We start from the raw sequence: 57,671 nt of genomic DNA, 5'->3' as shown, positions 1-57,671 counted from the left end.
TCGTTGAATGCCCAACTGTGCTAAATAACGGCAATCTCCACTTAACTGCACTAAGTCGGCAATTAATCCTACTGCTACTAAATCTAATAAATCTTCTAAAGGATGTTTTGCAATATTAGGCAGACTTTGATATAATGCTTCGACTAATTTATAAGCTACCGCTACCCCAGAAAGATTAAATAGCTGATGTTCCCTTGAAAAATAGCGAGGATTGATAATTGCTGCGACGGGTGGGCGTTCGGTGGGTAAAGTGTGATGGTCTGTAACTATTACATCTATACCTAGCTGTTTAGCGTAGATAATTTCCTCAATATTTGTGCTGCCAGTATCGCAAGTAACAATTAATTTGCAACCTTGTTTTACTAAGTTATCAATTCCTTGGTTATTGAGGCCGTGAGATTCTTTCAGGCGATTGGGAATATAGTAAATTAACTGAGTATTTTGTTTAAAAAATTGCCCTAATCCATCCCAAAGTACAGATGTGGCAGTAATTCCATCAGCATCAAAGTCTCCCCAGATGGCAATTTTTTCTTTGGCGTTATATGCTTGTTGCAACCGGGCGATCGCTAAGTGCATTTCTTGCCCAAACTCAAAGGGACTTGCTGGTTGATAAGCTTTATGGTTAATAAAAGCTGTTAATTGTTGATTATCTTTAATTCCCCGTTGCCACAACAATTGTGCTGCATATATTCCACTTGATAGGGGTGTATGCTGTTTCACCGCTTGGATGAACCACTCCGGGGGTTGTTCGGTTGCTGTTATAGTCCACTGCTGTTGTTCTGGCATTTTTGAATAATTCGTAATTCGTAATTCGTAATTCGTAATTAGGTTTTGCAAGATAGACGGCGCTACAAAACATGGCGCTTGATAGAAGCGGGGAACTTAAATCTACGGAACTAGTTAAATGGGGGATTGATCCTCGGTTATTTGAGATTCATTCACTAGGGGATTGAGGACTACTTCATTGGCGACGCTATCGGGTTTACGGGCGCGAATTGCTGGACGCGATCGCTTGTAACCTGCTCTTTCAGCTTTTTGGTGTTCGTAATCAATCAATCTGCCATAATATTCATGTTTGCTTAAATTCATCGACAAGAAAATATGCTGGCGAATATTACCAAAACCTTTGCGGTTAAAAAACTTTAAAGCTGAAGTATTGGTAGGATCGGTATCTACCAGCATGAACCGCGCCCCATCTTCAATCATCCGGGCGACTACTTTATCAACCAACTTGTCTGCTACTCCCCGACGCTGATACTTCGGGCTAACTCCTAACCATATAATGTATCCATAAGTCCAGGATGCTTTGGTGATAATGGTTCCCAAAATGAATCCTGCTAATTCTCCATCTGTTTCGGCTACGAGACAGTATTCTGGATCGGTGTTGTAAAGTCCAATCACCTCCCATTCATCCCAAGTGCGGTATAAATAAGGATATAAATCGCTGGTAAATAACCCTTCTCCCAAGTGGTAAACGGGGGCAATGTCATCAATTCCTAATTCGCGGACATAAATAGCTTCAGTTTCGTCAAAAGTTGACATAAATTTAGAAGTTGTGATTTTTTTATATAGATGATCCCGGAATTTTAGCGATATCAACAAAAAATTTATTTAAGAAGATTTATTTTTTCAGCTAACACAACTATGTTAAATTTTGACGACAAGGAATTTTAAAAAATGTCAATGGAGCATAAAGCATTTGTCTTTGATTACGATGCGTTTATTCAAGAATTAGCTGATATTTTAGAAAATGCACTTGTTATTAACCAAAGAAATGAATTGATTACTTTTATCGAAAATAACTTTTCATACCTTAAAAATCCCGATGAAGGCGAACCTTTAGATTATTTATGGAAAGAAATGATCGAGATAGAGGACATAAGCCAGTATGGTGATTTTGCAATTACCAAGTATTATAATCCTCAATGTGATATTGGACTTGGCTATGATTGGTTGCCTCTCTATAATATGCTACTCAATGAACTGGATAAAGATACATCTCCCTTGTTAGGTAAAAATTTCGGCATTCCAGGAAACTATTTTAACCCTGGCAAAATGGGATCGTATTTTCAATCTCTTGAGCAAGTGAAGAATAACTTTGAATTACTTAATTTATTATTGAATGAAAAGAAAGAACATTTACCGAATATAGCCCTTTTAATGAAAATGCTTTCAAATGCTTTAGATTTAAAAAAAGGACTTTATATTACTTTTTAGTTTTTCACAATAGTATACAGGTATAAAAAATCTGTTTTAGTAACAAAATCCTGCGGATAAAATCAAAGTGAGACTTCTTGAATACTGTCAAAATTGGGCAATGAGTCTTTTACTGCTTCTTCAGTTGCTTGTATGCGTAGTTTACCGCCGTAGGCATCGCACCGTTTGGCAAACTGACAATAATCACAGGTTTTGCTACCCTCCACCACTTGAGGAAACTGCTGGTTATTTTGATAATCTTCCAGCCAATTAGTTAACTGACTTAACAGTTGATTAAGTTTCTTTGCTATTTGTGTGTGTTGAGCAGTATTGTAATTAAATTTAATATTCTGCGGTTTGCCTTCAGATTGGACAAACCAGTAAGTCATGGAAATATTTTCTGGCGAATAGTCGCTAGTTTCTGCCAACACATACAGATAAAGCCGTGTTTGCCAGTTGGATTCTAACTTGCGTTTATTGGGTGGCTTAGGATAAGTTTTCCAGTCGAGAATTTGCGCTTGTTGGTTATCTGCAATCAACAAATCATAGACAACCGTCAGCAAATAATCCTCAACTTGCAGAGTTCGGTAGTGTTCACTCTCACGGAAAGTTTGATTATCGGATGCAGATGTTAAAATTTCTGGGGCTGCATCGGCAAAAGCTAGCATCCAGCTTTGTAGTTTAGCATCTGCTTGCAAAAAACTATCAATTGGCAAACCCATTTCTCGCTGCTGCATTAGCAAGTGAAAACGACTACCCAAAGTTTGCCGTTCTTCTTGTTCTGGATTTGAGGGCGAATTGAGTTTTTCTAGATAGGTATGTTGAAATTTACGCGGACAAGTTTCTAGTAAGTTAAGTTGTCCTTGAGACAGTCGCAGTAGTTGAGTAGGAGTTGACAGCATTCTTCTATTTTAGAAGTTAAAAGGGCGAATGACCTCCGCCCTGGCTCTAAGTTGACACCCAAATAAGAACTGCTATAGTTCTGATGGCTGCTATGTTTCTCCCCCAGAGCCGTTGCTGTTTGGCATGATATAATCTCCAAATGGAAAGTTAAGCAGCCTTTGGCTGAGTGGAAGTTAGCCAAAAACAATTTATTAAGTTTGAACATGAGCCTTGAATAGCAACGCCTGTTCTATTAACTCCAAGACTCAATAATCATGGCGATCGCAAATAGACAGACTAGGAAAATTGCTATCCTTGCAATCCATATCCAGAGAATTTCCGATAAAAGCACCCTAACTATCATGTCAGCCCTAAAAGTTTGAGACACAACAAAGACCACTGCAACGCCCAACAGCGCTAGCAGAAAATACTTGAGTCCCTTGCAAAACAATCTGAACAGCAAGTTATCGTTGTCTTTAAAACTGGGTTTCATAGTTTTTTCCTGTTTTGAAAGTTGAATCTAGGTAGCAGGTAGCGCTTCCCCGACCACACTAAGGAAACAGCTAATACCCACATTGCTCCCACCAAGCAAAGCTAAACAACAGTCATCCTCTTGAATAAAGTTGGAATGCTGCCAAAGGTGGTCTTGATATTTGCAGATAATGAAAAATTAAGCTCCTCGGTCAATTGCCAGGGCAATCTTGATATTAAAAACTTACGCAAAATTATGAAACAAACAGAGGATATATTCCTTGAAGGCGTTACCGTTCACATTGGTGAAGCCTCTCGTAGAGAAGCGTAGGAATGAGAGTTTTAAAAAGTTATTGCGTAAGTCTTGACTCACTAAGTTTCTTTTTATTTTCCAAAAATTCACTAAGTTACTAGATTTTAAGCTTTAAACTCACTATAAAATAACTTGGCTACTTAGGTCAAGGTAAACTATAGAGAAAATTATTTAAACGGCATAAAGATGCTACAAATGTACGTAAAATCAACAAATGAGAAATCAAATCCAGTTGGAAAACCTTGTTCATGAGGGGACGAAGTTCATTGGTGTCAACTTAACGTGAAACCCTCGCAATGGCGTTATATCAAGCCTACTCAATTACCAATTAAGTCGTCGGAACCCCACCCCGCTTTTGTCTAGCGACAAAATCTCCCCTCCCCGTGAACGGGGAGGGGATTAAGGGGAGCCAGTGCGGGAACAGGGGTCTCCCCCGCCGCAGGATGCGCGTAAAGCCAACTCTTAGAGACGCTGCGCGAACGGCATAGCTTCGCTTAACGCAAAGCGTCTCCAAGAGTTGCGCTGTAGTGGAGCATCTGGCGTGTGGGGTAAAACGACCGTGGAATAAGCTTTCTGACTTAAGTTGACACCAATAGACGAAGTTTCGCACTGCTTTCGATGAATGCTCACTTTTAACAGGATGTTGTCTCACCTAGTGAGATAACATTGGGGTGTAGTCTGTCTTAGTGTGAGTATGAGTGTGATTTCTGAAAACGTGATTTTAGCTTTAGCCCAAAAACGTTGCCTGTCTAGCAGCGAGGTAGAGGTGTTTTTATATGCTGTTCGGGGACAATCGCCAAATGTGATCGCTAAAGAATTGGCTATCAGTGCCGAAGCAGTACGTAAAAGATTGAGCGAAGTTTACAAGAAATTTAATGTTACTGGTAGCGGGCCGGGTAAGCTCACTAAGTTACAACAAGTTATCGAATCTGAATATCAAGCATTTTCACTGAATGATAAACCCATTGTCCAAAACCGCCAAGATTGGGGTGAAGCGCCTGGAATCTGCATTTTTTATGGACGTGTAACAGAATTATCTCAGTTAACCCAGTGGCTAACCCAGGATAACTGCCAACTGGTGGCAATATTGGGCATGGGTGGAATTGGTAAAACTGCCTTATCTGTAAAGTTAGCGAAGGAAGTTCAGGAGAATTTTGAATACCTAATTTGGCGAAGTCTCCGTAATGCGCCACCCGTCTTAGAGATGTTGGCAAACCTAATCCGCTTTTTATCTGATGAGAGAGAAACGGAATTACCAGAAACTGTAGATGGTAGAGTAACACTGCTAATTAATTATTTACGAGAGCGTCGTTGTCTTTTGGTATTAGATAATGCAGAGACAATTTTACAAGAAGGCGATCGCGCCGGAGAATATAAAGAAGAATATCAAGATTATGGTCAACTACTCCGACGCATAGGGGAAGAACCGCATCAAAGCTGCTTAGTGCTGACTTCGAGAGAAAAACCAAAAGAATTTGCCCCTTTAGAGGGAGAGGCATCACCAGTCAGAACATTATCCTTAGTTGGCTTGGCAGAAACAGAAGGACAAGAAATTCTCCAAGATAAAGGATTATCTGGTTCACAGCAGAAATGGGCCAAGCTGATTGAGAAATATTCCGGCAATCCCTTGGCATTGAAACTTGTCTCTGAGCCAATTCGGGAGTTATTTGGCGGTGATATCGCTGCCTTTCTTGCTGAAGGGGAGATAATTTTTGGCGACACCCGAAATTTATTAGACCAGCAATTTGAGCGATTGTCAGAGATCGAAAAAGAAATAATTTATTGGCTAGCAATCAAACGCGAGTTAGTTTCGCTAGAAGAATTGCTAGATGATATTGTGCGTCCCTTGCCCAAAAGGGAAGTACTGGAGGCACTAGAGTCACTACGGAGGCGATCGCTAATTGAACAAAGAACTGCACTTTTCACCCTTCAGTCAGTGGTGATGGAATACATAACTGACCGATTAATTGAACAGGTTTGTCAGGAAATTACTACTGGTGACATTAAGCTATTTATGAGCCACGCTTTAATGGAAGCGACAGCCAAAGATTATATTCGCAACACTCAAATTACCCTTATTCTTAAGCAGGTTATAGATAGGTTATCCACGATTTTTAGATTTCCTAAAAATCTAGAAACTCATTTATCTCAAATTTTATTTGACCTACAAAATAAAACTCCCCAAGCGGCAGGATACGCTGGTGGAAATCTGCTAAATATGCTTTGTCAACTACAAACTGATTTAAGCGGCTATGACTTTTCTAGTCTGACTATTTGGCAAGCATATTTACAAAGTGTGAATTTGCATCAGGTGAATTTTGCCAAAGCTGATTTAGCTAAATCCGTTTTTGCAGAAACATTAGTTAGTATTTCGTCAGTGGCATTTAGCCCGAATGGAAAACTTTTAGCTACTGGTGATGCTGATGGTAAGACTTACTTGTGGCAAGTTGAAGATGGAAAGCTACTTTTTACTTGTACTGGACATAGCGGTTCGGTAAAATCAGTTGCCTTCAGTCCCGATGGTGAAATTTTAGCTAGTGGCAGTGACGATCAAACAGTCAAGTTATGGGATGTCCAAGACGGTAAGTGCCTCACAACCTTGCAAGAACATAGTAATTGGGTCAGGTCAGTTGCATTCAGTCCCGATGGTCAAATTTTAGCTAGTGGCAGCGAAGACCAAACAGTAAAGTTATGGGATCTCCACACGGGAAAATGCTTTAAAACTTTGCAGGGAAATACTAATAGAGTCAGGTCAGTTGCTTTCAGTCCCGATGGTCAAACTTTAGCTAGTGGCAGTGAAAAGCAAACAGTAAAGTTATGGGATGTCCACAACGGAGAATGCCTCATAACCTTTCAGGGACATAGCAATTGGGTAAGGTCAGTTGCATTCAGTCCCGATGGTGAAATTTTAGCTAGTGGCAGTGACGACCAAACAGTAAAGTTATGGAATATCCACACAGGAAAATGTCTGACAACCTTGGAGGGACATACCAATCGCGTCTGGTCGGTTGCTTTCAGCCCTAATGGTCAAATTTTGGCTAGCGGTGGTGACGACCAAACAGTGAAGTTATGGGATGTCCACACGGGAAAATGCCTCAAAAAGTTGCAGGGGCATAGCAATCGGGTAATGTCAGTTGCATTCAGTCCCGATGGTCAAACTTTGGCTAGTGGTAGTGAAAACCAAACAGTGAAGTTATGGGATGTCAACACGAGAAAATGCCTGAAAACTTTGCAGGGGCATACCAATCGAATTAGGTCAGTTGCATTCAGTCCCGATGGTCAAACTTTAGCTAGTGGCAGTGAAAAACAAACAGTGAAATTATGGGATGTCCGTAACGATAAGTGCCTTAAAATTTTACAAGGGCATAATAGCTGGGTGCGATCGCTTGCTTTCAGTCCCGATGGTCAGACTTTGGCTAGTGGTAGTGAAAAGCAAACAGTGAAATTATGGAATGTCCAAACGGGAAAATGCCTCAAAAGGTTGCAGGAACATACCAATCGAATTAGGTCAGTTGCATTCAGTCCTGATGGTCAGATTTTAGCTAGTGGCAGTGACGACCAAACAGTGAAATTATGGGATGTCCATACGGGAGAATGCCTCAAAACTTTGCAAGGGCATACCAGTTGGGTAAGATCAGTTACTTTTAGCCCTGATGGTGAAACTTTAGCTAGTGGCAGTGAAAACCAAAAAGTCAGGTTATGGGATGTTCAAACCGGACAATGCCTGAAAATTTTGGAGGGACATGGTAATCGGATCAGGTCAGTTACTTTCAGTCCCGATGGTCATATTTTAGCTAGTGGCAGTGACGACCAAATGGTGAAATTATGGGATGTCCAAATGGGTAAGTGTCTCACAACTTTACAAGAACATACTAATCGGGTATGGTCAGTTGCCTTCAGCCCTGATGGTCGGACTTTAGCTAGCGCCAGTGAAGACCAAACAGTAAAATTATGGGATGTCTATATGGGCAAGTGTCTCAAAACCTTGTATGGGGCTAATTGGGTCAGGTCAGTTGCCTTTAGTTCCGATGGTCAAACCCTAATTAGTGGTAGCCAAGATGAGACAATTAAAGTTTGGGATGTATTGACAGGTGAGTGCCTAAAAACACTGCGATCGCCAAAACCCTACGAAGGAATGAATATCACTGCCGTGACAGGGTTAACCGCAGCGCAGTTAGTAACGCTGAAAGCTTTAGGGGCAGTGGAAGATCCAGAGTAAAAATAAAAGGTAAAAGAATGAATTTTGCCGAGTTACTTCATCCTTTTACCTTTTTTATGTACCTGATGCTTATTTCATGTTAGCCCTTGCGTCCTTCACTGCGGCAAAGAAAAATAATCCGGTGAGTGGAATGCTCAATGCGAGGATAATCGCCGTGACTTGGAAACCCAAATCTGGTTGTCCGTAACTGAGTTCAAAAATCGAACCGACAGCTGCGATCGCACTTACACAAGAACCACCCAGAAATAAACCGCTTTTTGGAGTTAAATACACTACTAGCCCCCTATGCTATTGGTTTCACCGCTTGATACGAGAAGCCATTCTTAGATAGCTCCTGGGCTAAAGTCAAGGAGTTTTCTACACGATCTACAAATACCACGCCGTTAAGGTGATCCATCTCGTGCTGAATACAGCGTCCTAAAAGGTCATTAGCCTTTAATGTCCGGGGATGGCCATACTCGTCTTTATAGGCGATTTCCACGACTTCGGGACGCTTTACGTCTAGATATACGTTAGGAATGCTTAAGCATCCTTCTTCGGCAACAGAGATGTCGCGGCTGACTTGTTTAATGGTGGGGTTAATCAAAATCAAAGGCGGATTAGCTGCATTCTCTGGTTCCAGGTCGATGACAATTAGTTGTTTGTGAATTCCCACTTGGGGGGCAGCCAAACCGATGCCATCTTTGCTGTACATAGTTTGCAGCATTTCGCGCACCATCTGGCGAAGTTCCTCATCTACTTTAGAAACCCGCTTTGTAGCTTGACGCAGCACGCGATCGCCTAAATAATGAAGCTCCAAAGGTGGATTTTTTAACTTTTTTTTCTCTACAGCAATTTCAGAGGGCATGAGTCTCAATGGCTAGATGGTGAAAATTCGTATTATTTTTATTCTATCAAGTTGGGGAGTGGGGAATTGGGAATTGGGCACTTGTACTGAGCGACTTGTGCCGAGCGAAGCCGAGGTAAGTCGAAGTATTGGGCATTGGGAATTGGGAATTATTAATTACGAATTACGAATTACGAATTACGAATTATGTTTAAGTCTTTTACGAAACTAGACTATCTGCTTAAAGAAACTTTCCTCGGTTTAATGCGGGGGGGGTGGATGAATTGGGCGGCTGTAAGTACGGTGACGGTATTACTGTTTTTATTTGGTTTGAGTTTGCAAACCTCTTGGCAAGTCGAAAAACTCCTTTATCAGTTCGGTAGTCAGCTAGAAGTATCAGTTTATCTTGAACCGGATACGCGGGCCGAAAATATTGAGCCACTGATCGCAAAAATGCCAGAGGTCGCGGCGATGCAAACCATCACTAAAGAACAGGCTTGGACTAAGTTAGTTAAGGAAATGAGAATTTCTGATATTGAGGGCGCTACTCAGCAGCTAGGTGAGAATCCTTTGGTTGATGAGATGAAGGTGAAAGCGCGTAATTCTCAAGTTGTACCAACTTTAGCAACGCAACTGGCTAAGTTACCCGGAGTTGATACAGTGGAGTATATCGATGAAGCAGTTAAACGTATTGCACAGTTGCACCGGGGTCTGAACTGGATTACTTTAACAATTACGATTATTCTGACCTTAACAGCGATCGCAGTGACTACAACCACAATTCGGCTGATTGTCATGGCACGACGGCAAGAAATTGAAATTATGCAACTGGTGGGAGCAACCTCTGCATGGATTTACCTCCCATTTATTTTACAAGGAATTGCTTTTGGTTTAGTTGGTGGTGCGATCGCTTGGAGTTTCATCTCTGTGATTCAACAGTTTCTTGGTAAATTGCTAGCCAATCAACCTGAATTTATCCAAGCTATCACCAACGGTGTGCAACTCACTCCAGCCCAAATTTTACTATTACCCTTGATTCTCTTGAGTTTCGGTGCAGCTGTAGGATTAATGGGGAGCTTATTTGCAGTCCGACGTTTTGCTAAAGGATAGTCATTTGTCATTGGTCATTGGTCTTTTGTCCTTTGTCCTTTGAACTTGAAATTTTCAAGATTTTAAAAGAACAACCGGAGTTTTGAATTGAACGAAGATGAAATTAAACCTACATATCAATTTAACAGGGCTAATCCCAATACTGTTTGGTTAAGGCAAGAGACGCGATAAATCGCGGTCAAGACGAAGGAATAATTCTTGTAAAGACGACGATTTATCGCGTCTTGGCGATAAATCCAATGACAAATGACAAATGACCAATAACAAATGACGAAATAGTTATGAAATCGCAATGGGAATGTTTTCTGCAAAATCTGGGTGTATGGGAAGGTTCATTTACTAATTTCTCTCCCCAAGGTACGCTTCTGAACGATACTTCTAGCCGTCTTTGCCTAGAAGGTTTAAACAATAACCAGACAGTGCGCTTAACTCTGAGCCGTTCGGGAAAGGATGATGTAATCAGAGAATTTATGTCTGTGGGAGGGGGTCTGCTATTTTTTGAAAATGGTTCATTTTCTGAAGGTTTAATGCAGCTAGGGCCATTTTCCGAATTTGGTGCAGAACTCGCTTTTGTTCATGAAAATCGCCGCTTACGTCTGGTGCAACTGTTTGATAAAAATGGTCATCTAAATGGACTAACTCTGATTCGAGAACATCTAACTGGAACCCCAGTAGCAGAACATCGCCCTTTGCAGATACATGACTTATTGGGAGAATGGCGAGGACAAGCAGTGACAATCTATCGAGATTTGCGATCGCCTGATATTTACTCTACAACTTTGAAAATACAACTTGATGATGCTGGGCGATTAATTCAAACTACCTCTTTTGAGGAACGTACAATTACCTCAACTGCCACCATCAAAGGTTCCATCGTTCTCTTTGACCAAGATCCCCAAAAACAGGTACAAGTATTATTGTTACCTGATGGCGCTTCTGCAACTTCTCCCCTCAAAGTGCAGTTACGTCAACCCTTATTCTTGGAAGCGGGTTGGTTAATCCAGCCAAACCTGCGCCAGAGGATGATTCGCAGCTATAACGAGAAAGGCGAATGGGTTAGTCTAACATTAGTTACTCAAGAAAGGGTATAAGTGGTTTGTGAAATTGCGATCGCTTCATTACTCCTCTGCTAACCACTTTTCATAGTTGCAACTTATCAGCTTTATACGGCTTTTGGAATGGTGACTTGAGTGTAGAGTTGAGGCAGAAGTTGCAAGTGTTGAATTGCTGCCAAATTTGTGATTGCCGACGTATCGCTGATAACAATCACAGCCTTGTTACGGTGCAATAGGTTTGTTAAACTGCGATCGCACTTTTCAAAGTGGAATATTTAACATTGTGACTGCAAGAAGATGTTGGGTAACGCCGTCCCTCTACCCAACCTTATATTTTAAAAGTAAGTGGTAGACTGTTCGCTGTAAAGTTATTGTTAGCCTGCGCCCTGATCGCCACTGTTTTCAATGTAACGGCGCAAAACTGAGTTAATCAATGTTTTGTACTCTGCACCTTGTTTACGAAACCACGTTATCACTTCTGAATCTAACTCAATCAGGTCACTGGCTCGTGTTGCCGGAATCCTCAACGTGGCATTTTCAAAAAACTCATCGCTCAACGATGGAATGTCTGAGTAATCAATGTCCTCATCCGTCATCGCCTCTAATGCAGCCCAATCAGTACGTGAGGTATTGTTCAAGTCGTTGACGCTCATATCGGTTTGCCCTTCGTGCTGAGATAATGCGGACTATGTTGTTCTGTCGTTCTGTCCAAACTACAACCGCTACACCGTTGCCTAAAAAGCCGATTCCGATCCAGCGATCTTCGCCATAATCAAAACGCTCATCAAGCTCAATCAGCATGGAATTGTCAAACATTCCGGGGACATCTGCAAAATCAATTTGGTGTTTACGAATATTTTCAAGATTCTTTGTTTCCTCCCACTCAAACTGTATGAAGGCTTAATGAACAATACACAAACAGTTAAGCCCATTATCGCTTATTTTCAGATGAATGATAAATCTTGAGTAGGCGTAGTTCGTCAATAACGATGTATAACTGTTATTTTTTATACGAAATAACAGTTACATTGCAACGCTTTCTTAAGTAGCATTTGATATTCTCCATCCTCAACCCGATAAGCCCCAAACCTCTCCAAATGAGGATTCATCATTTGGGCATCAAAAAACACAAATTTCCTCTGACGCAATCTTTCCACCAACTTTACCATCGCCACCTTTGAACCTTCGGGAATGCGGTAAAACATCGACTCGCCAATGAAAGCACCGCCAATGACAATCCCCAAAATTCCCCCAGCTAATTCGTCACCCTGCCAAGTTTCAAAACTAAAAGCATAACCACCCTGGTAAAGTAGCCAGTAAATCTTTTCCAATTCCGGTGAAATCCAAGTTGTCTCTCTGTCAGCACACCCAGCCACCACAGCTTGGAAATCCCGATTAATCGCCACAGTAAACCGTTCTTGATTCAGAACACGCTGCAAAGACTTAGGGTAGCGAAACCTCTCATCCAAAGGAATAAAAGTCCGATCGCGACTTCCGTACCAACTTAAGCGATCGCGCTCATCAGCCATGAGAAAATAGCCTTGTGCATAGCCCTCAACAATAGCGGCGATATCATATTGCATAAATAAATATAAAAAAACACTCTTAGAAACGCAATTTGATGCTAACAATCATTCTCTGCGTTCCTCTGCGTTTCCCTTAGCGTTTAAAAAAAAAATGACTCAACCAATTCCACCCATCACCCTACCACCCCCCGAAAACCCTCTACTCGAAGGAGAATGGTTACGAGAACGCTTACAACGGTGGCTAGATACAGAATTTATCCCCGAAGCAGTCAACCAAAATATTGCCCAACGAGCCGCACAGATTTTTGTGCGTCAACGGATGGAAGGAGAAAATGACCTTGGTTCTCTGGTAATTGCCATTGTCACAGAGATGCAGTCCTATGATTTTTCCAATAGCTTTTATGGAGAGTTTGCGATCGCTAACGCCGTCAGCGATCTACTCTTAGAAAGTCTGGGAATTGATAAGTGTTGTGGTCAATAATATTTTGTCATTTGTCATTTGTCATTAGTCCTTTGTTATTTACCAATGACCCTTCGGGTTCACCAGTTGCTCATGGGGGAAACCCCCAAGACCGCACTGGCTCACCAATGACTAATGACTAATGACTCTTAACTACCAACTAGACTTAACAACTCCAGGCAAAAGACCTTCATGCGCCCATTCTCGCAGCACGTTCCGAGAGAGTCCAAAATCGCGGTAAACTCCTCTAGAACGACCAGTCAACCAGCAACGATTGCGGTGGCGGGTGGGCGCACTATTCCGGGGTAGCTGTTGAATCTTTCTGTGGATTTCCAACTTATCCAAAGGAGATGCTGCACTTCTGAACTCTTCCAAAAGGGCTTCCCGCTTGTCAGCATACTTTTCTATCAACCTGGTGCGCTTTTTCTCGCGCTCAATCATGCTCTTTTTTGCCATATATTCTCTAACTTATTTAAAGACACCGTTTTCCATTCTACAGTCTCTCCATCAATTCTGGGGTTACTTGTGTCAACATAATTCGTAATTGATAATAGAGCCTCCGGCACGCTCCGTGAACGTAATTCGTAGTTGCAATCAGTGCTTGCTCTGAACCCTCCACCGATTGTTGACCACTGAAATCAAAGATTTCAGTGCTTGCTCTTTACTTTCTTCAATTACGAATTACGAATTACGAATTACGAATTAGTAATTATTTGGTCGCTGAACCTACAACCACTGGCTTATTAGCAGCAGGGCATAAATCGGCAAGCTCACAAGCAACACAAACTGGAGAGCGGGCTTTACAAATAGCACGACCGTGATAAATCAACCGAATTGACCAATTTTCCCAATCAGGTTGCGGCAATAAACCCATTAAATCTTGCTCAATCCGAACGGGGTCTTTTGCTTCAGTTAAACCCAAACGTTGACTGAGGCGCTTGACGTGAGTATCTACTGTCACACCAGCATTAATGCCATAAGCATGAGCCAGAACTACATTTGCTGTCTTCCGCGCCACACCAGGAAGCTTTAACAACTGTTCCATTTGGTTAGGCACAACAGAGTCAAATTCAGTAACAATCATCCGACAGGCGGCTTGAATGTTTTTAGCTTTATTGTGATAAAACCCTGTAGAACGCACCAAACTTTCTAATTCTACCAAGTCAGCGATCGCTAAACTCTCAGCATCAGGAAACTTACCAAATAAAGCTGGTGTCACCTTATTCACCCGCTTATCAGTACACTGAGCAGAGAGAATCGTTGCCACCAGCAATTGTACTGGCGTTGAGTAGTTCAAAGAGCAAGTAGCATCTGGATAAAGACGCTTCAGACGAGCTAAAATTTCTATCGCCCGCTTCCTTAAAGGTGAAATTTTCTTTTCCCTACTCCCCACTCCCCACTCCCTATTTTCACTGAAATAATTTTTGTACCCACTCCAATTGGCTAGTTAATTGAGTAGTTTCTTTGACGATCAGAAAAATTCCTAACCCTAAGAGTAACACCAAGCCAGTTTGCATTACACCTTCTTGAATCCGAGCCGGAACGGGCTTACCGCGCAAACCTTCAATCAGCAAAAAAGCCAGTTGTCCGCCATCTAAGGCTGGCAAAGGCAAAATGTTGATAATAGCCAAATTAATGCTGATAATTGCCGCAAAAGACAACAGATTTACGCTATTGTCCTCAGCTAACTTTGCACCTATTTTGACAATATTAACTGGCCCAGAAACTTGTCCAGCAGTTTGTTGAAAGTTGGTAATCAACTGCCCAAAACCACTTAGTGTTCCAACAAATAATTGTTGAAATCTGTTAGCAGCAATGCCGAAAATTTCAAAAGGACTATTAGGACGGCGATAAGTTGCTGTAGCATTTGGACTCAGTGCCACCCCTACTACACCTTTGCCATCGGCTCCGAGTTTTGGTGTTAATTTCAGCGATTGTTGTTGGTTTTCACGCTGAATTTTCAGTTCGATTTGCTGATTGGGATGAGTTTGAATTTCTTTTGTCAGCAAAGGAGTTGACTTATCAGAAGCCGGGAGTTCTTGACCGTTCACAGCCAGAATAATATCTCCTTCCCGAATTCCTGCTTGATAAGCAACAGATTCTTGATTAACAGGCTGTACAAGGACACCAGCTTGATAGTTTAATTCTTTGGGAATACCGACGATACCCAATTGCAGAACCAGCACCAAATAGGCAAATATTAAATTTGCAATCACTCCGGCACTGATAACAATCGCCCGGTCTAAAACTGGACGGTTACGCAGCAGATTTGGGTCATTGGGTGGAATATCGCTATCAGGGTCATCATCGGGAAAGCCCACAAAACCGCCCAAGGGAAAGGCGCGGACAGCATATTCGGTTTGTGAACCTTGGTACTTCAAAAGAACTGGGCCAAAACCCAAAGAAAAACGGTTAACGAGAATGCCTTGAGAACGGGCTGCAACAAAATGTCCCAACTCGTGTACCAAGATTAAAACAGCCAAGACTGCGATCGCTGCTAAAACTGACATAGAGTAAATTGTGAAGATATTAAGCTATAGTTATCTCCATTCTAATTGGGCATTGGATATTGGGCATGGGGCATTGGGCATTGGTCATAGTTCGATTTTTCGTATCTGGTTCTAACATCTAAAGCTAGTAGTGGCGTGATGAGGCTAAATTGTTGCAAAAAAATTGTAGGTTGGGTTGAGGAACGAAACCCAACACTCCGAAATGTTGGGTTTCGCGTTGCTTAACCCAACCTACATCTAACGGACTATTTTAGCTGTGCCACGCCAGTAGGGTGCGTTAGCGACAGCGTAACGCACCATTTTGTCCACATACTCCAAATGTAAGTTTTGGTCAGATTGGTTTTTCTGCTAAAACAACAATGATAGTATTACCCACACAACATAAGAGGCGATTGGGAGCCAAAACAGCAAATCAACAATATAACGGTATTGGAATTGTATTGTTGGCTTTGAAATACGTTCTGGTAAGACTGGTTGTAAAAGTTGGGGTACAACTGGTGACTTTTGAACTCTTTGTAAATTCCGCAGCGATGGAAAACCTAACTTTTCTCCCTGTTCAAAATAAGGTTGCAACACTTCTGGTATCCTCACTGTCCCATCAGGTTGTTGATAATTCTCCAAAATGGCAGCCATCGTCCTTCCCACCGCCAAACCCGAACCGTTGAGGGTATGCACGAACTGAGTTCCTTTCTTCCCCGCCTCCTTGAAGCGAATATCAGCCCGTCTTGCTTGGAAATCTATAGTATTGGAACAGCTAGAAATTTCGCGGTATTTGCCAGAAGATGGCAACCAAACCTCTAAATCATAAGTTTTGGTAGAGGCAAATCCCAAATCCCCAGTACTTAAATTTACTACTCGGTAAGGCAACCGCAACGCCTGTAAAATTGCTTCTGCATTCCCCACCAATTTCTCCAGTTCATCAAAAGACGTACTTGGTTCGACAAATTTCACCATTTCCACCTTGTTGAACTGATGCAGGCGAATTAATCCCCGCATATCGCGCCCATAGCTACCAGCTTCGCGGCGAAAACAGGGAGTAAAAGCACAGTGGTAAATAGGCAAATCTTCAGCAGCAAGAATTTCACCCCGGTAGAGATTTGTAACTGGAACTTCCGCCGTCGGAATCAGCCACAAATCATCATCAGCGCATTTAAAGCTTTCTTCAGCAAACTTGGGTAACTGACCAGTCGCCGTCAAAGACTCGGTATTAACTAACAACGGCGGACTGACTTCCACATACCCAGCTTGAGTATGGAGAGTCAGCATAAATTGAATTAATGCCCTTTCCAATGCCGCACCAGCGCCCATCAATGTCACAAAGCGACTTTGAGCAACTTTTACTGCTCTCTCAACATTGAGAATACCTAGCTTTTCGCCAATTTCCCAGTGAGGGAGAATATTCGGATTTTGGGGAATATACTCATCACCCCAACGGCGCACTTCTACGTTGTCTTCTTCATTCTTACCAAGGGGTGTAGAGTCGCTTGGTAAGTTGGGAAGTGCCAACACAAGTTGAGCAATTTGAGCTTTGAGGTCTTTTTCCTGGGGTTCCAGTTCGCTCAACGTAGCTTTAACTGAGTTACCTTCATCACGCAAAGCTTGAATTTCTGGGTCTTGAGGATTAATCCCAGATTTAATCTTTTGCCCAACAATTTTACCAATTTCGTTGCTACGGGCTTGGAGTTGACTACGCGCCCCCTCAAGTTCCCGTTGTTGCCGATCTAACTGTAAAATCGGTTCAATGTCGTATTTACCACTACGACTATTCAATCGTTCTTGAACTAATTGCGGATTTTCCCGTATTTGCTTAATATCCAGCACAGATTTTTCTCAGTTTCTAGCCTAAAATCTTTCTGTCAATACAGTTAACACATTAAGCATTTAGCATATAGTAATTTTGGTTTGCTGTGACTGGAAAAACAAAGTTTATTGCAAAAATTCAGTCTCAACCTCTGAATCAAGATTTTACCCTAGCATCAATGCCAGGGCTAAGAAACCATATATTGCATTTAACCAATCATGAATTCGTATTTGGAGTCACTTTCGTTTCAGTAACCTGGGCAAGACTCTGACCATTACCATTATTGCTATCAGCGGCTGCAAACGTCCTTTGAGTGATACTCGGTTGTTCCTTATCGTCTCGAGTTTGTCCAGGTGAAGGCAACCAGTATGCAAGCACACTTGATAAACCACCCCAGTAAAGGGCAACATTCTTATCTTCTCCTGGCGAGCCAAGCTTGAAAATGCATAACCCCAATACGATGCTACTAAAGAAAACCTGTACACCAAATCTCCATGCGTCTTGATTAAATTTCCGTACTGGTTGATTTCTCGTGGTGTCAAATTGATTTTTCATGGTGTTCAGACTTACAAAAAAGGTACATACCATCCCTGTGCTAGTTTTGGCATCATCTATTAGTACAGCTTGCTGGAATTATTAATGACACCCGTACCTCTACGGAGATATTTATATGCGTAGTGTACTGCTCTCCCGACTTGCTAAGGTAATTGGTAATTTCTATACCGCAAGCGTTTCATTGATTTGAAATGGATAGTTCATTTACGCAGTGCTGTACTAGCAGGATGTTCTTTCAAGGATTATGTAGTTGTCTTCACACCCAGTTTTGCCTGTTTCGGAAAAGTATGATAATTTCTTTGAATCCTGCAAACTTAGTCCGGGCTAAACCCTAGCTATCCACTAACAGAACTCATAACTAGGGTCGATTAATCCGATTGAGTAGCCATAGTGAGGCTATAAGCCCTGCAAAATGGGCTGATACAGTGTTGGTATTTGCCTGTACCACGAGCATATCTAGACCGCTAATAATGCGGGTAGGGTCAAAAAATTGTGTAGTTATAGCTTGAGGAGATATGGATCTTGCTACCAGTGTACCAACGATCGCCTGCGCTCCTAAAAGAGTCACCAGCGTTCCCCCTAAATTCACCCACAGCCCTAAGCGTAATACTTGCACAGTCTCGCTTTTCCGAGGTCGGTTGCTAGGATTAGAGGATTCCAATTGCTTGCCAATTCTAGTGTAACGATAAGCTAAATAAATTCCCCCACCCAAAACAACCAGTCCACAAATTGCTAAAAATACGCCAAAGCCAGTCCCAGGATTATTACTAGGACTACCAGTTCTTTGATTAAAGATGGCGAATAGCAACACAATTATGCTAGAAACAACGCCTAATACTAGCTGAATCCAGAAGCTAATCCAACCTGTAAGGCGAAAGGTTTGGGCGATTGCCCGCAGAGAAGATGATGGAGCATCGGGAGTCTGTGACATAATAAAAGATTGCCAATGTGCCGGGCACTTTCAAAGGACACAAAGACACAAAGACAAAAGTTTAATCTAAGAAAGCCTTAGCTCAAAACTTCGGAAAACACGGAGAACTGTGTTAAGAGGTATCTCACTCCACGTCTCTGTATCTCCGAGAACACCAATTCAGTCAAGACTTACGTAAATAATGGCCGAAAAGAAGGATTTTCTTCTTAGGGCAATTCATAAATTGCCCCTACAGCAACTAGTCTTGCGTAAATCCTATCAGTAACGAATAACGTCTCCCCAACCCCTTATCTTTTAGTCAAGGGGGCTGGGGGTTAGGTTTTTGATTACCAAATCGATGCTCTAGTCTTTGCGTCTTCTTTGATAAATTTACTATCACATTTACCAAATGCGACAAGAGATTCTCTTGTCCAGCAAATCAGTAATGCTTACTACTTAAGTGTGTCCACCGCCGTAGCAGCTTGAAACCACACACATCCCTTAGCTTAATTTCTTATAATTTGCATTGGGAAAATTACTGTAAAACAAAGTGTTTATTAAGTTTTACAGACAAAATTGCATTTTACCTGTAAAATTTCTTCGATGGCATTTTATTGCTTAAGCAACTTCTAACTAGCTTGGCATTACTTAACACCAAGACAGTCAGAAACCCCATGCCTAAAAGCTGGGGCTTGGCATTTGCCCTAATCTGACCAGAATAAGTACCTTGTGTACTAAGTGAATTTGCTACTCTCTGTTAGCTCCTCACCACACCGTATCAAGCTTGGGTTAGGGTAAATTTTTTGGTATCCCTAAAACTCGCAATTTCCACAACTTCACAGGCGTAGATAATCGTTTGGTATTTACGCTTTGGAAATCTAGTCTAAGTAGCATTATATATATTACTCACTTGGCAGTAGCACTGTATACTGACTACAAGGATTGTAGACCTTACCATAAGGCATTTTTTTAGCCATTCACTAACCATGAAACTTGAGGATATATATCAATTCTTTGAGAATCCTCCGCCAACTTACCTTTGTCAGGAAGTAGCAGTTTGTTACATACTGTCTGTTTTATTACAAGGTGAATCCTACGGAACCGAGTTGATTGAGCAATTAGAAACTGAATATCCAACCTATAGGCTTTCGGACACTGTACTTTATAGTGCAATCAAATTTCTGGAAGACCAAAAGGCAATCACTGGATATTGGAAGAAACTGGAAGGACGAGGACGGCCCAGGCGGATGTACCAAGTTTCTCCAGAATGGCAAGTTCAAGCGCAAGATTTAGCTTTTCAATGGTTTAACTACATCAACAGGAGGATAAAGTAATACCATTTTGGATTTTGGATACTTCGACTTACCTCGACTTCGCTCGGCACAAGTCGCTCAGTACAAGTTTTGGATTTTGGATTGTGGAAGAGTCCCTGGTAATCGCTTTTTGGCGCTCCATTTGTCGCAATCATTGTTCAAATCGGTATAACGAATAATTGATAATGAATAAGTCTCCTCCAGTCAAACAATAACAATCAGTTATGGATACTGCTATTCTGCCATCTACGTTCCTGCTAACCTTGTTGTTATCGGTTGGGCTGTTTTTCTTTATTCGTGCCTCGACTAAAGACCGCATACAAACAGTGCAACTGGTATCTGAGCAAGACGAATCTGTTTTAATGTCTCAATTAAAAGAGTATTTTCACTCCCGGTCTTACCAAGTGGCAGAGGTAGACCGAGAACAAAACAAAGTGACTTTTGAAGGCAATGTTCGCCCCAGTTGGTTTTTAGCTATATTTTTAACTCTGCTGGCAGCGACTGGGATTGTTTGTCTCTCACTAGTCGTATACCTGCTTTTTCCTAACCTCAGTCCCCTTGTTTTGGCTATGGTACTGCTGTCGCCTTTAAGTGGTCTATTTTATTGGAAAAAATCTGGAAGACTTGAGAAGGTGTCACTCAAAGTAGAAACAACTCAGAGTGAACAAACCTCCTCAAGTAAGATCACTGTAGTTGCCCATCGAGATGAACTCAGTGAGTTACAAAGCACTCTACAGCTTAAGGCTGGTGAATAATTGTTGGTTTTTTAACTATGATATGCAGACTTCTGACCTGATCTAATCTTTAGGTAATGAAAAGTAGGAAGGAGGAAATCAAGACCTCTGCTTTGTCAATTTTCCCCACGATATGAGTCGCGGGGAAAAATTTAAATTTATTAACTTAAATTCGTTGACAGAGCTTGGTTAACAATTTACGGCATGAGAGCGCAACTTAACTAGCGCTTTTGAAGGCGCTTGGCTCTATACCCACTCCCTTCTATATCATGACACTAGTATCAACCCATGCAATCTAGCGTGCTTTGAGACTAGTTTATGTTCCAACTACCTGGACTAGGTTGACTGGCAAATCAGCTCCAAACTAAAAAAAAATTAAATTTTGCATAAACTTAGCTATTTTGCCAGTTAATGAATAGTCAGGAGCCACATTCAATGCGTAAGATGACCATCTATGGTTCACCGGCTAGCTAAAGCAAGAGGTTCTTGACCAGGCGAAGGTTCTAATACCCTCAAGCTAGGAAACAAGAAATGGTTTTCCTCTACGTATTGAGCACCAAACAGTCCCTTTTCTGCCCAGAAATAACGATCTGTGGTGTGTTCATTTCGCTTTACGAGTAGCAACGCCGGTGGCAAAATCCCTTCAGCTTGAATGAATCTTCTCGCTGCTGTCACAGGTTTTTCTTCGCCACTTTCGATGCTATATTGAGGCACGTGTTCCAAAATCCGCCGTCCTTCCTGACGACGGCGACTTTTCCTTTTGCGTCTCCTTGCCAACCTATTGTCCTCCTCTTTCAAGCTATAGATTGTAGTGTTAGCTACAAAATCCGTCGTCATTATATAAGTTCTAGTTCAAAATATCAATAGTTTTTAACCTTTTCATGCAAGAAAATTAACATCTTTGAAAATAGATAAAACAAGATTACCTAAGAAAATAATTCCTTGGTGCAAACCATCACTAAGAAGATTTTAGTTAAGCTTTATTGAATGAGTGAGGTAAAAATTAAGTATCCTCTCTTATCATCATGCCTCAAAATCTGTAATCTTGAGCAAGAGCTAAAAAATGTTAATGTCTGCCAGTTCCGATTTTATTGCTCTGTGTCGAGAGCAAATAGCGCTGCTAACCCAAGGGCTGGGAGCAACTTTAAGTATTGTGTACCTGACACAAGAATTGGTAGAGACTCCTTCTGGTGAGGCCAAACTGATTCCTGTGGTAATTTACCCAGAAACAGCATTATTACCTCCAGGAGAAGAGACTGCTGAGACGACAGTACACAAGCAACTTCAAGTTGGAAATGTGTTTATATTACCCAACGATCGCAGAAGGTTATTGACAGCAGGATCGGAATCTCCAACCTCTTCACAGGAGTCTGAGGCATCTCAACCCCATTTAAAAGAGGAATACCTCTTTAGTGGCAACCAAATTGTTTTACCTCTGGTTTATGAGGGTGTGATGATGGGGTTACTGGTGACGGGTAGGCAAGACCGGGCATGGAATGAACACGAGGAAAGTCAAATTCAACGGATAGCCCAAACATTAGCGATCGCTTGTATTTTAGATCAACGCCGGGCATGGTTTGAACAACAGTTACGCGAGCAACAAATTCTCCAAGAAAAACAGCGAGATTTGCTGGATAACCTGTTGCATCAGTTTCGTAACCCATTAACGGCGTTGCGGACTTTTGGTAAACTGCTATTGAAGCGGCTGCGACCGGGAGATACCAACCGAGATGTGGCTAATAGTATTGTGCGAGAAAGCGATCGCCTCCAAGAATTGCTGCAACAATTCGATCAAGTAATTGACTTGACAGAGACAGATTTAGCACCACTACATCTCCCTGAAGAAGTATTTGTGGAAGCAACTATCCAAAAATCCGCTAAACCGCCGTTATTATTGCCGGGAACGGGAGATAAAGCAGTTGACTGCTCGTTAGCAGAGATATTAGAACCATTATTAATATCAGCCAAAGCGATCGCCCAAGAGCGAAAGCTAAAACTAATAACTGAAATTCAACAGAATTCACCCCTAGTACGTGCCAACATCAAAGCATTACGAGAAGTTTTAACTAACATCATCGATAATGCTTTGAAATATACTCCTACTGGGGGCAAAATTTTGATTCAGGCGGGGCAAGAAAAAGCTAATTTTCAGGGAATTGCGATCGGTGACAACGGGCCTGGCATTCCACCCGAAGATTTAGAACATCTTGGAGAACGGCATTATCGGGGTGTACAAGCGCAAACAGAAATCCCTGGCACTGGTTTAGGGTTAGCGATCGCAAAACAATTAATAGAGCAAATGCAGGGCGAAATCGAGGTTTTCAGTCCTGCAATTAACTCTAAGCTAACTTCACCCAATGCGCGGGGGACTACTTTTATTATTTGGTTGCCAGAAGTTCAAAATTAGTCATTTGTCATTTGTGCTTTGTCATAATGGCTAATAAATGAAGTTAGTCATCAGTCATTTTTCCTTTATAAATACTAATGACCAATGACCAATACTTCGACTACGCTCAGTACAAGTGACTAATGACCAATGACTATTTTAGTGAAACCAACAAGTTTTGATTGATTGTCATTTGTAAGTCTGTATTTGGGTCAATTGCCACTAAGTCAACACTATTCTTACCGAAGAACAGACCAACTAACGCACCGATACCAGCGCCACCCAAGACTTCTTCTGTGGCGATCGCGCGATCGCCAGTTACAGCAGATACCGCAGTTGCTGCACCTGCGCCCAATACAGTATCCTTGATAATTGAACCAATACTAGTGCCCTTCTTGACGGTTTCAGTTTTGGTAATCACTTCAGAAGTAGCGTTAAGTTGATACTCCTGACCATTGTTTAAAACCAGTTTCTCAGCAACGAATTGAGAACCGCCTGTAGCAGGCTTGAGTTGACCAATTACTTGACTACCAGCCGGAATCACTACAGATCCGTCTTGTGTTACTACGTTTTGCGATACTGTCAATGTCAAAGGCGCTGTTTCATCCTTTGTAACCAGAATTTTTTCTGCCTTGTCATACTTCACAGGGATAGCAGTCCCTTGAGGAATTGTGACTGATACAGGCGTTGGGGTAGTAGACCCGACAGCCACAACATAAGGCGAGTTAATTGCTGAGGCTTGGTTAGAACTAACCAATGCTTGGTAGATAAAAGCTGCTACTTGGGCGCGAGTAGCGGTTGCAGTTGGATTCAGGAACTTCACATTCGGATAGTTCACGACGATTTGCTTTTCAGTTGCGGCTGCGATCGGGCTACGGGCATAGCTAGCGATGTTAGAGGCATCGTTGAAGTATTGCAGAGTGCTTTCGGTATTGCGACTGGGAGTATATTCTAGACCGTTAGCGAGGGAAACTAAAACCTGTTGGCGGGGAATAGCTTGGTTAGGTTCAAAGCGATTACCAGGATATCCAGATAAGAAACCAATGGTATAAGCTTGCTGGATAGCACTTGATGCCCAATAATTGCTGGGCACATCAGCAAAATTGATTGGCGATCGCTGCTGTGATTTTTGGAAAGCTTTGTTGACCATAGCGGCAAATTGAGCGCGTGTCACCGCTTCTTCAGGGCGGAAACTACCATCAGGAAATCCGGCAATTACCCCTCGCTGTGACAATTGTTGAATAAATTGTGCCGCCCAATAATTAGATGAAACATCAGAAAAAGTAGTTTGAGCTAAAGATGGCGAAGCTGTAATAAAAGGCGCTACAGTGCCGACTGTGACGCTCAAAGCCATGAGTGCAGCTGTGCCAGATTGCAACCGATTAAAAGTAAACATTAATTTTTAACCCCAGTACAATTATTTTTATTACTGTTAATTAATTAGACATTTACTAAAGTATTAGGTTCCCATTAATTTCTATTTTTTGTAGGAACCATTACTTTTGTCATATAGTCAAATTAGATAGTTAAATTAGGGAGCATCCCAATTTTGCTAAAAGGCACAGAACTGGCACAAAAACTCTGTACAAACATCTTTCCTTTGCGTTCTTTGCGTCCTTGGCGGTTCGTTATTTCATTCCTAGTCTAATTCCAAATACCCTATAAAAATAAACTTGCACATTTGGGATGCTCCCTTAAATTATGAAAAAGCCTGTCAAGATAGCTAGCAATATATAATAGTGTAATCAGCCTCTTACCAATTAGAAGACTTTTCAAACATCCTCTAATTGGCATCAAAAGCTTTAGAGAATTTTTGAAAAGTATTGGGCGAATAGAATAGAGCATCGCTACTACACAAACCAAGTCCACCGAGGTGGACTAATACAAAATCAAGGTTTTTAACCCACGCAGGTGGGTTTTGTTTGTGTAGCCGCGACTTCTAGTCGCCCGGCTTCCAAGAAATAAATTATCCATCTTGTGGGGTGGGCAACATGAGCGCCCTAAATCTGGAACGAGCAAGATGCCCATCCCACAAGAAAATTTGGGATGTTTTTTATTTGGAAGTCCCTTAGATCCCAATACGGTTCGGTTAAGGTTTTTTGATGAAAATTCTAGATCGCAAAGACGCGATAAATCGCCGTCAAGACGAAAGACTGATTGTTGTAAAGACGGCGATTCATCGCGTCTCTTGTCTAAACCGAACAGTATTGCCTTAGATCCCTCTAAATCTCCCTTAAAAAGCAATACAGTTCAGTTAAGCTCATAAATCCTTAACTGAACTGTAGTTTTTATGAAAACACCCTGCTTCCTGCGTCGGAAAGCAGGGTAGAGGGGTTAGGTCTAAGTTAATTCGCCAATTTGAAAATATTTGCTGTCACTCCCAGACTTTCTTCAAAAAGGGACTCACGACCCCAGCGTTGCACCTGCTGACTCAGTAATGCTTCGGCTTTTTGTTCCGAAAGTGAAGTTACCTGTTGAAACAGACCGGCAGATTGGGCACCACCATGTGTTTCCATCCGCATACAACCACCAGTTTCCGAGCAGATAACTGTACCACAGTCTGCCTGGGGATTTGTCGAACTGAGGCGCAAGGCAATCAAGTCACCAATAATATCGCCCACATCAGCAACCGGAACTCCTGCTAACTCGGCTTCTACTTGTCGCTGATCTTGAGAAATAAAATGGATGCGAGTGATATCATAATCACCGCTTTCCTTTTGATAAGAAACTGGCTGCCAGTCTAACCGACTTGCCAGCCAACCCAAAAACAGCAAAGCTTGGGCAGGGTTGCCTTTTTCGTAATCAATCGTAACGCGGTCAATTTCTTTGAGGGCGGCGCGACGCTTAGGAGAATCGTAGGCTTCAGCTGTCAATTCTTGCCATGATGCGAGGCGACGCCAGTTCAAATCAGCTAAAGGTACACCAGTTTCTACCAACTCTTCTAGGCGGAGTAAATCACTTTCTGGCTCGTTAAAGTTGCAAGAATCTACAATGACATTATTACAGATTGCTGCTAGACGCTTGAATAGACCGTTGTTAGGGTCTGGTGTCGCCTTCCACCAGAGAAACTTCGGCAAACCGCCAATCAACAATGCTGGAATCATGCCACCGATGCGTTCTAAGGCAGCAGCAGTACCACTGAGAGTAATATATTCGCAGCAGATAAGTGTGCTTGATGATTGCTTTTGAATGGGGCAATAGGCAGAAACTTGAGCCTTAACTCCTTCATCTTCGCCAGCAATGGGAAATAGCGCAATGATGCGGCAGGGGTTGCGGAGAGCGATTTCATCGGCAATTCTGGGGCTGCCGCTATTTAATCCAGCAGCAGGATGTTCCCCCCCAGACCCACCTCGCTGACCTTTAGCGAATTCTTCTCGTAATACAGTCAGAGTTTCTGGTGTTGCTGTTCCGGTTTGTGGTAAACCATGTTTATTTTGCGCTTCCCGCAATGCTGCTGCCATCTGTGGCCCTAAGATGCCATCAATTGGGCCGTTGTAAAATCCTAAAGCAGCCAACAAATACTGAGTTTCTTCTGGTTCGTAGACTACTAAAGTAAATGTTGTTGCCCTAGTAGCACTGGGGAGTCCACCGTCCTCGCCAGTTATGCCATAGCTTTGCCAAATTTGATTCAGTTCCGCATCTATTTCGTTAAGCGAAATATCTTTCGGTGCTTGGAGTGAAAAAATTGTAGAAGTTTGGAGAGCCATAGGAGATTTTGGATTTTGTCATTTTTCATTTGTCATTGGTCATTGGTCATTGGTCATTTGTTTTTACTAGTGACTAATGACTAATGACTAATATTTAGAGTCTGCGCCAGCGACGGCCATCCTGGTTAATTAAGAGTTCTGCTTGTTCTGGCTCCCAAGTACCGGCTTCGTATTGGGGAATAGTAGTAGGATCGGCGGGTGCATCCCAAACGGAAAGGGCTGGTGTTACTACCTGCCAAGCTGCTTCTACTTCGTCCGCCCGTGTGAATAATGTTTGATCGCCCATCATACAATCAAGGAATAAGCGATCGTAGGCATCGGATGTTGCTTGGATGCCAAAGGAACCATAACTAAAGTCCATATCAACGGAACGGGTGCGGAATTCTGCCCCCGGCATTTTCACATCAAAACGCAGGGAAATACCTTCATTTGGTTGAATCCGCATTGTCAAAATATTGGCGTTTGTCTGTTGGGCGGCAGATTGGAACATCCGAGATGGAACTTCGCGGAAGTGAATCGCAATCTCACTCACTTTTTTCGGCATCCGCTTGCCAGTCCGCAAGTAGAAAGGAACACCTTTCCAACGCCAGTTATCCACCAAAAACTTCATTGCTACATAAGTGGGTGTGGTGGAGTTGGGGTCAACGCCTGGTTCTGTCCGATACCCTGGCACTGCTTGACCTTTCATCCAGCCAGCACTGTATTGCCCACGGACTGCTGACCGCGACAGATTGTGAACATCAGCTAAACGAGTAGCTTGAAGTACTTTCACTTTTTCTGTGCGGATGCTATCGGCATCCATTGCGTTGGGTGCTTCCATCGCCGTTAGGCAGTAAAGTTGCATGAGGTGATTTTGCAACATATCCCGCAGTGCGCCGGCGCTTTCATAGTAACCAGCCCGGTCTTCTACGCCCACGGTTTCTGCTACGGTAATTTGCACGTGGTCAACAAATTGACGATTCCACAAGGGTTCAAAAATCGCATTGGCAAAGCGAAACACCAGCAAATTCTGGACTGTTTCTTTACCCAAGTAGTGGTCAATACGATATACTTGATGCTCTTTGCAATATTTCTGTACCACTTGGTTAAGACTTTGGGCAGAAGCCAAGTCCCGACCAAAGGGTTTTTCAATTACTAGACGATGTTTGTAGGGATCTTCTAGCATCCCGCCGCTTCCTAGCTGCTTAATAGCTTCGGGAAAGAATGAGGGGGCAACGGAGAGGTAGAACATACGATTGCCTCGCGTGCCCCGTTTTTCGTCTAATTCACTCAATAAAGTTTTTAGTTTCTGGTAGCCTTCGGGGTTGTCTATATCCCCAGGACTGTAGAACAGACCTTGTGAGAAGTCTTGCCAGAGTTCCCCTAAATCAACATCAGGATGTGCCTCTTCCATGCCCTTCAGCATTTGTTCGCGGAAGTATTCATGGCTCCATTCTCGACGGGCTACGCCAACAATGGTAGTCTCTGGCGGAATGCGCCGTTCTCGCCGCAATTTGTAAAGTGCTGGCACTAGTTTGCGCCAGGTGAGATCACCAGAAGCGCCAAAGATAACTATAATCTGGGGTTCAGGCATCCCTTGTTGTTGCAGACCAACGCGCAAGGGATTTTCTAGCAGACTAACCATAGGAATTTTGGATTTTGGATTTTGGATTTTGGATTTTGGATTGGGATTGGGAAACGATTTGAGATTTGCAATTTTGAATTGGACTTCAATCTAAAATCGCAAATCCAAAATCCAAAATTCCCAATACCCACCCCCTACACTGGTGACAATACCTTGATCTTGTCTTCTAAAGAGTTCATCAAGGACTGGAAGGGCTGAATGAATTTGTCGATACCTTCATCTAACAGTTCATCCATGACGGCATCGAGATCGATGTTGATGTCGGGATCTTTGAGGTTTTCGATCAGCGTGTAAGCTTTATCTACGTCTGTTTCTAAGCGATCGCTCACGTTACAATGATCGGCACAAGCTTTAATGGTCGCTGGTGGTACGGTGTTAACGGTATCTTGGCCAACCAACTCTTCGATATACATCACGTCGTTGTAGTTGGGGTCTTTTGTGCTGGTACTAGCCCAAAGTAGCCGTTGTACTGTGGCCCCTTTTGCTAGCAACTCTTGCCAACGCTCACTTCTAATGATTTTCTTGTATTCTTGGTACGCTACCTTGGCGTTTGCGATCGCTACTTTTCCTTTCACAGCTTTTAGCTTTGCTTCCACGGCAATATCATCAACGCCTTTTTTCAACTTAGCATCTATTTTGCCATCAATGTTACTATCGATTCGGCTGAGGAAGAAGCTAGCGACTGAAGCAATTCTACTGATGTCTTTACCTTCAGCCAGTCGTTTTTCTAAGCCACGAATATAAGCCCAAACTGTGTTTACGTAGCTTTCTACAGAAAACAACAGCGTAATATTGACATTCATCCCCTCGGCTATTACTTGCTCCACTGCTGGCAAACCAGGTTCTGTACCAGGAATTTTAATCATCAGATTTTCCCGACCAATTTCTTGGAAATATCGCCGAGCTTCCTTTATTGTGGCTTCAGTATCATGGGCGATAGTTGGTGGGACTTCGATACTCACATAACCATCTAGTCTATTCGAGGCTTCATAAACAGGGCGTAAAATATCACAAGCATTACGGATATCTGCAAAAACTAGGGATTCGTAAATTTTGTATGTCGGTAAGTGAGCGCGAACTCCGGCTTCTATATCGGCATCATAAATGACGTTACCTGCGATCGCTTTTTCAAAGATAGCTGGGTTAGAGGTAATCCCAGAAATACCTTGATTTTCAACCAGGTTTTTGAGTTCACCTGATTGAATAATGTCACGGCTCAAATTATCCATCCAGATACTTTGACCGTATTGCTTAATTTCTAGTAGATGATTGGTAGACATAGCTAATTTATTTCACTCCTGTATAGTGATGTTTCTAAGTAAAGTTGGCAAAACGCATCAAATATTGATGGTTACTTTTGAATTGTGGCGTTGCCAATTACTTATCGCATCGGCCAGCTGAGATAATCTTTTCTTGATCTTCAAAAAACGCTATTGTGCATTCCCAATCCTAAATCACCATGATTAACGTTTAATTAATGGCAGATGAGAGTACAGCACAGAGAAAATAAGTCACCCTTATAAAACGTCTAAAACCCTTACGTAACAATAATTACGAATTACGAATTACGAATTACGAATTACGAATCGTCTTCTAGTGTCCGTTTTGAATAAAAGACTCTACCTTTGCGACATCTTCTTTGCTGCCAATAATTAAAGGTGTGCGCTGATGGAGTTTTTTCGGCACTACATCCAAGATATTTACCAATCCTGTAGTAGCACGGCCGCCTGCTTGCTCAATCAAAAAGGCGAGAGGAGCGGTTTCATAAAGCAAGCGCAATTTCCCTTCTGGGTTTTGAATTGTGCCTGGGTAGAGGAACACGCCGCCTTGAACCAAAATTCTGTGGATGTCGCTCACCATTGCGCCGCTATAACGAGCGCTGTAGCCTTCTGTGCGATGAACGTAGCGGATGTATTCTCGAATCGATTCTTCCCACTGCCAGAAGTTACCTTCATTCACGCTGTAAACGGAACCGTGGTTAGGAATCCGAATATTTTCTTCTGTGAGAATAAATTCTCCTAAGCTGGGATCGAGAACAAAGGAATGAACGCCTTTACCTATAGTATAAACCAGCATTGTGCATGGCCCATACAGGATGTATCCGGCAGCAATTTGCTTCCGTCCATTGGTGAGCAGATCGCTTGCTTTGCGATCGCTATCATTTCCTTCTTGTTGGCGAATGGCAAAAATGGAACCCAAGCTGAGATTATTATCAGTATTGGATGAGCCATCAATTGGGTCATACAACAGGGTATAACGACCAATGGGGCAATTTTCGGGGATATAGTAGGGATTTTCCATTTCCTCAGAAGCGAGGCGACAGACTAAGCCGCTTTGCTTAAACACTGAGATAAACACATCATTGGCGTAGACATCCATCTTCTTGACGGATTCTCCTTGGACATTAACTTCCCCAGTAAAACCGAGAACGCCTTCCATTAAACCAGCGCGACTCATGCGGCGAGCAACCAGTTTACCTGCTAAGGCGATGCGACTCATCAGCGCACTTAAATCTTGGGCATCGGGCGAAAAACTCTGAAGTTGCTGGAGGACGTGACGAGATAAGGTTGTACAATCACGATCTAAAGCTCTATCTGTAATTTCATTGATAGAAGATTCTAAGGATTCTGGCGTTTTAGCCATTTTTATGTTCTCCGCAGCCACTAGCTGTTAATTGGGTTTTAATCGTGTATGGCAACTTATGGTTGCTGCTTCTATCTTAGAAAGGTAATTTGATAACTTAGATGCGACTTTAGATAAACTAAAGAAATGAATTTTCAGCGAATCTTGCACTCAGAGCATAGATACTTAGTAGGTCGTCTAAGATATAACCAAGGTTTACTCAGTAGCTTTGATGAGGATTTGGGCTAGCGATGCCTAGTTTGGGCTGCGCCTACGCTTACTGTATTCTGACCGGAGGCGGAGCGTCTCCGGCTTTGCTCCTGACTCCTGAATTCTGTTAGATAAAGTAGAGGTAGAGGTTTAGTCTTCGCTATTGGCAGCGCATGGGTGTAAGAGGATGTTTGAAAAGTCCTCTTGTCGGTATCAAAAGTTTTAGATCCCTCTAAATCTCCCGATAAATTGGGAGACTTTGATTCTGGTTCCCCCCTTTTTAGTTCCGGTGTACACACAAGTCTTTGTATAAAACCAAAATCGTTGAAGATCCCCCTAAATCCATGCCACCTGCTCATGGGGGAAACCCCCAAGTGGAGCGACTGGCGTGGGTTAGGGGGGATCAAAACGATATGGAATCAGGTGAGCAGACTTGTGTGTACACCGGAGCTTAAAAGGGGGATTTACGGGGGATCTAAAAGTACTTAAAGTCACAGTGAAACACTTTTAAAACATCCTCTAACGCAACTAGAATTTTGTGGAGCGGAATTAATTATGACTGCTTTAACTTTACAATTACCTCCTAATCTCAAATTTACGGATGAAGAATTTGAACAGATTGTTGCTGTGAATAAAGAGTTGCGTTTGGAATTAACTGCTGAAGGAGAATTGGTAATCATGTCACCCACTGGAGGAGAAACAGGAAACCGTAATTTTGATTTGTTAGGTCAACTATGGTTTTGGAACTGTCAAAACAATTTAGGAAAAGCTTTTGATTCTTCTACTGGTTTTAAACTTTCTAATGGTGCAACTCGTTCTCCTGATGCTTCTTGGGTAAAGATGGAACGTTGGGATGCTCTCACATCAGAACAAAGAAAAAAATATCTCCCCTTGTGCCCAGACTTTGCAGTAGAATTGGTTTCTGAAAGTGATGATGTCGAGGACACTCAGGCCAAGATGCGAGAATACTTAGCAAATGGTTTACAACTTGGTTGGTTAATTAATCCCAAAGATAAACAAGTAATTATTTATCGTCCAAATCTTGCACCAGAAGTTTTACAATCTCCTACAAGTTTATCTGGTGAAGATGTTTTACCTGGTTTTATTTTAAATTTACAGCCAATTTTTGCATAAATAATCGTTATTTTGATTGTTACAGCAAGTCCTAATGCTTTTATATAAGACTTACGCAAAACTACAGGCTGTAGGGGCAATTTAAATCTAGAATTTGCTCCAACGCCTCATCAGCTATAAAAATCTGATATTTATCTTCAATATGATGCTTGGTAAATAGTCCAGTACTTAGGCGTTTAACTTTTCCTGCTAGGTATATTTGCTGATTACTCTATCAAAATGCCTAATTGCTTTATCAAAATGGCATTTGACCTACTCAAAATACTGAAATGCTTTATCAAAATGGCATTTGACTTACTCAAAAGGTCATTTGACTTATTCATTTTGGTGTTTTCCGCAAGTAAAATGACTTTTTACTTATTCAAACTCCAGTTTGCTTTCTCATTTTGGTGTTTTCCGCAAGTAAAAGCTAGGGCAATGATTTATATTATGCAAGACTTTGAGCAAGCAAATTAACTCTCTCCCAAGAACTGTCGCATTGCGTAACCTTAACCAAAATATAACGCTTGTCGGTTGTGTAAAATACACTTTGGTCAAGGAAAGGGACTAGAGGATTAAGGATTAGAGTAGTGTATTCCATCCATCCGAAAACCGCTATATATAATAAAATCCCCTCTCCCTATTACCCCGTAAAGAGAAGAATAAGGTGAGAGGGGATAATTTAGGATAATTGCTAGCTTTCTGAAGTTTCCTGAGAGAACTTTTTATGGATGGTTCTAGTGGATTCCCCGTCAGCAGCTACTGTTATGAGATAGTCCATTAAACCATCTGAAAAGGGAAGACGCAGGTGGAAAGTACCATCGGGTTTGATTTTGATGGGATGTCCGGCAATGTTTACGCTTGTATTTGGTTGGGTTGCTCCGTGAATAATCAACTCAGCATCTGCCACAAACCAAAAATCTTCGTGGGAACGATTGAAAATGCGAACATTAGGTGAACGGGCGATGAGTAACCAACGTTGTTTACCGCCGTAGGCATCGCTATCAGCTATATAACCAATTTCAACCATATAGTCACGATCGCTCACGGGAATCGCCACAAAGCGATCGCGGGCTACTTCTTCACATTCATACTGCTGTACAAGCTGGGGACTTTGATAACTCAAGTCAATCCCTGTTACATCGTAAAGCCGCACTACCAATTGTGAGCCGCCCTGTTGTTGCAGCGCTTTGTTCTGAGTCTGGGAAATGTGCCAGGAGACATAAGCCCACTTGGGAGTGCGGGGTGTGAGCAGGATTTTGCTTTCTTCTTCACTGCTATTAACTTCTACGTCTACCAAGTTAAAAGCTTTTTCGCTTGGTAATGCTCCATTTTCAACGGTGGAATCTGGATGAACCGGACTGAAGACATGAGCGATCGCAGAACGGGCAATAAATAACCAGCGTAGTTTACCGCCGTAGGCATCGCCATCAGCGACATAGCCAATTTCGGCTATGTAATCGCGATCGCTGATGGGAATTTCCACAAAGCGATCGTTTGCAGTCTCTTCACATTCATATTGCTGGACAAACTGAGGATGTTGATAACTCAAGTCAATTCCAGTTGCATCATACAACCGCACTACCAATTTAGAGCCGCCCTGTTGTTGCAGTTCTGCTTTCTTGGTTTCGGATATCTCCCAAGAGACATCAGCCCATTGGTAAGTGCGAGGTGTGAGGATAAGACTGCTTTCTTCTTGGGCTTCTCCCAAGTGAATATTTGTTTTATCCGCAATCGCCACGTTATCAACTATGGGATCTGGATGCACAGGACTGAAGAAACGAACAATTGCTGAACGAGCGATGAATAACCAGCGTAGTTCACCGCCGTAGGCATCGCCATCAGCAAGATAACCAATTTCGGCTATATAATCGCGATCGCTCACGGGAACATCCACCATTCCGTCGTTTACTGACTCTTCAGATTCGTACTGCTTTACAAGTTCGGGAATTTGATAGCTTAAGTCAATCCCAGTTACATCATAGAGCCGCACTATCAATTGAGAGCCGCCCTGTTGTCGCAGTGCTGCTTTCTTGGTTTCGGAAATTTCCCAAGAGACATGAGCCGATGTCGAAGTATGTGGTGTGAGGACAATACTGCTTTCTTCATCTGCATCTACCAAACCAATAGTTGTTTCGGCTGTGTTCGCCACACGATCAACTATGGGATCTGGATTCACAGGACTGAAGACACGAACAACTGCGGAACGGGCGATAAATAACCAGTACTCGCCATAAGCGATATAACCAATTTCAGCTATGTAGTCGCGATCGTTGACGGGAATCTCTACCAAGCGATCGTGTGCTGTCTCTGTACATTCATACTGCTGGATAAGCTGGGGAGTTTGATAACTCAAGTCAATGCCAGTCACATCATACAGCCGCACTACCAAATGAGAGCCGCCTTGTTGCCACAGTTCTGCTTTCTTGGTTTCAGAAATTTTCCAAGAGACATTAGCTGATGTAGAAGTATGTGGTGTTAGCACAATACTGCTTTCTTCATCTGCATCTACCAAGTGGATATCTGTTTCGGCTGCAATTGGCACATTGTCAACCGTAGTATTAGTTTCTTCTTTAGTATCCAATCCAAGATTAATCGCCCAGGCTCCAATCCCTGCGCCTGCTGCTAAAGCCGCAACGCCTGCAAAATCTATGGAGTCATTTTCAGCAGCACCTTCACCAACAGTTGGCTCTGTCTGAGATTCTTCGCCTACCACCTCGATAGGAGGTTCGGCTGCATCCGCTACCACATTGAATACATCTACATCTGGCAATTCTGGCAAATTGAGCAGTGAAGATGTTGGTGACGGTGAAGGTTCCACTTCGCCAGAGTCTGGTAAGGGCAATTCATCAACTGAAGCTGTATCTTCAGTTGAGGTGATACTCTGTAGCCAGTTCAATTCTGCTTGAAGTTCCTCATCTATTTCATCTTCAGCAATTTCTGTGTCCCAATATTCCAAATCAGATGTTACTTCTGGCACATCTGGTAATTCTGGCAGTGGGGCTGTTACCTCAGATAAAGGCAGTTCTCCATCAGAAGATATTTCTTCGGGAAGATTACCCAAGTGAGGATATGGAGTATTTACTACAGCTGCTGGGGCTTCTATGTCCCATGCAACCTCATCAGAGTCGGATGTGTTTGTCTCAGTATAATTATTTAGCTCGACCGTCTCATCGATTGCGTTTGCTCCTGTTCCTTTATTGTTAAAGGTAGACCAGGTAGCCGCTCCGATGCCTGTTGCTAAAGCCGCACCACCAGTTAAAGCTGCGGCTCCCGATCCATTGGTGACAGTAGAGGTTGTGCCTTCATAGAGGTTAGAAGTGCCATTAGTTGCCTCTTGGACTAAATTGGATGTGCCATGAGTACCATTTTCAGCCAGTTCAGATTGGGTTTGAGCATAGATATTGAAAGAAGTGCGATCGGGGGTTTCTTGCTCTTGGAAGTGTGGAACTGGCTGCTCTTCAAGTATCGTTCCGTTAATGGAGGCAGCTGTACTGGCATTAAGTACTGCTGTCTCTCCATCTTCTGTACCGGGTGGATAAGGATTGGATTCTGGTAAGTTGTCTGTTTTATCAGTGGATGATGGTTTTTTACCGAGAGTCCACCAGGTCAACGCTGCAATTATACTAACAAAGAACAAAGGTAGCAGTACCCAAAATGGTACTTCTTTGTTGACAATTGGACTTTTTTGTGCGGTGGCAGGAGCGACAAAAGGCTGTTCGCCAAATGCAGAAGTACTAGGGGAAGCTGTAACAGCAGGTGTTGTTTCGGCAATGGGGGAAGGGGAGACAATAGGTTGTGATACGTTGGTTGCGATCGCAGTTGCTTCAGCTGTTCTCGCTTGTTCTATAGCCTGCTGTCCTGCGGGTGCAAGGGTAAAGCCAAGAAAATCTACTATGCTTAAGCTGGGATTTTTTTTGTAGACGTAAACTAAAGGTTGCGAGAAGGGATATTTTGCATCATCTGGCGAGGCTTGATGTAATTGCAGAACTCGCACATTTTGCAGCTTCGACACCTGATTAGCTAACACATAGCTAATGCCATCTTTACCCAGTTGTTTGATGATTTCTGCGGTATTATCCTCAGTTAGTTGGGTGGCATTAGACCCTGTAGCAAATTCAGCAGTCTTGAAGGCTGGATAAGTGCGAAAAGTATTGCGAGTCTCACTTGTGTTCGGGTGATCGATTAACCGAATCTTTCTTGGAGGCCCTCCCAGTTGTGACCAATTTGTAATTTGTCCTCGGAAAATTCGGGCAAATTGCTTACTAGTCAAGCTTCCTTTGAAAGGATTATCTGCGCTGACCACGATCGCAATCTTCTCACGGTGCAAGCGGACTTGCTCTAGTCCTTGGGCTTTTTCTGCTGGTGTCAACCCACGCCCCATTGCTACGATGTCGATTTTGCCATCGAGCAAATCTTTCAGTGCTGTATCAGTGCCATTAGCCGCAACTTCAACTTTACTACCCGAAAACTGTTTTTCAAAATTCTCTTTCAGGCTTTGGTTGATTGCACTCAAGCCACTTGAACCATCAATCCGAATTGTCGTTCCATTCTGCACTGTTTGCGGCAGTGTAAAAGAAGGAGACTCAGTTTTAGATTGCGCCAGTATGGGTTCTGACACCAGCAAACCTGCTGCCATAGGAGTTGTAGCTAAAGCAACCCATAGTATCAGCCTGATTATCGAAGTATCTTTTTTTTCTTGTTGCCACATAAGCCCCTTAATTAAAGTAAAAAATAGAAAGCCTACCAGTCTTAAATCACAATCTTGTTAAAGATTATGGAGGAGACGCGCCAATTATACATCTGAGTTATCTTTACTTCTAAGTTCCTTCAGCGCATTTGTATTGATTTATACTTGAATTGAGATTGGATAGCATGATAATTTATACTCTAATTGCCAGAGTCTGTTTACTATAAAATGTTCTAATTTATATTGCAACTTTATCAAGTTGGTGGCTTATGGCCACAATTATGAATTATTGAATTACTAAAACTGGTAAAGTGTAGCAAATTCAATATTATTTAACAATATTATTTTCAATAAAAGTAGAGACGTAGCACTGCTACGTCTCTACAAGGATTCTGGATAACGCATATTTAATTTCGATCTGAGTATAATATTTATTTATGCCTTTTTACTTAGTTTTACTCAGCACTCAGCATTCATGACTTATCGCTTATATTTTTGAGATAACAATGACAATCTGGCTTATCAATCAGCGACTCCACCAAAGCATTTAGGGCAGTAGCAGCTAAAGCACCACCTCCCAAAGTTCCTGCAACTGTAATAAAAGGTATCCCTTGTTGCATCAGTTGTCGCTTGGCTGCGGGAGCATGACTAAAGCCAATGGGCATTCCGATTACTAATGCTGGCTGAATTTTTTGCTTGGCGATCGCTTCACAAATTTCTACAAGTACTGAGGGAGCATAACCAACTACCAACACGCAACCCTGACTGACTTGCTGCAATTTATCTCGCCATTCTCGATGTTGCCAAAAAGCGAGTTCTGCTTCTGTGGCGGTAGTAATGTGGGGATTATCAATCAAGGTTTCAATGTGGCATCCCAAGTGAAGTAATCGGGTTTGATCCAAAGCAGCAGCAACAGTTTGGGTATCAACAACGATTTGACAGCTTGAAGATAAGGCTTCTCGACTAGCTGCGATCGCATCTTGGCTCAATTTCACAAAGGACACTAAACTGACATCGCCACAAGCCAAAACCAACTGAGAAATTAAGTGCTGTTCAATTTCCGAACGGTGAGACAAATCAGGTAGTAAACGTTGTAACGATTCAGAAAAAGCTTCCGAGTGGGTATGAATTTCGGCATCCAAACCACTCCAGAGATTTTCCAATCCCCCCAATCCGGCTTGGGTTTCGACATCAAGTAACTTGAGTTGTGCCAAAACTTCCGCCTGGATAATTTGACAATGGCGATCGCGCCCCAATAATCCTTCTAATGCTGATGCAGTTTGCCGCAGTTGCGAAATTTGTTGCATCACCGCCCGATATTGCTGCTGGAGTTGTCCCATCAGGTTAATAGTTGTATCGGCTTCTGGTTCCACCTCCAAAATATTGCGGATATGGTTTAGCTGAAACCCTTGCTGCTTCAGTGCAACAATCCTTTGCAACCGCAGGACATCTTTTTTAGTGTAGAGACGGTAATTGCTGTGCGATCGCACTGGTTGCGGTAGCAGCCCCAATTGATGGTAATGTCGCACCATTCGCGGAGTTAAACCGCCGCCGACTGCATCGGTAAGTTCTTTAATAGTTAAGCAACCAGCGTTCATGATTTACTCCAACAACGGCAAAATTCTTTGTAACTCTTCACAAGCCGCCTGAAGAGATGGCGGTGCATTTTCATCTAAACTCCCTTGAGAACACTGGTTTGCTAATTGTTCAACACCGGGTTTACAAATTGCCTCATTTTTAGGGAATTTTGGATATTTGGATTTTTCTGCTTCTTCTTCTACAACTTCTCCTGTTCGTAAATAATGTATCCAAGTTTCGATATTTCTTTTTGGCACAAAGATTGCTATTTTCTCATCAGGCTTACGAAGTTCCTGTGAATTTTCTATCAGTGCATTATCTAATTCTTTCAGTGTTGCCTTTACTGTTGAAGTATCTGCATCAATCAACACTATTAGCATTCCTGAGCGATAGTTTTTTCGTCGGTATTCTTTAACCTCTGCTGCATAATGCTTTCTAACGAACTGCTCTCCTGCACCTTTACCTGTTGGGGAAGTCCTAATTGTGACGTTTTTTGGATTTATATTAAAGCCTCGCTTTTTTAAAAAATGATATGCAAAAACTTGCTGTTGTAGATCCTCACACAAAATTACTATCTGTACTCTATTCTGGGTCATACAGCCAGCCCCGTGCAATCAGTTCTGAAATTGGTAATCCTGAATTTTCAGCTTCTTGATTACTAATTGGTTTTACTCGTACAGGTGCATTACTTTGACGCTCAAACCAATAACCTATAGGTGAAGCTAAAAGATAATTTATTAGTACAGGATGATGGGAGATTAGTAAAGCTTGTATTTTCCCATCAATACAGAAATCATAAAGTTGAATTAGCCAAGGTTGAATTTCCGGCAGAGCTAAAAAACTTTCTGGTTCATCAATACAAAGTGTATAATCTTCAGATTCAGTGCAATAGAGAATGGTGTAAAGAGCAATTATCACTTTTTGACCATCGGATAATTCACTAAAGCGATAATCAATAATCTTTGTCCTATCTTTATCAGTTAAAAATCTTAATTTTAGAGTCCGATAATTTTCACTGAACTGTTCAAATTTAAAACTTAAAAACCCATTTAAAATATCTTTTAAAACGTTGATAAGTTCAGCAACTTTACCCTGATCTTGCGAAATATAGCGATACCAAGAAACAAAGTTTTCCATTCTCGAAGTTAAATGAATTTCTTCCTTTTCACTTCCATCAAGCATAAGGCTAGGAATAATTTGTACAATAATGAATCGCTGCATACGTTTTGTGAACCAGTCCAGCTTTGTACTGTCACTATCTACCGTAAATAACCATAGGAAAGATCCTGATGGTGAAGGAAATGGAGCTTTTGCGACCTCTTCATAATTATCGCTAAAAAGTTGAACTTCGCCAGCTTCAGACTTAAGTAAAACTTGATTATTAAACCAGAGACGCTCATATTCAACATGAATCTTATCTTGATTATGTCTAATAGCAAATTCATATTTATAATTACCACCATTTCCAGCAATTTCTAGCTCAAAACGCTGAAGCTGTAAAGTCTGCCAGCGAGTACAGTCAGCAGATTTAAAAATTTGTTCTACTTTTTCGTCACCACTTATAAAAATTTGAATTTTCCGTAAAACTTCAAAAACTGTTGATTTACCTGCTCCATTACCACCAAGAAAGAGGTTAATCGAATCAAAGTTCATCTCAAAATTTACCAACCCGCGAAAGTTATCAATATATATTCGCTTTAGCATATATTTTTTCCTATTAGTGCAATTTTAAAGGTAACAGTTAAATCGTCCCATTTACCCACATTCAGCTTTTGAAAAACACTTCAAGAACACAGATAAAGATTTAACTCTGCGTACCTCCGCGCTTCCCTCAGCGCCCCTCTGCGTTTCAAAATCATTATAAACCTTGACATTAACATTAATGTCAAGGTTTAGCCTGAGAGAGTCACTATAAATTCACCTCTCATGCTCTACCCCCAACGTTTCAGTCAATTCACCAGAGAACACACAGATACCGTAGCAGCCCTTTTATGTGGGTTACTGCTATTTCTCGGATGGTTCGCCTTGCATCTCGGTTGGTTAGGATTGGCGTTGCTACTGCTACCGGCTGCTTACGTGATTGGTGGTTACGAAAGTGCGCGGGAAGGATTAACTACCCTTTTCAAAGAAAAAGAACTCGATGTAGATTTGCTGATGATTGTGGCAGCGATTGGTGCTGCTAGCCTCGGCTTATGGCGACGAGAATATCATCTAATTATTGATGGGGCAATTTTGATTCTGATTTTCGCTATCAGTGGCGCATTAGAAGGCTATGCAATGGCGCGAACTGAGCGCAGTATCCGCAGTTTGATGAGTTTGACACCAGATACAGCAAGGGTTTTACTTCAGGGAAGAGAAGAAGAGATTCCTATCAGTCAATTAAAAGTGGGTGATGAGATTGTCGTCAAACCTGGAGAGCTAATTCCTACTGATGGGATAATTTTATCTGGTTACAGCACCCTCAATCAAGCTGCGATTACAGGCGAGTCTTTACCTATAGAGAAAACGGTGGGCGAAGAAGTATTTGCTGGTACACTCAACGGCTATGGTGCATTGCAGATTAAGGTACACAAACCAGCCCAAAGTAGTTTGATTCAGCGTGTGATTCGTTTGGTAGAACAAGCACAGACAGAAGCACCACCTTCCCAAGAGTTTATCGATCGCTTTGAGAAGGGATATGCCAAAGTCATTGTAGTAGCCGGGATATTGCTGGCAACTTTACCGCCGTTTCTTTGGGGTTGGGATTGGGAAACAACAATTTATCGGGCGCTGACTTTCCTAGTGGTTGCTTCTCCCTGTGCGCTGATGGCTGCAATTATGCCCACCCTGCTTTCGGGAATCGCCAATGGTGCAAGACAGGGGATTTTGTTTAAAAATGGAGCGCAGTTGGAGAAAATTGGCAAAGTCCGTGCGATCGCATTTGATAAAACTGGTACTCTGACAACAGGGCAGTTGCAAGTATTCCAAGTAATTTCAGTTAGTGAATACACTCAACTTGATGTATTAAAAGCCGCCGCTAGTGTGGAATCTTATTCAGAACATCCCATCGGTAAGGCAATTGTAGAGGCGGCTGGCGATTTGGATTTGGTTGGTGCAATCCAAGTGCAAGCTATACCTGGACAGGGAATTGTGGGAATTGCTCAAGAACAACAGGTAATCGTGGGAAATGCCGTTTTTGTGCAGCAGTATGTGACAAATTTACCTGAAAAGTTGCGAGAAATGGCTCAATCTTTGGAGCAAGAAGGTAAAACTGTGGTTTGGGTAGCACAAGGAAATATAGCAGGGGTGATGGGTGTAATTGCGATCGCAGATGAAGTAAGATCGCAAGCAGCCGCAACCGTTATCCGCTTAAGGAAACTGGGAATTGAGCAAATTGTCATGTTAACCGGGGATAATGAAGAAACTGCTCAAAGTGTCGCCAAAGCAGTCGGAATCGATGGGGTATATGCTCAACTTCTACCAGAAGATAAGCTAGATGTTATCCGCCTTCTACAGCAAAAGTATCAAACTGTGGCAATGGTGGGCGATGGAATTAATGATGCACCAGCTTTAGCCCAAGCATCTGTAGGTATAGCGATGGGAATATCTGGTAGTGATGTGGCATTAGAAACCGCAGATATAGTACTGATGGCAGACAAGTTAGAAAAAATTGCCGTGGCGATACATTTGGGGAGGCGATCGCAATCCATAGTCAAACAGAATATAGTCGTAGCGTTGAGTTTCATTATGTTGCTTTTAGTAGCTAACTTTCTCGGAAGTATTAACTTACCGATTGGCGTGATTGGGCATGAAGGCTCGACAGTATTAGTTACCCTCAGTGGTCTAAGATTGCTGAAATAAAGCACTTTTCTCTAACTGTTTAATCTGCTCCATTTGCAAGATGTTCCACTCATCACTGCCATTTCCCCTTAAAATTAGTCTTCCCCATCTTCTCATACTACGACGTTTATAGGAGACAGGGAAGACGAGCATAGACAACAGGGAAAATTAATTACGAATTACGAATTACGAATTACGAATTAATTCTCGCCTTTTGTTGCATACGCAGTAGTTTTACCATCCAATGAAACTGCATCTGTTTGCAGTCCTTGATGCCGATTTGGTTTGATAAAGCGCTCTGTTGTCGTCTTAAGCACGATATACAAAATTGGTACTACAAACAAACTCAAGAAAGTCGCAATTAACATCCCACCAAATACTGCTGTTCCCAAAGATTGCCGACTACCCGCACCGGCACCTGTGGCAACAGCTAACGGAAAAATCCCCAAGAGTGTAGAAAAAGCAGTCATCAAAATTGGACGTAACCGCTCTTGTGAAGCCTCAATTACTGCTTTAGTAATCGAAAGCCCTTGCTCTCGTAATTGATTAGCAAATTCCACAATCAAAATCGCGTTCTTACTAGCTAAACCGATCAACATTACTAGACCAATTTGACAGTAAACATCATTGGCAAAACCCCGCATTGATTGAGCTATAAGCGCTCCAAAGATAGCTAAGGGAACTGATAACAAAATAATAAAGGGGTCGATGTAGTTCTCGTATTGAGCGGCTAGTACCAAGAATACGAAGATTATTCCTAATCCAAAGATTAGGGGTGCTAAACCACCAGAATCTATTTCTTCTAATGCAGTCCCTGACCATTCGTAACCATAACCGGCTGGTAAAACTTCTTTAGCAACTTTTTCCATTGCTTTAATTGCGTCTCCCGAACTAGAGCCAGGAGCGGCGGAACCATTAATTTCAATTGAGCGGAACAGATTGTAGTGATTTATCGTTTGCGCTCCCACAGTCTGAGTAACTGTGACTAAGTTACTCAAAGGAACCATTTGATTCTTTTGAGAACGAACGTATAGTTTGCCAATATCTTTGGGATTAGAACGAAACTGTTGATCAGCCTGGATATATACTCGGTAATTGCGCTGCTGGAGATTGAAATCATTTACATATTGCGATCCCAAAGCAGTTTGTAAAGTACTGAAGACATCATCTATAGAAACTTGCAATGATTTGGCTCTATTGCGGTTTACTTCCACAAGCAATTGTGGTGTATCTGCGGCAAAGGTGCTAAATACAGCTTGTAATCCTGGTGTTTGATTAGCTTTACCCAGCAACTGACCCATCGACTGCACCAGATTTTCTAAACCACTGTTACCTCTGCGGTCTTGCAGTTGAAAGACGAAGCCGCCAAAGTTGCCTAAACCCTGAATTGCTGGCGGATTCACAGGAAAAACCCTGGCTTCTGGGATTGCCAACAACTTCCCTTGCAAGCTGCCAATAATCGCCTGTACTGATTGATCTGGTTTTGAGCGCTCGTCCCAAGATTTTAAAGTTGTAAATATGATGCCACTGTTAGCTGTGTTACCACTAAAACCAAACCCTCCGATCGCAAAAGTCCCCAATACTTCTGGAATTTGGAGAATTTCTTTTTCTACCTGTGCAATCACATCGCTGGTATATTGCAGCGAAACCCCTTGCGGCCCTTGGATAATTGTGATAAAATACCCCTCGTCTTCATCGGGTAGAAAAGCTGTTGGGACTGTGGTGTACAGCCAAGCAGTCATTCCCAAGGAAACGATAAACAACCCAATCACAATACCTTTGATGCCTGTGAGAAAGGTAAGCGATCGCTTATAACCATTCTGTACCCAGTCAAGAAAGCGATTTATCTTGCCAAAAATCCAACCCAGCCAGCCTGAAGGTTTTTGCCCTTGACGCAGTAGCAGCGCACACAAGGAAGGTGTCAAAGTCAAAGCCAAAAAAGTTGAAATCGCAATGGAGAAAGCGATCGTCAGGGCAAATTGCCGATAAAGTGCGCCTGTGGTTCCCGGAAAAAATGCCACTGGCACAAACACCGCCATCAACACTAGTGAAGTGGCAATAACCGCGCCAAACAATTCCGCCATTGATTCACTAGCGGCTCGGCGAGGATTTATGCCTTTATCCTGAATAAAACGGCTGATTTGCTCTACCACAACGATCGCATCGTCTACCACCATCCCCGATGCTAAAGTCAGACCAAATAAAGTCAAACTATTGATCGAAAAGTTAAAAAGTTTGACAAAGGCAAATGTCCCAATTAAGGAAAGCGGAATGGTTAGTGCAGGAATTAAAGTGGTTCGCCAATCCTGCAAGAACACAAAAATCACAATCACAACTAGCACTACCGCTTCAATCAGAGTCTTGATGACTTCTGACATCGACTCTTCGACAAAGGATGTCGTGTCAAAAGCTACCTGATATTTCAGCCCTGGGGGAAAACTCGGAGCTAATCGCGCTAGTTCGGCTTTGACTCCCTTAGCCACATCCAAGGCATTACTACCAGGAACCTGATAAATCCCTAAACCAACAGCATCGTTACCACGAAATCGCAGAAATGAACTGTAGTTTTCTGCACCCAGTTCTGCTCTACCAACATCTTTGAGCTTGACTAATGTGCCATCATCTCCAGTTTTGAGGACAATTTCTTCAAATTCTCCTGGTTCTGCTAATCGGCTAGCAGCACGCACATCAAGTTGATACCTTTGTCCTTCAGGAGCCGGTTCTTGTCCAATTCTCCCTGCACCAACTTGCAAGTTTTGTTCAGATAAAGCATTCGCTACATCCTTAGTTGTTAGCCCCCGATTGGCAAGACGACTCGGATCTAACCACAGGCGCATTGCATAGCGGCGTTCACCAAAAATTTGAGCGTTGCTCACGCCTTTGACTCTTTTTAAGGCATCTGCTAAGTAAAGGTCGGCATAGTTGCTTAAGAATATATTGTCGTACTCTTTATTTTCAGCGTATAAACCAATCGCCAAGAGAATGTTGCTAGACTCTTTCGATACCCGTATACCTGTGCGTTGTACAGAATCCGGTAGTTGTGGTTGGGCAACAGAAACACGATTTTGCACATCCACAGCCGCAATATCTTTATCTCGTGATGAATCAAAGGTGGCTGTAATAGTACTAGTACCATCGTTACTGCTGCTGGAAGTGAGATATCTTAGTCCCTCAACCCCGTTGATTTGCCTTTCTAAGATATTTGTAACTCCGCTTTCTACGACTTCTGCACTAGCTCCGCTATAGTTGGAAGTTACACTGATTTGCGTGGGACTAATTTCTGGGAATCTAGCGATCGGTAATGTGGGAATACTGATTAATCCTATTAAAAGGATAATGATTGCACAGACCGACGCAAAGATTGGTCGCTTAATAAAGAAGTCAACAAACATAGTTTAAAAAATTTGGTATTGGGCATTGGGCACTTGTACTGAGCGACTTGTGCCGAGCGAAGTCGAGGTAAGTCGAAGTATTGGGCATTGGGAATGAGGCATTGGGCATGGGGCACTTGTACTGAGCGACTTGTGCCGAGCGAAGCCGAGGTAAGTCGAAGTATTGGGCATGGGGCATTGGGCATGGTTATTCTTCTTCTCCCCTTATCCCCCTCATCTTCCCCATCTCCCCCTGCTCCCTGCCCCCTGCTCCCCCTGCTCCCTGCTCCCTGCTCCCCTGCCTCCCCTGTCCCCTCCTCAACTAAGGCTTCTGACTACCCACTTCTTGCGCTGCGGGAGTGATGGGAGCGCCATTAGTTAGGTTGAGAATACCGGAAACAACAATTTTGTCTCCAGCTTTTAGTCCTTCAATAACTTGATAATTATTCCCCTCAATAACTCCCAATTTCACAGGTTTTTGTTGAGCAACTAAAGATGGCGCTCCAGCTTTTTGTTCTGCTGGTGCTTCAGCTTTCTTTTCTGCTGGCGCTTCAGCTTTCTTTTCTTTTGGTGCTTCAGCTACAAATACAAAGGTTTCTCCACCCAGGCGAGATACTGCTGTAACTGGAATTAAAATTCCTGGACGTTCGTTCCAGATCACTTTGGTTTGCACCGATTGGCGATTTACCAGTTGACTTCTAGAATTACCAAAATTAGCTTTAACCAAAATTGTCTGCGAATCAGAACTAGCATCTGGAGAGATGAAACTTATCTTACCCGTTGCTGTCGGTTTGCCTTGGATGTTCAGCATTTGCACTGGTAATCCCAAGCGCAGCTTTTTGCCTTCTTCTAGAGGAACGGAAATATTTAGTTCTAAAGAGTCGTTTCTAGTCAGTGTGGTGAGTTGATCTGCTTTTTCGACATAATCTCCCAGCTTGACTGGAATATCACCAACAATACCAGTAAAAGGAGCCAGAACTTTTGTGTATTGCAGTTGAACTTGGGCTGCTTGGACTTGGGCTGCTGCTTGCGTTACTTGCGATCGCGCTTGGGCAATTTCTTCTGGGCGGGAACCATTTTCTAGTTGCCTTAAGTTTTGTTTCTGTTGTTCCAAGGCTCCAGCTAGCTCATTCACACTAGATTTTCTGCTTTGACGGAGTTGGTCTAGGCGTTTCTGGGCTACCACAAGGGCAGCTGCGGCACTTTGCTGTTCTTTGACATATCCTTCTAGGACATCTTGGGAAACTGCACCTTCTTTTCTCAATTGTGCGTATCGCTTGGCTCGTGATTGTGCTAGTTCCAGATCCGATTTAGCTGACTGAATTTGAGCCTCAGCCTGAGCAATTTCTTGTGGTTGCGACCCCGATTGGGCATCTCGAAAGCGAGCTTGGGCTTGGGTTAACTGCGCTCTACCTTGGGCAACTTCTTCTTGTCGCGTACCCGCTTTCAGTTCAGCAAGACGGGCTTGAGCTTGTGCTAGTGCAGCTTTTGCTTGTAATAATTGCGCTTGGACACTATCACTTTCCATGCTGACAATAACTTGCCCTTGTTGAACCCGGTTGCCCTCTTTGATGAAAATTTGGGTAACTCGTCCATCAACCTGTGGCTTAATAATTACCGAACCTCGAGCCTCTAAGGAGCCAATAAACTCCGAACTTTCTTGCACAGTTTCAGTTTGCACAGTCGCTAGCTTGACTGGAATTGCCATTGGTTGGCCAGCAGCTGGCCCACCTGCTGGTGGATTGCTAGCACTACTAGTTTGCCACCAGCGCCAACCAAAACCAATGCCTCCAATTAAGAGGATAATTCCCAAAATTAGAGGCCAACGACGCTTTTTAGGTGGTTTAGGCGATCGCTCTAACAATGGTTGTGACTCTTGACTAGAATCAGTAACAGCAGGCTGTTCTATTTCAACTGGAAGGGTAGAATCAGGGAACTCAGAATGCGACATCTTGGGTTTCTCGTCTTGTGGATTTAGACTTAGGCAATCTATGTTTTGGCTAAAAAAGCATTTGTTCTTGATGTTGATAACAAATATATATTTGGGTATTTGGGCGATCGCTCACGATGTCTAGTACCTAAAACAAACAAATATTCTTCAGCACATTATGATTATTTTGTACATTACTTAACTCCCATCATTTTTTTAAAGCGTAATTTATAAAACTTTTTTAGTCGGTATAAACCCATCACTTTCCCTCTTAGAGAAAACACGGTTTATGTTGTTGCGAGGGAATCAACTGAATTTTCTGCCTCCTACAATGGCAAACTGCGTAATACCGCGCACAAATAAATTCAAAGAAGTTTCCATGTACTACTCACGACTGTAATTTAGTGTGGTAAAGATATCACTAAAACGCAGAGTACCGTGAAACAACATACCCGTGAAACTATCTACAGATTCCTTTAAATCTATGTCTGAAGATACTTCACCCTTATCTTGACTTTTCTGCAAGCACACAACCATCGATTTGTCGGCTTTGTATAAAATCAGACGAGTGGATTGGGAAAGTTTTCCATAAGTGTTTGCAAGCGCTTGCTTGCATTGTAACCACACAGCAAATTAGATTCGTATAAGTTAAAGATGAGTTTATCCCTCTTGAGTCGTATTGAATACTGATCTTAGGGAGGAAAAATCTATGGAGCGATGCCTACGCTGATTAATTCGGCTCTATTCATCAAGGTTGCGAGTTTCATTGAGTTATCCTCACCAAGAACAAGGTGTAATCAATATAGTGTTCTCTAGAGTCCTATTTTTGAGGAGTCTTATCTTCCTACACTTAGGTCATCCAATCGGATGATTTTTAACTCACCCATTCGGGTGATTTAATTTATCCTAATAGGGTTATCTATATGTGAGCGGACCATGCTTAATGCCCTTCAAGCATCTAGAACTGATTCATTAGAATCCAATTTCGGCAAGATACCCACAGTTGATTTTCGGTTAGCAACAATATGAGAAAGCAGCCCTTCATACCTATCAAGTGCTTGCTCTAAGGAATAGTTTTCTTCGGCAAACTGCCTTCCTGCATTACCTAGCCTCGTACCGAGAGTAGGATTAGCATATAAATCATGCACCGCAGCGGCCATTGCATCGGGCGATTCTGGCTCAACAATTATCCCACCACCACTGAGTGCGATCGCTCTAGCAGCAGTTCCAGTTGCAGGAACTGAACCCACAATCGGGCGACCACTTGCCAATAGTAGTGGTATTTTTGAAGGCATATTGAACGAAATTACATTGCGCTTTTGCACAATCAGCCCTACATCAGATGCTGCTAGCATTTCGGGTAATTTTTCTCTCGACTGCAATGGTAGCAGCAAAACATTATCTGCTCCATGTAATAGACAATACTCTTGCAACCTTTGCAATGCTCTTGATTCGCCGACAATGACAAAGACAATTTCTCTGATATGACGTAAGCAAACTGCTGCTTCTATTACTGTTTCTAAACCTTGGGTTAGAGCAATGTTGCCTGAATAAAGGACTATAAATTTCCCATCCAGTTGATGGCTAGATATCCAAGAGTTGTTCTGTTTCGGTAAAGGGTGGATGAAATTTACATTCACCCAATTAGGAATACAAACGATTTTATTAACAGGTACTCCCTTATTCACTAAATTCTCACGAAACCCATCGGCAATAACACTAATAGTATGTGCAGTCCGATAGGCAAATTTCTCTAAAGCTGCAAGAGTTCGGATCATCCACTTGTTTTTCAGTAGCCCGACACGCACAGCAGCTTCTGGTAATATATCTTGCACATTTAGAACTATGGGGCAGTTGTATAGCCAACCAAATACTGTTGCTGGTAAGATACCTAGTAAAGGCGGTACTGTTAAAATAATCACATCTGGACGTTCACCTCTAAAGGCTTGAGGCAAGCTTGTGAAAACAAAGCTTAATTCCAGCAACAGACGATCTACAAGGTTAGGTTTAGACTTAATTCTGAGGTAACTTCGCTGAATTGTAACACCATTTTTTTGTTCAGTAACGTACCATTGACCCTGATAACCATCGTAAATTTGGCGCTGAGGATAGTTGGGCATTCCAGTAATTACCCGCACTTCATGACCTCGCTTTACTAGTCCTTCTGCCAATTCGGTCATTAAGGGAGCAATTCCAATCGGCTCTGGATGATAGTTGTAGGAATATATCAGAATGTGCATGAGCTATTTATAAATTTGGTAAATACAGCCTGAGATAAGCGGATTTATTGCTAACTTCAGTAAAGGCTATAACTTTTATTATTTAATTTAGTTTGTGATTAGATTATGATTTTCTAAAATCACAATTGCGGTAAGCAATGCTGAGAAAATTTCTAGGTGGATTTTAACAGTTATTAGTTATCAATTATCAGGTTTTCTGGTTGGATAAAGTTTCGCAATCGTATATTTAAAAGCTACCAGTGTTAACTAATAAATTTTGACCGTTCACTTATTTAAGTTCCTTCCCATATATGCGATAGTTGCTCACTTATTTAAAAGTGAATTGAGTGGTTAAATTTACACTGAGGGGATTGTAGCATGAGACTTAATATCATGCATATAACCTGCATTCCGCCTTGTGAACTGGCACATGAAGTATTTTTAACCAAGTAATCAGTATTGCATTAAGATAATTCGTAATTCGTAATTCGTAATTCGTAATTCGTAACTAAAGCTGTAACTGGAAAAAACTGCAATGTATCGCAATATCACCTTGGCAGTTCAACTTGATATCAACAGCTTTATTTGGGTTGTTAGTAATACTAGGGATACCTGTGGCGGGCTACACTTACGCAATACTAAAAGTAGCAATGATTGCTATGGTCAGAGCGATTGTGGCGAAAATATTTTTGATTATAATCGCTCGAATATTTATGAAAACAAGTATTCGAGCGATCGCTAACCGATCGGGTTGGATGATAAATTCACCAGTTCACTGAAAATATTTCTCATTGTTATAACTCCAAGATTTATTAGCATGATGCAAATATCAGTGCATCAAACAACACTAAACTTTACGATAGAAATATATATAAGAAAATACTACATGAGAGAATGGGTAAATATAACAACTACATGAAGACAAACACTTATTTTTTAAAGTTTTCGAGAAGATGTCAAGTTTATCTAACAAAACTAAGCTCAACTTTATCCATTTTGATGTATATAGCAAGGTTTATTACCTAAAAATCACGAGCGATCGCCTGAGAATAACTGATAAAGTTGAGCTACGCAAAGTTGAAAACAGTGACCTATGCCTGCGTTTCTATTAGAAGTTGGTACAGAAGAATTACCTGCAAGCTTTCTCAGTGATGCCTTAATACAGTGGCGAGAGCGATTGATAGGAAAGACCAAATATAGATAATTTGAAAAACTACATCTGTCGTAGGCGCAGCCCGCCGCAGGCATCGCGAATATTAACATTGCCAGTAATGATCGCAATTGTTGTGAGTTTAGTTTATCGTCAGATTGCAGGATTAAGAGATTCGTTTGGTTTCTGTTTTATGGGGTTCGACTTGGTATTACTACCTGACAAATGTACTCAATCCGCAAATTTTATCTGCACAACAAGTCTGTGAACTATATCGCAGGCGTTGGCGTGTGGAAGATGCTTTTCTGCTCACAAAACGGCTTTTAGGTTTAGCTTATATCTGGGTGGGTGATACAAATGGCGTACAAATCCAAATTCTAGCTACTTGGATTTTTTATGCTGTTCAAAACCAATTGTGTATCGATGTAGCGATCGCTCTCAACCAAACTTTAGACCGAATTTATACAGAGATGGTTTTCCGTAGTTTATACCATTTTTCCAAAGCTGTTCTCCGTGGTGATGCCTCTGAGGCTGTTCCTTATCTTGTCAAACATCGAAAGCTCTTTGGATTAGTTAAAACTAGGCGTAAGCGTCACCCTTGAGATTGACGCTTACACCCAACAAATTTGGGCAAAATCTTCTTAAGTTGACACCAATGGGCACTGCCGTGTGCCTACGGGTGTACCTCACTCAACCGAGAACCGCTATAGCCCGTTAAATGTGCCCAACAAAGATCCGTTATCTCAGTACTATAATCTTGAGCTATTCACTCATATTTTAGCTTTTTGAAGGTTGAAATAACCAATCTTCGTTAGGAGTTTCACTACCTTGAAAGGGCTAGTCCTATTAAAATACTGTTACCTAGAGTTTTCTAAAATTCTTAATTCTTCAGCTGTAGGCTTAGGGTGATCAGACTCAAAGCTACCTTTAGGACAACGGACTTCAAACATTAGATTATCACCAGTTTCGGCATCAAGTACTTGAGTCAAGTTGGCATTTGATTTACAACGCCCACTATCAAAATCGATGCCACCTACATAATCAGCCGTAACTTTCCAAACCTTACGGTTCCCGTCAATATCGGGGTTATCTTCTGTTGCAGGTTTAGCATCTTTCCACTTGAGGAATTTAATTTCTTTCATTTTTCGATTGCCTAAAAGTTTAGTTACCTCATCTTGTGTTTTTAGTTTAAATCCGCTATCAGATTTGTTTGAGTTGTCGCCATATTTTGCAGGTAAAGGAGGATTTGTTTCTGGCTGTTGCTGTTCCTCGTTAATAGCAAAACTTGTTGTTGAGACAAGTGCTATAGAACCCACAGCAGCCGACAGGATTAAAATAATCAAAAGTGCCTGTTTAAATGATTTCATCATCTTTACTACAATAGTTACTAGATAGCCAGTTAGTTATGTGTTAAGGTAACACGATTAAGACTCGAACTGTAAGTGGAATTCATGCCGTTATAAATATTGGCATCTCTGTCAGTCACAGCAGTAGGACTGTTACTAACATTTGTCCAAGTGTTGCTGAGGCTGAGTCTTTGCCATAAATCGGCGTAGGTTCCACTTGTAAATGTATTTAAATTATCTTTTGATTCAAGTCCGAGATCAATGTATAGAGCCTCGCTATAACCTGTGTTACTGATGGTCAACGCTTGATTACCATTGATATATACAATCCATTCACCATCAATACCAGTTTGTTTTATTTGGTAAGTAGCACTACCCGTAGGGCATATATTGCTGTATGGAGTTGCTCTAAATGTAACTTGCCCTGTAGTACTTTCAAATATGGCTCTGCCTATAAAATGACCTCCCCAGTAAATCTGCTGTGGATTCGTATCATTACCGTTTACTGAAAGATCTTTAAGTTGTAAACCTTTTTTTTGTCCTGCTTCGATCCACTCGGTAGCTACATTATCATCACGCAGAATTACCCACATCTCTTTGTTTATTGAAGGACGTTGTACTGCGGTCGAACACGAAGTTGAGGGGTTTAAATCTTCCTGTCCGTTTACCAAACGGGCATAACCACCATGATTATAACCGCTAAAACGCTGAAGAGCATACGCATGTGGATTAAGTTCAGCAGCATCCACACTACATGGTAGTAGCGCACCTAAAGCTGCTACACAAGCAATAATCGATTTTTTGAGCATATCTAAACGTGTGATTAATATAACACTTATTTAATTGTTTGATCTTACACTTCAAGACCGGCTAACTTCCCTGTTTCCACTTTTGAAGAGAAAAAACTTAGTGTATGCCTTTGAAGTATTTGTCTAATCAACTTTCAACATCCAACAGATATATAATTTTGGTGGTACAAAAGTTAGTGTAGCCTTTAAGTATTATTTGGTACTCAATAAGTAGCGCTACACACTTAAATAGTCTAATATCATATATCTTTTGTGTAGTATTATGATGGCAAAGGTTAAGAGTGTTGATATATCAGGAAATTTAGCGTTTCTATTAGAAGTTGGTACAGAAGAACTACCTGCAAGTTTTCTCAGTGATGCTTTAGTGCAATGGCAGGAACGCATTCCCCAAAGCCTGGAAGTAAATAGTCTCAAGGGCGAAAGTGTCCAGGTGTACGGTACTCCCCGGCGACTGGCGGTAGTGATTACAGGGCTACCATTGCAGCAACCAGATCGAGAAGAAGAAATTAAAGGGCCCCCCGCCCAAGCCGCCTTTAAAGATGGTCAGCCAACAGCAGCAGCAGCAGGCTTTGCCAAAAAGCAAGGTGTGGAACTGGATGCGCTGTCTGTTCGCCCCACTGACAAAGGGGAATTTGTATTTGTGCAAAAAAGAATTCCTGGTCGTCCCATAGCAGAAATTTTGACAGAACTTGTTCCCCAGTGGATTTGGGGTTTAGAAGGTAAGCGGTTAATGCGTTGGGGAGATGGGGATGGGAGGTTTTCTCGACCAATTCGCTGGCTGGTAGCTTTGTTAGATGAGACGGTGCTACCGTTAGAATTGGTGAATGGTTCTAAAACGATTCAGAGCGATCGCATTTCTCAAGGTCATCGCGTCTTACATCCTGAACCTGTGACAATTGCTCAAGCTACTGATTATGTTACCGCCCTCAAGTCTGCTTATGTCACCGTTGACCCAGAAGAACGGGAAAATCTAATCAAAGAGCAAGTAAAGGCAGTAGCAGAAAGTTTAAGCGGTTATACAGTCATTTACCCCGATTTGTTAGCGGAAGTAACCAACCTTGTAGAATATCCTTCTACAGTTGTTGGGAAATTTGAACCAGAATTTTTAGAATTACCAACTGAAGTAATTACTGAAGTCATGGTAACTCATCAACGTTATTTTCCTGTATTCAAACCAGGTAGTTTTGAGCAAGAATTATTGCCCAATTTCATCACTATTTCTAACGGCGATCCCAAAAAATCAGATATTGTTGCCGTCGGGAATGAAAGGGTAATTCGCGCTAGATTAGCTGATGGCAGATTTTTCTACGAAGCTGATTTAACTAAGCCAATAGATAGCTTTTTACCCCAGTTAGAAAAAGTCACTTTCCAAGAAGAATTGGGCTCGGTACGTACCAAGATAGATAGAGTAGTAAAGATTGCCGAGCAAATTAGCAGTCAATTAAAATTAGCTGAAAATCAAAGCAAAAGAATCCAACGTGCTGCTTTATTATGTAAAGCAGATTTGGTAACTCAAATGGTGTATGAATTCCCCGAATTGCAAGGCATTATGGGAGAAAAATATGCCTTAGCAAGTGGTGAAGATGCCGAAGTAGCAAAGGCAATTTATCAACATTATTTGCCAACAGGAGCCGGTGATAATTTACCCGACACACTTACAGGTCAAATTGTCGGTTTGGCAGATAGATTAGATACCTTGGTAAGTATCTTTGGTTTAGGTTTAATTCCCTCTGGTTCCTCCGATCCATTCGCCTTGCGTCGGGCTGCCAATGCTGTAGTTAAAATTACTTGGTTTTATAATCTGCCGATAAATTTAGATGATTTATTGGCGCAAATAGCAACAGATTTTGCCGCGAAATATCAAAAAGATCGGGCATCACTAACCGCAGCATTACAAGAGTTTTTCTTACAACGCATCCGTACTTTATTGCAAGAAGAAAAACAGATTGATTACGACTTGGTAAATGCAGTTTTGGGAGAAAATGACCCAGAATACACAGAACGGACATTAAAGGATTTATTAGATGTCCGCGATCGCGCCTTATACTTACAACAAATCCGTAACGACAGTACCTTAGATAACATCTACGAAACCGTTAACCGTTCCACACGATTAGCCGCCCAAGGTGATTTGGATACAAAACAGCTAGAACCAACATCCGTAGTTCGTCCAGAATTATTCCAAAAGCCCTCTGAAGCAGCCTTGTATAATGCCTTAATCGAATCAGTACCGCAAACTCAAACAGCCCAGCAGACACGAAATTATCAACTGTTAGTAGCAGCATTAGCAAAAATTGCTCCCACAGTTAGTAACTTCTTTGATGGGCCAGACAGCGTTTTAGTAATGGATTCCGATCCAGAAATTAAGCGGAATCGATTACACTTACTGGGATTAGTTCGGAATCATGCCCGTGTTTTAGCTGACTTTGGTGCGATCGTCAAAAATCTGTAGCGTAGGTCAACAAAAAGTTGTGTAATTTTTGCCAAGAAACGCTACTATAGGGAGTGCTTAACCAGGGACACTCTGCTGCAATCTATGTCCAAAGCTCATGTTATTGGATTGGGAAAGTCCGGTGTTGCTGCGGCGAGATTGTTGAAACGGGAAGGTTGGGAGGTAGAGCTAAGTGATGGCAACACCTCCGAAACCCTCCTACAACAACAACAAGAACTCGCTGCCGAGCAAATAACCGTTAAACTTGGCCAATCCCTAGAATTAAATGGTGATAATTTACCTCAATTAATAGTTGTTAGTCCTGGCGTACCTTGGGATATTCCCGTATTAATCAAGGCACGCCAATTAGGTATTGAAACCATTGGGGAAATGGAACTCGCTTGGCGAAATTTGCAATCGCTACCTTGGGTAGGAATTACAGGTACTAACGGTAAAACTACTACCACAGCTTTAATTGCTGCCATTTTTCAAGCAGCACAATTAGATGCACCCGCCTGCGGTAACATTGGCTACGCCGCTTGTGAAGTTGCCCTATCTTACAGGGGACAGGGGACAGGAGATAGGGAACAGAGGGATAGGGAAAGAGGTGGGGTAACTCCAATCCAAAATCCAAAACTTGTACTGAGCAAAGTCGAAGTATCTAAAATCCAAAATCATATTGATTGGGTGATTGCGGAAGTTAGCAGCTATCAAATAGAATCCTCCAGTTCTCTTGCTCCCCGGATCGGTGTTTGGACGACTTTCACGCCGGATCATCTGAGTCGCCATAAGACTTTAGAGAACTATTACAACATCAAAGCCAAACTATTGCATCAGTCAGAGTTGCAAGTGTTCAATGGCGATGATGCCTACTTGAGCCAACAAGGTTTAAGTGCTTGGCCTAATGCTTATTGGACAAGTGTCAGAGGAAAAGATTTCCTGATTAGCGAAAAAGGCTTTTACATCGAGGATGGCTGGGTTGTGGAAAAATTGACTGCAACCTCTGCACCAGAACCGATTGTGAAAGTATCTACTTTGCGGATGGTGGGAGAACATAATCAGCAAAATCTCTTGATGGCAGTAGCAACGGCACGATTAGCAGGAATTAATCGTGATGCGATCGCATTTGCAATTCAAGAATTCCCTGGCGTTCCTCATCGTTTGGAGCATATCTGCACTTGGGAAGGTATCGATTTCATTAACGACAGCAAAGCTACCAACTACGATGCGGCCGAAGTTGGTTTAGCATCTGTAAAAAGTCCAGCGATTTTAATTGCAGGTGGAGAAGCCAAAGCAGGTGATGATACTGGCTGGCTAGCACAAATCCAAACCAAAGCTGCTGCTGTGTTATTGATTGGCTCTGCTGCACCCGCATTTGCCAAACGCCTCCAAGAGGTGGGGTATTATTCATACCATATTGTGGAAACTATGGAAAGGGCAATTCCCAAGTCGGCGGAATTAGCCAAGGAGTATCAAGCGTCTGTGGTGTTGCTATCTCCAGCTTGTGCGAGTTTCGACCAATACCCGAATTTTGAAGTGCGGGGCGATCGTTTCCGTCAGTTGTGCCTTGATTGGGCGGGAGGAGTAAGGCTTCAATACAACTCGATTCTTTCATCCTCCCTATAATTCATTCACTGTGTGGCTTACAGTTACACAGTGAATGAATTATGTAAAACTATTAACAATTTTGTATTGGGTAGCAAATAAATGTATTTTAAATAGTTGCTTAATGTATCCGCTCGGTAAATCGGGGTAGAAAGAAAAAATCAGAATGTAGATTGGTAG

Annotated in this window: 45 protein-coding genes and 2 pseudogenes (1 of these 47 running past the window's edge); 15 read left to right on the top strand and 32 right to left on the bottom strand. The window is 42.1% G+C overall.

Annotated elements, in window-relative coordinates; genetic code table 11:
• Both HWQ36_RS29565 and HWQ36_RS29560 read right to left on the bottom strand, forming a co-directional pair.
• Positions 1–786: the beginning of a DHH family phosphoesterase gene (locus tag HWQ36_RS29565; protein ID WP_292709483.1), read on the bottom strand. 1,665 nt of this gene lie to the left of the window's left edge; only the first 786 of its 2,451 coding nucleotides appear in the window; the start codon lies at positions 784–786; its stop codon lies off the left edge, out of view.
• 114 nt (positions 787–900) lie between these two features.
• Complete coding sequence (locus HWQ36_RS29560; protein ID WP_292709482.1) at positions 901–1,542, bottom strand: GNAT family N-acetyltransferase; 642 nt, start codon at positions 1,540–1,542, stop codon at positions 901–903.
• 141 nt (positions 1,543–1,683) lie between these two features.
• Between HWQ36_RS29560 and HWQ36_RS29555 the strand changes: the two genes are divergently transcribed.
• Positions 1,684–2,217: a hypothetical protein gene (locus tag HWQ36_RS29555; RefSeq protein WP_292709480.1), complete on the top strand. Its 534-nt coding sequence runs from the start codon at positions 1,684–1,686 to the stop codon at positions 2,215–2,217.
• A 62-nt stretch (positions 2,218–2,279) separates the two neighbouring features.
• Here HWQ36_RS29555 and HWQ36_RS29550 read toward each other — a convergent pair whose 3' ends face one another.
• Both HWQ36_RS29550 and HWQ36_RS29545 read right to left on the bottom strand, forming a co-directional pair.
• On the bottom strand, positions 2,280–3,098 hold the full coding sequence (locus tag HWQ36_RS29550) for a PD-(D/E)XK nuclease family protein (protein WP_292709478.1): 819 nt from the start codon (positions 3,096–3,098) through the stop codon (positions 2,280–2,282).
• Positions 3,099–3,331: 233 nt separating this feature from the next.
• Positions 3,332–3,571 (bottom strand): hypothetical protein, encoded by a 240-nt coding sequence (locus tag HWQ36_RS29545; RefSeq protein ID WP_292709476.1) that lies wholly within the window; start codon positions 3,569–3,571, stop codon positions 3,332–3,334.
• 120 nt (positions 3,572–3,691) lie between these two features.
• Here HWQ36_RS29545 and HWQ36_RS29540 point away from each other — a divergent pair, with 120 nt between their 5' ends.
• Both HWQ36_RS29540 and HWQ36_RS29535 read left to right on the top strand, forming a co-directional pair.
• On the top strand, positions 3,692–3,880 hold the full coding sequence (locus HWQ36_RS29540) for a hypothetical protein (RefSeq protein ID WP_292709473.1): 189 nt from the start codon (positions 3,692–3,694) through the stop codon (positions 3,878–3,880).
• Between the two features lie 676 nt (positions 3,881–4,556).
• Positions 4,557–8,081 (top strand): NB-ARC domain-containing protein, encoded by a 3,525-nt coding sequence (locus HWQ36_RS29535; RefSeq protein ID WP_292709472.1) that lies wholly within the window; start codon positions 4,557–4,559, stop codon positions 8,079–8,081.
• A gap of 69 nt (positions 8,082–8,150) precedes the next feature.
• Here HWQ36_RS29535 and HWQ36_RS29530 read toward each other — a convergent pair whose 3' ends face one another.
• Positions 8,151–8,354: a hypothetical protein gene (locus tag HWQ36_RS29530; RefSeq protein ID WP_094330501.1), complete on the bottom strand. Its 204-nt coding sequence runs from the start codon at positions 8,352–8,354 to the stop codon at positions 8,151–8,153.
• Positions 8,355–8,364: 10 nt separating this feature from the next.
• Complete coding sequence (gene def / locus HWQ36_RS29525) at positions 8,365–8,928, bottom strand: peptide deformylase (RefSeq protein ID WP_292709468.1); 564 nt, start codon at positions 8,926–8,928, stop codon at positions 8,365–8,367.
• A 186-nt stretch (positions 8,929–9,114) separates the two neighbouring features.
• Between def and HWQ36_RS29520 the strand changes: the two genes are divergently transcribed.
• Together HWQ36_RS29520 and HWQ36_RS29515 are read left to right on the top strand one after the other, a co-directional pair.
• The gene (locus HWQ36_RS29520) at positions 9,115–10,017 is read left to right on the top strand and encodes an ABC transporter permease (protein ID WP_292709466.1); all 903 of its coding nucleotides are present in this window, start codon (positions 9,115–9,117) and stop codon (positions 10,015–10,017) included.
• Positions 10,018–10,298: 281 nt separating this feature from the next.
• Positions 10,299–11,108, top strand: a complete 810-nt coding sequence (locus HWQ36_RS29515) for a DUF3598 family protein (RefSeq protein ID WP_292709464.1) — start codon at positions 10,299–10,301, stop codon at positions 11,106–11,108.
• A gap of 71 nt (positions 11,109–11,179) precedes the next feature.
• Here the strand turns inward: HWQ36_RS29515 and HWQ36_RS29510 are convergent, their stop codons facing one another.
• From HWQ36_RS29510 to aat, 4 genes are all read right to left on the bottom strand, one after another.
• Entirely contained in the window at positions 11,180–11,305 is a 126-nt protein-coding gene (locus tag HWQ36_RS29510) for a hypothetical protein (RefSeq protein ID WP_292709463.1), read from the bottom strand.
• Between the two features lie 141 nt (positions 11,306–11,446).
• Positions 11,447–11,725 carry a BrnA antitoxin family protein gene (locus HWQ36_RS29505; protein ID WP_292709462.1) on the bottom strand — a complete coding sequence of 93 codons (279 nt, stop codon included), beginning with the start codon at positions 11,723–11,725 and terminating at the stop codon, positions 11,447–11,449.
• The gene (locus HWQ36_RS29500; RefSeq protein ID WP_292709496.1) at positions 11,688–11,912 is read right to left on the bottom strand and encodes a BrnT family toxin; all 225 of its coding nucleotides are present in this window, start codon (positions 11,910–11,912) and stop codon (positions 11,688–11,690) included. Before HWQ36_RS29500 ends, HWQ36_RS29505 begins: the two co-directional genes overlap by 38 nt.
• Positions 11,913–12,079: 167 nt before the next feature.
• Positions 12,080–12,655, bottom strand: coding sequence for a leucyl/phenylalanyl-tRNA--protein transferase (aat, locus tag HWQ36_RS29495; RefSeq protein WP_292709460.1), 576 nt, complete (start codon positions 12,653–12,655; stop codon positions 12,080–12,082).
• 94 nt (positions 12,656–12,749) lie between these two features.
• Between aat and HWQ36_RS29490 the strand changes: the two genes are divergently transcribed.
• Positions 12,750–13,079, top strand: coding sequence for a hypothetical protein (locus HWQ36_RS29490; RefSeq protein ID WP_012410384.1), 330 nt, complete (start codon positions 12,750–12,752; stop codon positions 13,077–13,079).
• A 132-nt stretch (positions 13,080–13,211) separates the two neighbouring features.
• On the opposite strand, the gene rpsN is transcribed toward HWQ36_RS29490, so the two are convergent.
• From rpsN to HWQ36_RS29460, 6 genes and pseudogenes are all read right to left on the bottom strand, one after another.
• A complete protein-coding gene (rpsN, locus tag HWQ36_RS29485) occupies positions 13,212–13,514 on the bottom strand; it encodes a 30S ribosomal protein S14 (protein WP_012410383.1) in 303 nt (100 codons plus the stop codon).
• Positions 13,515–13,767: 253 nt separating this feature from the next.
• Positions 13,768–14,451, bottom strand: coding sequence for an endonuclease III (gene nth / locus HWQ36_RS29480; protein WP_292709456.1), 684 nt, complete (start codon positions 14,449–14,451; stop codon positions 13,768–13,770).
• Between the two features lie 16 nt (positions 14,452–14,467).
• Positions 14,468–15,568 carry an RIP metalloprotease RseP gene (gene rseP / locus HWQ36_RS29475; protein WP_292709454.1) on the bottom strand — a complete coding sequence of 367 codons (1,101 nt, stop codon included), beginning with the start codon at positions 15,566–15,568 and terminating at the stop codon, positions 14,468–14,470.
• Between the two features lie 561 nt (positions 15,569–16,129).
• Positions 16,130–17,389: pseudogene (serS, locus tag HWQ36_RS29470) on the bottom strand (serine--tRNA ligase); the annotation flags it as partial.
• Between the two features lie 196 nt (positions 17,390–17,585).
• A complete protein-coding gene (locus HWQ36_RS29465; protein WP_292709452.1) occupies positions 17,586–17,924 on the bottom strand; it encodes a hypothetical protein in 339 nt (112 codons plus the stop codon).
• 358 nt (positions 17,925–18,282) lie between these two features.
• A complete protein-coding gene (locus HWQ36_RS29460) occupies positions 18,283–18,855 on the bottom strand; it encodes a DUF3611 family protein (protein WP_012410378.1) in 573 nt (190 codons plus the stop codon).
• Positions 18,856–19,820: 965 nt separating this feature from the next.
• On the opposite strand from HWQ36_RS29460, the gene HWQ36_RS29455 reads away from it, so the two are divergent.
• Entirely contained in the window at positions 19,821–20,168 is a 348-nt protein-coding gene (locus tag HWQ36_RS29455) for a PadR family transcriptional regulator (RefSeq protein ID WP_292709450.1), read from the top strand.
• A 203-nt stretch (positions 20,169–20,371) separates the two neighbouring features.
• Positions 20,372–20,902 (top strand): cofactor assembly of complex C subunit B, encoded by a 531-nt coding sequence (locus HWQ36_RS29450; protein ID WP_292709448.1) that lies wholly within the window; start codon positions 20,372–20,374, stop codon positions 20,900–20,902.
• 438 nt (positions 20,903–21,340) lie between these two features.
• Here HWQ36_RS29450 and HWQ36_RS29445 read toward each other — a convergent pair whose 3' ends face one another.
• Positions 21,341–21,658, bottom strand: a complete 318-nt coding sequence (locus HWQ36_RS29445; protein WP_041566316.1) for a DUF3155 domain-containing protein — start codon at positions 21,656–21,658, stop codon at positions 21,341–21,343.
• Positions 21,659–21,944: 286 nt separating this feature from the next.
• Here HWQ36_RS29445 and HWQ36_RS29440 point away from each other — a divergent pair, with 286 nt between their 5' ends.
• On the top strand, positions 21,945–23,288 hold the full coding sequence (locus tag HWQ36_RS29440) for an ATP-binding protein (RefSeq protein ID WP_292709446.1): 1,344 nt from the start codon (positions 21,945–21,947) through the stop codon (positions 23,286–23,288).
• Between the two features lie 133 nt (positions 23,289–23,421).
• Here the strand turns inward: HWQ36_RS29440 and HWQ36_RS29435 are convergent, their stop codons facing one another.
• The 5 genes from HWQ36_RS29435 to fbp all read right to left on the bottom strand — a co-directional run bounded on the left by HWQ36_RS29435 (position 23,422) and on the right by fbp (position 31,241).
• Entirely contained in the window at positions 23,422–24,663 is a 1,242-nt protein-coding gene (locus HWQ36_RS29435) for an S-layer homology domain-containing protein (protein ID WP_292709445.1), read from the bottom strand.
• Between the two features lie 949 nt (positions 24,664–25,612).
• Positions 25,613–26,974, bottom strand: a complete 1,362-nt coding sequence (gene opcA, locus HWQ36_RS29430; protein ID WP_292709443.1) for a glucose-6-phosphate dehydrogenase assembly protein OpcA — start codon at positions 26,972–26,974, stop codon at positions 25,613–25,615.
• 94 nt (positions 26,975–27,068) lie between these two features.
• On the bottom strand, positions 27,069–28,598 hold the full coding sequence (zwf, locus tag HWQ36_RS29425) for a glucose-6-phosphate dehydrogenase (RefSeq protein WP_292709442.1): 1,530 nt from the start codon (positions 28,596–28,598) through the stop codon (positions 27,069–27,071).
• A 134-nt stretch (positions 28,599–28,732) separates the two neighbouring features.
• Positions 28,733–29,878: a transaldolase gene (gene tal / locus HWQ36_RS29420; RefSeq protein ID WP_292709441.1), complete on the bottom strand. Its 1,146-nt coding sequence runs from the start codon at positions 29,876–29,878 to the stop codon at positions 28,733–28,735.
• A 313-nt stretch (positions 29,879–30,191) separates the two neighbouring features.
• Positions 30,192–31,241 carry a class 1 fructose-bisphosphatase gene (fbp, locus tag HWQ36_RS29415; protein WP_292709440.1) on the bottom strand — a complete coding sequence of 350 codons (1,050 nt, stop codon included), beginning with the start codon at positions 31,239–31,241 and terminating at the stop codon, positions 30,192–30,194.
• Between the two features lie 744 nt (positions 31,242–31,985).
• Between fbp and HWQ36_RS29410 the strand changes: the two genes are divergently transcribed.
• Positions 31,986–32,564 carry a Uma2 family endonuclease gene (locus HWQ36_RS29410; protein WP_292709438.1) on the top strand — a complete coding sequence of 193 codons (579 nt, stop codon included), beginning with the start codon at positions 31,986–31,988 and terminating at the stop codon, positions 32,562–32,564.
• 673 nt (positions 32,565–33,237) lie between these two features.
• Here HWQ36_RS29410 and HWQ36_RS29405 read toward each other — a convergent pair.
• The 4 genes from HWQ36_RS29405 to HWQ36_RS29390 all read right to left on the bottom strand — a co-directional run bounded on the left by HWQ36_RS29405 (position 33,238) and on the right by HWQ36_RS29390 (position 40,515).
• A complete protein-coding gene (locus HWQ36_RS29405) occupies positions 33,238–37,254 on the bottom strand; it encodes a DUF4912 domain-containing protein (RefSeq protein ID WP_292709436.1) in 4,017 nt (1,338 codons plus the stop codon).
• Between the two features lie 452 nt (positions 37,255–37,706).
• Entirely contained in the window at positions 37,707–38,831 is a 1,125-nt protein-coding gene (locus HWQ36_RS29400) for a precorrin-8X methylmutase (RefSeq protein ID WP_292709434.1), read from the bottom strand.
• A 3-nt stretch (positions 38,832–38,834) separates the two neighbouring features.
• Positions 38,835–39,407, bottom strand: coding sequence for a hypothetical protein (locus HWQ36_RS29395; RefSeq protein WP_292709432.1), 573 nt, complete (start codon positions 39,405–39,407; stop codon positions 38,835–38,837).
• Positions 39,394–40,515 carry an AAA family ATPase gene (locus HWQ36_RS29390; RefSeq protein ID WP_292709430.1) on the bottom strand — a complete coding sequence of 374 codons (1,122 nt, stop codon included), beginning with the start codon at positions 40,513–40,515 and terminating at the stop codon, positions 39,394–39,396. Before HWQ36_RS29390 ends, HWQ36_RS29395 begins: the two co-directional genes overlap by 14 nt.
• Positions 40,516–40,737: 222 nt before the next feature.
• Here HWQ36_RS29390 and HWQ36_RS29385 point away from each other — a divergent pair, with 222 nt between their 5' ends.
• A complete protein-coding gene (locus tag HWQ36_RS29385; RefSeq protein ID WP_292709428.1) occupies positions 40,738–42,651 on the top strand; it encodes a heavy metal translocating P-type ATPase in 1,914 nt (637 codons plus the stop codon).
• 179 nt (positions 42,652–42,830) lie between these two features.
• Here HWQ36_RS29385 and HWQ36_RS29380 read toward each other — a convergent pair whose 3' ends face one another.
• The 4 genes from HWQ36_RS29380 to HWQ36_RS29365 form a co-directional block, all read right to left on the bottom strand.
• Positions 42,831–46,022, bottom strand: a complete 3,192-nt coding sequence (locus HWQ36_RS29380; RefSeq protein ID WP_292709426.1) for an efflux RND transporter permease subunit — start codon at positions 46,020–46,022, stop codon at positions 42,831–42,833.
• Positions 46,023–46,323: 301 nt separating this feature from the next.
• Complete coding sequence (locus HWQ36_RS29375) at positions 46,324–47,952, bottom strand: efflux RND transporter periplasmic adaptor subunit (RefSeq protein WP_292709424.1); 1,629 nt, start codon at positions 47,950–47,952, stop codon at positions 46,324–46,326.
• A 363-nt stretch (positions 47,953–48,315) separates the two neighbouring features.
• The gene (locus HWQ36_RS29370; RefSeq protein WP_292709422.1) at positions 48,316–48,558 is read right to left on the bottom strand and encodes a hypothetical protein; all 243 of its coding nucleotides are present in this window, start codon (positions 48,556–48,558) and stop codon (positions 48,316–48,318) included.
• 323 nt (positions 48,559–48,881) lie between these two features.
• Positions 48,882–50,171 carry a glycosyltransferase family 4 protein gene (locus HWQ36_RS29365; RefSeq protein WP_292709421.1) on the bottom strand — a complete coding sequence of 430 codons (1,290 nt, stop codon included), beginning with the start codon at positions 50,169–50,171 and terminating at the stop codon, positions 48,882–48,884.
• Positions 50,172–50,685: 514 nt separating this feature from the next.
• On the opposite strand from HWQ36_RS29365, the gene HWQ36_RS29360 reads away from it, so the two are divergent.
• Both HWQ36_RS29360 and HWQ36_RS29355 read left to right on the top strand, forming a co-directional pair.
• On the top strand, positions 50,686–50,892 hold the full coding sequence (locus HWQ36_RS29360; RefSeq protein WP_292709420.1) for a hypothetical protein: 207 nt from the start codon (positions 50,686–50,688) through the stop codon (positions 50,890–50,892).
• Between the two features lie 558 nt (positions 50,893–51,450).
• Positions 51,451–51,945, top strand: a pseudogene (locus HWQ36_RS29355) (IS4 family transposase); the annotation flags it as partial.
• 212 nt (positions 51,946–52,157) lie between these two features.
• Here the strand turns inward: HWQ36_RS29355 and HWQ36_RS29350 are convergent.
• Positions 52,158–52,670: a hypothetical protein gene (locus HWQ36_RS29350; RefSeq protein ID WP_292709418.1), complete on the bottom strand. Its 513-nt coding sequence runs from the start codon at positions 52,668–52,670 to the stop codon at positions 52,158–52,160.
• 29 nt (positions 52,671–52,699) lie between these two features.
• Positions 52,700–53,455 (bottom strand): hypothetical protein, encoded by a 756-nt coding sequence (locus HWQ36_RS29345; protein WP_292709416.1) that lies wholly within the window; start codon positions 53,453–53,455, stop codon positions 52,700–52,702.
• 262 nt (positions 53,456–53,717) lie between these two features.
• Here HWQ36_RS29345 and glyS point away from each other — a divergent pair, with 262 nt between their 5' ends.
• Positions 53,718–55,907 carry a glycine--tRNA ligase subunit beta gene (gene glyS, locus HWQ36_RS29340; protein WP_292709414.1) on the top strand — a complete coding sequence of 730 codons (2,190 nt, stop codon included), beginning with the start codon at positions 53,718–53,720 and terminating at the stop codon, positions 55,905–55,907.
• A gap of 84 nt (positions 55,908–55,991) precedes the next feature.
• Complete coding sequence (gene murD, locus HWQ36_RS29335; RefSeq protein ID WP_292709412.1) at positions 55,992–57,512, top strand: UDP-N-acetylmuramoyl-L-alanine--D-glutamate ligase; 1,521 nt, start codon at positions 55,992–55,994, stop codon at positions 57,510–57,512.
• Positions 57,513–57,671 lie beyond the last annotated feature (159 nt).

The sequence above is a fragment of the Nostoc sp. NMS2 genome (assembly GCF_017115105.1).
Classification (GTDB): domain Bacteria; phylum Cyanobacteriota; class Cyanobacteriia; order Cyanobacteriales; family Nostocaceae; genus Nostoc.
This window is presented reverse-complemented; position numbering and strand designations above follow the sequence as displayed.

Coding starts and splice junctions, on each gene's coding strand:
- HWQ36_RS29400 (WP_292709434.1), bottom strand. CDS start 38,831: ATGAACGCTGGTTGCTTAACTATTAAAGAACTTACCGATGCAGTCGGC.
- HWQ36_RS29410 (WP_292709438.1), top strand. CDS start 31,986: ATGACTGCTTTAACTTTACAATTACCTCCTAATCTCAAATTTACGGAT.
- HWQ36_RS29385 (WP_292709428.1), top strand. CDS start 40,738: ATGCTCTACCCCCAACGTTTCAGTCAATTCACCAGAGAACACACAGAT.
- HWQ36_RS29360 (WP_292709420.1), top strand. CDS start 50,686: ATGTATCGCAATATCACCTTGGCAGTTCAACTTGATATCAACAGCTTT.
- HWQ36_RS29455 (WP_292709450.1), top strand. CDS start 19,821: ATGAAACTTGAGGATATATATCAATTCTTTGAGAATCCTCCGCCAACT.
- HWQ36_RS29465 (WP_292709452.1), bottom strand. CDS start 17,924: ATGAAAAATCAATTTGACACCACGAGAAATCAACCAGTACGGAAATTT.
- HWQ36_RS29395 (WP_292709432.1), bottom strand. CDS start 39,407: ATGACCCAGAATAGAGTACAGATAGTAATTTTGTGTGAGGATCTACAA.
- HWQ36_RS29545 (WP_292709476.1), bottom strand. CDS start 3,571: ATGAAACCCAGTTTTAAAGACAACGATAACTTGCTGTTCAGATTGTTT.
- HWQ36_RS29555 (WP_292709480.1), top strand. CDS start 1,684: ATGGAGCATAAAGCATTTGTCTTTGATTACGATGCGTTTATTCAAGAA.
- opcA (WP_292709443.1), bottom strand. CDS start 26,974: ATGGCTCTCCAAACTTCTACAATTTTTTCACTCCAAGCACCGAAAGAT.
- HWQ36_RS29450 (WP_292709448.1), top strand. CDS start 20,372: ATGGATACTGCTATTCTGCCATCTACGTTCCTGCTAACCTTGTTGTTA.
- rseP (WP_292709454.1), bottom strand. CDS start 15,568: ATGTCAGTTTTAGCAGCGATCGCAGTCTTGGCTGTTTTAATCTTGGTA.
- murD (WP_292709412.1), top strand. CDS start 55,992: ATGTCCAAAGCTCATGTTATTGGATTGGGAAAGTCCGGTGTTGCTGCG.
- HWQ36_RS29550 (WP_292709478.1), bottom strand. CDS start 3,098: ATGCTGTCAACTCCTACTCAACTACTGCGACTGTCTCAAGGACAACTT.
- HWQ36_RS29405 (WP_292709436.1), bottom strand. CDS start 37,254: ATGTGGCAACAAGAAAAAAAAGATACTTCGATAATCAGGCTGATACTA.
- HWQ36_RS29505 (WP_292709462.1), bottom strand. CDS start 11,725: ATGAGCGTCAACGACTTGAACAATACCTCACGTACTGATTGGGCTGCA.
- HWQ36_RS29390 (WP_292709430.1), bottom strand. CDS start 40,515: ATGCTAAAGCGAATATATATTGATAACTTTCGCGGGTTGGTAAATTTT.
- HWQ36_RS29435 (WP_292709445.1), bottom strand. CDS start 24,663: ATGTTTACTTTTAATCGGTTGCAATCTGGCACAGCTGCACTCATGGCT.
- HWQ36_RS29345 (WP_292709416.1), bottom strand. CDS start 53,455: ATGCTCAAAAAATCGATTATTGCTTGTGTAGCAGCTTTAGGTGCGCTA.
- glyS (WP_292709414.1), top strand. CDS start 53,718: ATGATGGCAAAGGTTAAGAGTGTTGATATATCAGGAAATTTAGCGTTT.
- HWQ36_RS29350 (WP_292709418.1), bottom strand. CDS start 52,670: ATGATGAAATCATTTAAACAGGCACTTTTGATTATTTTAATCCTGTCG.
- HWQ36_RS29380 (WP_292709426.1), bottom strand. CDS start 46,022: ATGTTTGTTGACTTCTTTATTAAGCGACCAATCTTTGCGTCGGTCTGT.
- fbp (WP_292709440.1), bottom strand. CDS start 31,241: ATGGCTAAAACGCCAGAATCCTTAGAATCTTCTATCAATGAAATTACA.
- HWQ36_RS29515 (WP_292709464.1), top strand. CDS start 10,299: ATGAAATCGCAATGGGAATGTTTTCTGCAAAATCTGGGTGTATGGGAA.
- HWQ36_RS29365 (WP_292709421.1), bottom strand. CDS start 50,171: ATGCACATTCTGATATATTCCTACAACTATCATCCAGAGCCGATTGGA.
- def (WP_292709468.1), bottom strand. CDS start 8,928: ATGCCCTCTGAAATTGCTGTAGAGAAAAAAAAGTTAAAAAATCCACCT.
- HWQ36_RS29520 (WP_292709466.1), top strand. CDS start 9,115: ATGTTTAAGTCTTTTACGAAACTAGACTATCTGCTTAAAGAAACTTTC.
- rpsN (WP_012410383.1), bottom strand. CDS start 13,514: ATGGCAAAAAAGAGCATGATTGAGCGCGAGAAAAAGCGCACCAGGTTG.
- aat (WP_292709460.1), bottom strand. CDS start 12,655: ATGCAATATGATATCGCCGCTATTGTTGAGGGCTATGCACAAGGCTAT.
- HWQ36_RS29375 (WP_292709424.1), bottom strand. CDS start 47,952: ATGTCGCATTCTGAGTTCCCTGATTCTACCCTTCCAGTTGAAATAGAA.
- HWQ36_RS29440 (WP_292709446.1), top strand. CDS start 21,945: ATGTTAATGTCTGCCAGTTCCGATTTTATTGCTCTGTGTCGAGAGCAA.
- HWQ36_RS29560 (WP_292709482.1), bottom strand. CDS start 1,542: ATGTCAACTTTTGACGAAACTGAAGCTATTTATGTCCGCGAATTAGGA.
- tal (WP_292709441.1), bottom strand. CDS start 29,878: ATGTCTACCAATCATCTACTAGAAATTAAGCAATACGGTCAAAGTATC.
- zwf (WP_292709442.1), bottom strand. CDS start 28,598: ATGGTTAGTCTGCTAGAAAATCCCTTGCGCGTTGGTCTGCAACAACAA.
- HWQ36_RS29460 (WP_012410378.1), bottom strand. CDS start 18,855: ATGTCACAGACTCCCGATGCTCCATCATCTTCTCTGCGGGCAATCGCC.
- HWQ36_RS29490 (WP_012410384.1), top strand. CDS start 12,750: ATGACTCAACCAATTCCACCCATCACCCTACCACCCCCCGAAAACCCT.
- HWQ36_RS29535 (WP_292709472.1), top strand. CDS start 4,557: ATGAGTGTGATTTCTGAAAACGTGATTTTAGCTTTAGCCCAAAAACGT.